This is a genomic window from Chryseobacterium ginsenosidimutans (assembly GCF_024807225.1).
Taxonomy (GTDB): domain Bacteria; phylum Bacteroidota; class Bacteroidia; order Flavobacteriales; family Weeksellaceae; genus Chryseobacterium; species Chryseobacterium ginsenosidimutans.
Window position 1 is genome coordinate 4,613,723 of the sequence record NZ_JANUCO010000001.1, and the last position, 57,671, is coordinate 4,671,393.

Annotated in this window: 59 protein-coding genes and 1 pseudogene (2 of these 60 running past the window's edge); 44 read left to right on the plus strand and 16 right to left on the minus strand. The window is 35.0% G+C overall.

The window, feature by feature from the left end; all coding sequences use genetic code 11:
* The 9 genes from J3D55_RS21745 to J3D55_RS21785 form a co-directional block, all read left to right on the plus strand.
* Positions 1-188, plus strand: the 3' end of a protein-coding gene (locus J3D55_RS21745; protein WP_259134800.1) for a hypothetical protein. The gene continues 289 nt to the left of window position 1, outside the view; the window shows 188 of its 477 coding nt (coding positions 290-477); its start codon lies off the left edge, out of view; it ends in the stop codon at positions 186-188.
* A gap of 126 nt (positions 189-314) precedes the next feature.
* Positions 315-824 (plus strand): hypothetical protein, encoded by a 510-nt coding sequence (locus J3D55_RS21750; RefSeq protein WP_259134802.1) that lies wholly within the window; start codon positions 315-317, stop codon positions 822-824.
* Positions 825-841: 17 nt separating this feature from the next.
* Positions 842-1,360 carry a hypothetical protein gene (locus tag J3D55_RS21755; protein ID WP_259134803.1) on the plus strand — a complete coding sequence of 173 codons (519 nt, stop codon included), beginning with the start codon at positions 842-844 and terminating at the stop codon, positions 1,358-1,360.
* Between the two features lie 204 nt (positions 1,361-1,564).
* On the plus strand, positions 1,565-2,815 hold the full coding sequence (gene rocD, locus J3D55_RS21760) for an ornithine--oxo-acid transaminase (RefSeq protein ID WP_259134805.1): 1,251 nt from the start codon (positions 1,565-1,567) through the stop codon (positions 2,813-2,815).
* A 258-nt stretch (positions 2,816-3,073) separates the two neighbouring features.
* A complete protein-coding gene (locus J3D55_RS21765) occupies positions 3,074-3,817 on the plus strand; it encodes a glycosyltransferase family 2 protein (protein WP_259134807.1) in 744 nt (247 codons plus the stop codon).
* Between the two features lie 4 nt (positions 3,818-3,821).
* On the plus strand, positions 3,822-4,805 hold the full coding sequence (locus J3D55_RS21770) for a WaaS/CpsH family glycosyltransferase (RefSeq protein WP_259134809.1): 984 nt from the start codon (positions 3,822-3,824) through the stop codon (positions 4,803-4,805).
* Positions 4,805-5,737, plus strand: a complete 933-nt coding sequence (locus J3D55_RS21775; RefSeq protein WP_259134811.1) for a glycosyltransferase family 2 protein — start codon at positions 4,805-4,807, stop codon at positions 5,735-5,737. Before J3D55_RS21770 ends, J3D55_RS21775 begins: the two co-directional genes overlap by 1 nt.
* 7 nt (positions 5,738-5,744) lie before the next feature.
* Positions 5,745-6,173, plus strand: a complete 429-nt coding sequence (locus J3D55_RS21780; RefSeq protein WP_259134813.1) for a hypothetical protein — start codon at positions 5,745-5,747, stop codon at positions 6,171-6,173.
* A 1-nt stretch (position 6,174) separates the two neighbouring features.
* Positions 6,175-7,044, plus strand: coding sequence for a glycosyltransferase (locus J3D55_RS21785; RefSeq protein WP_259134815.1), 870 nt, complete (start codon positions 6,175-6,177; stop codon positions 7,042-7,044).
* Here the strand turns inward: J3D55_RS21785 and J3D55_RS21790 are convergent.
* From J3D55_RS21790 to J3D55_RS21805, 4 genes are read right to left on the minus strand one after another with little or no spacing between them, the layout of a single operon-like run.
* Entirely contained in the window at positions 7,041-7,682 is a 642-nt protein-coding gene (locus tag J3D55_RS21790; RefSeq protein WP_259134817.1) for a glycosyltransferase, read from the minus strand. The two genes, J3D55_RS21785 and J3D55_RS21790, sit on opposite strands and share 4 nt — an antisense overlap.
* Positions 7,682-8,719 (minus strand): glycosyltransferase family 2 protein, encoded by a 1,038-nt coding sequence (locus J3D55_RS21795; RefSeq protein WP_259134819.1) that lies wholly within the window; start codon positions 8,717-8,719, stop codon positions 7,682-7,684. Before J3D55_RS21795 ends, J3D55_RS21790 begins: the two co-directional genes overlap by 1 nt.
* Positions 8,706-8,843: a hypothetical protein gene (locus J3D55_RS21800; RefSeq protein WP_259134822.1), complete on the minus strand. Its 138-nt coding sequence runs from the start codon at positions 8,841-8,843 to the stop codon at positions 8,706-8,708. Before J3D55_RS21800 ends, J3D55_RS21795 begins: the two co-directional genes overlap by 14 nt.
* Before the next feature lie 12 nt (positions 8,844-8,855).
* Entirely contained in the window at positions 8,856-9,200 is a 345-nt protein-coding gene (locus J3D55_RS21805) for a phosphomannose isomerase type II C-terminal cupin domain (protein WP_047399258.1), read from the minus strand.
* Positions 9,201-9,322: 122 nt separating this feature from the next.
* On the opposite strand from J3D55_RS21805, the gene gltX reads away from it, so the two are divergent.
* Both gltX and J3D55_RS21815 read left to right on the plus strand, forming a co-directional pair.
* Positions 9,323-11,047 carry a glutamate--tRNA ligase gene (gene gltX / locus J3D55_RS21810; protein WP_259134825.1) on the plus strand — a complete coding sequence of 575 codons (1,725 nt, stop codon included), beginning with the start codon at positions 9,323-9,325 and terminating at the stop codon, positions 11,045-11,047.
* Between the two features lie 48 nt (positions 11,048-11,095).
* Positions 11,096-12,052: an acetyl-CoA carboxylase carboxyltransferase subunit alpha gene (locus tag J3D55_RS21815; protein ID WP_259134832.1), complete on the plus strand. Its 957-nt coding sequence runs from the start codon at positions 11,096-11,098 to the stop codon at positions 12,050-12,052.
* A 65-nt stretch (positions 12,053-12,117) separates the two neighbouring features.
* On the opposite strand, the gene J3D55_RS21820 is transcribed toward J3D55_RS21815, so the two are convergent.
* On the minus strand, positions 12,118-12,819 hold the full coding sequence (locus tag J3D55_RS21820; protein WP_259134834.1) for a DUF6759 domain-containing protein: 702 nt from the start codon (positions 12,817-12,819) through the stop codon (positions 12,118-12,120).
* Between the two features lie 145 nt (positions 12,820-12,964).
* Here J3D55_RS21820 and tsf point away from each other — a divergent pair.
* From tsf to J3D55_RS21895, 17 genes and pseudogenes are all read left to right on the plus strand, one after another.
* Positions 12,965-13,793 (plus strand): annotated as a pseudogene (tsf, locus tag J3D55_RS21825) (translation elongation factor Ts).
* A 195-nt stretch (positions 13,794-13,988) separates the two neighbouring features.
* Positions 13,989-14,906: an IgGFc-binding protein gene (locus J3D55_RS21830; protein ID WP_259134835.1), complete on the plus strand. Its 918-nt coding sequence runs from the start codon at positions 13,989-13,991 to the stop codon at positions 14,904-14,906.
* Positions 14,794-17,334 carry an FIDD domain-containing protein gene (locus J3D55_RS21835; RefSeq protein WP_259134837.1) on the plus strand — a complete coding sequence of 847 codons (2,541 nt, stop codon included), beginning with the start codon at positions 14,794-14,796 and terminating at the stop codon, positions 17,332-17,334. Before J3D55_RS21830 ends, J3D55_RS21835 begins: the two co-directional genes overlap by 113 nt.
* 80 nt (positions 17,335-17,414) lie before the next feature.
* Positions 17,415-20,507, plus strand: a complete 3,093-nt coding sequence (locus tag J3D55_RS21840) for an FIDD domain-containing protein (RefSeq protein WP_259134839.1) — start codon at positions 17,415-17,417, stop codon at positions 20,505-20,507.
* Between the two features lie 140 nt (positions 20,508-20,647).
* Positions 20,648-22,759, plus strand: a complete 2,112-nt coding sequence (locus J3D55_RS21845; RefSeq protein ID WP_259134841.1) for an Ig-like domain-containing protein — start codon at positions 20,648-20,650, stop codon at positions 22,757-22,759.
* On the plus strand, positions 22,677-23,744 hold the full coding sequence (locus J3D55_RS21850) for a T9SS type B sorting domain-containing protein (protein ID WP_259134843.1): 1,068 nt from the start codon (positions 22,677-22,679) through the stop codon (positions 23,742-23,744). Before J3D55_RS21845 ends, J3D55_RS21850 begins: the two co-directional genes overlap by 83 nt.
* A 168-nt stretch (positions 23,745-23,912) precedes the next feature.
* Positions 23,913-25,625, plus strand: coding sequence for an IgGFc-binding protein (locus tag J3D55_RS22450; RefSeq protein WP_310467457.1), 1,713 nt, complete (start codon positions 23,913-23,915; stop codon positions 25,623-25,625).
* The gene (locus J3D55_RS22455; protein ID WP_310467459.1) at positions 25,618-26,718 is read left to right on the plus strand and encodes a T9SS type B sorting domain-containing protein; all 1,101 of its coding nucleotides are present in this window, start codon (positions 25,618-25,620) and stop codon (positions 26,716-26,718) included. Before J3D55_RS22450 ends, J3D55_RS22455 begins: the two co-directional genes overlap by 8 nt.
* A 112-nt stretch (positions 26,719-26,830) precedes the next feature.
* Entirely contained in the window at positions 26,831-29,683 is a 2,853-nt protein-coding gene (locus J3D55_RS21860) for a T9SS type B sorting domain-containing protein (protein ID WP_259134845.1), read from the plus strand.
* A gap of 106 nt (positions 29,684-29,789) precedes the next feature.
* A complete protein-coding gene (locus J3D55_RS21865; RefSeq protein WP_259134847.1) occupies positions 29,790-31,640 on the plus strand; it encodes an IgGFc-binding protein in 1,851 nt (616 codons plus the stop codon).
* 67 nt (positions 31,641-31,707) lie between these two features.
* Positions 31,708-33,195: an FIDD domain-containing protein gene (locus J3D55_RS22720; RefSeq protein ID WP_510185691.1), complete on the plus strand. Its 1,488-nt coding sequence runs from the start codon at positions 31,708-31,710 to the stop codon at positions 33,193-33,195.
* A 164-nt stretch (positions 33,196-33,359) separates the two neighbouring features.
* The gene (locus J3D55_RS21875; protein ID WP_310467461.1) at positions 33,360-33,956 is read left to right on the plus strand and encodes a hypothetical protein; all 597 of its coding nucleotides are present in this window, start codon (positions 33,360-33,362) and stop codon (positions 33,954-33,956) included.
* Positions 33,928-34,149 carry a hypothetical protein gene (locus J3D55_RS22460; protein ID WP_310467463.1) on the plus strand — a complete coding sequence of 74 codons (222 nt, stop codon included), beginning with the start codon at positions 33,928-33,930 and terminating at the stop codon, positions 34,147-34,149. Before J3D55_RS21875 ends, J3D55_RS22460 begins: the two co-directional genes overlap by 29 nt.
* A gap of 201 nt (positions 34,150-34,350) precedes the next feature.
* On the plus strand, positions 34,351-35,142 hold the full coding sequence (locus J3D55_RS21880; RefSeq protein WP_259134849.1) for a DUF6759 domain-containing protein: 792 nt from the start codon (positions 34,351-34,353) through the stop codon (positions 35,140-35,142).
* Positions 35,143-35,225: 83 nt separating this feature from the next.
* On the plus strand, positions 35,226-35,903 hold the full coding sequence (trmB, locus tag J3D55_RS21885; protein ID WP_259134851.1) for a tRNA (guanosine(46)-N7)-methyltransferase TrmB: 678 nt from the start codon (positions 35,226-35,228) through the stop codon (positions 35,901-35,903).
* A gap of 174 nt (positions 35,904-36,077) precedes the next feature.
* Positions 36,078-36,731: a DUF6759 domain-containing protein gene (locus J3D55_RS21890; protein ID WP_259134853.1), complete on the plus strand. Its 654-nt coding sequence runs from the start codon at positions 36,078-36,080 to the stop codon at positions 36,729-36,731.
* Between the two features lie 24 nt (positions 36,732-36,755).
* Entirely contained in the window at positions 36,756-37,223 is a 468-nt protein-coding gene (locus J3D55_RS21895) for a DUF6759 domain-containing protein (protein WP_259134855.1), read from the plus strand.
* Positions 37,224-37,318: 95 nt separating this feature from the next.
* On the opposite strand, the gene rpsB is transcribed toward J3D55_RS21895, so the two are convergent.
* The 3 genes from rpsB to rplM form a co-directional block, all read right to left on the minus strand.
* Entirely contained in the window at positions 37,319-38,083 is a 765-nt protein-coding gene (gene rpsB / locus J3D55_RS21900; RefSeq protein WP_066754696.1) for a 30S ribosomal protein S2, read from the minus strand.
* Positions 38,084-38,266: 183 nt separating this feature from the next.
* A complete protein-coding gene (gene rpsI, locus J3D55_RS21905) occupies positions 38,267-38,653 on the minus strand; it encodes a 30S ribosomal protein S9 (protein ID WP_054511446.1) in 387 nt (128 codons plus the stop codon).
* Positions 38,654-38,662: 9 nt separating this feature from the next.
* Positions 38,663-39,118: a 50S ribosomal protein L13 gene (rplM, locus tag J3D55_RS21910; protein ID WP_259134860.1), complete on the minus strand. Its 456-nt coding sequence runs from the start codon at positions 39,116-39,118 to the stop codon at positions 38,663-38,665.
* Positions 39,119-39,454: 336 nt separating this feature from the next.
* Here rplM and J3D55_RS21915 point away from each other — a divergent pair, with 336 nt between their 5' ends.
* Complete coding sequence (locus J3D55_RS21915; protein ID WP_259134863.1) at positions 39,455-40,570, plus strand: DUF3667 domain-containing protein; 1,116 nt, start codon at positions 39,455-39,457, stop codon at positions 40,568-40,570.
* Here J3D55_RS21915 and J3D55_RS21920 read toward each other — a convergent pair.
* Positions 40,567-40,899 (minus strand): hypothetical protein, encoded by a 333-nt coding sequence (locus tag J3D55_RS21920; RefSeq protein ID WP_259134865.1) that lies wholly within the window; start codon positions 40,897-40,899, stop codon positions 40,567-40,569. The genes J3D55_RS21915 and J3D55_RS21920 overlap by 4 nt on opposite strands.
* A 183-nt stretch (positions 40,900-41,082) precedes the next feature.
* Between J3D55_RS21920 and J3D55_RS22625 the strand changes: the two genes are divergently transcribed.
* The 5 genes from J3D55_RS22625 to J3D55_RS21940 all read left to right on the plus strand — a co-directional run bounded on the left by J3D55_RS22625 (position 41,083) and on the right by J3D55_RS21940 (position 47,121).
* Entirely contained in the window at positions 41,083-42,900 is a 1,818-nt protein-coding gene (locus J3D55_RS22625) for a cobalamin-dependent protein (RefSeq protein ID WP_374759512.1), read from the plus strand.
* Complete coding sequence (locus J3D55_RS22630; protein ID WP_374759513.1) at positions 42,869-44,431, plus strand: methylmalonyl-CoA mutase family protein; 1,563 nt, start codon at positions 42,869-42,871, stop codon at positions 44,429-44,431. The genes J3D55_RS22625 and J3D55_RS22630 overlap by 32 nt, the downstream gene beginning before the upstream one ends.
* A gap of 72 nt (positions 44,432-44,503) precedes the next feature.
* A complete protein-coding gene (locus J3D55_RS21930) occupies positions 44,504-45,118 on the plus strand; it encodes a hypothetical protein (RefSeq protein WP_259134867.1) in 615 nt (204 codons plus the stop codon).
* 57 nt (positions 45,119-45,175) lie between these two features.
* Entirely contained in the window at positions 45,176-45,886 is a 711-nt protein-coding gene (locus J3D55_RS21935) for a Dph6-related ATP pyrophosphatase (protein WP_259134869.1), read from the plus strand.
* Between the two features lie 86 nt (positions 45,887-45,972).
* Positions 45,973-47,121 carry a serine hydrolase domain-containing protein gene (locus J3D55_RS21940; RefSeq protein WP_259134871.1) on the plus strand — a complete coding sequence of 383 codons (1,149 nt, stop codon included), beginning with the start codon at positions 45,973-45,975 and terminating at the stop codon, positions 47,119-47,121.
* Between the two features lie 3 nt (positions 47,122-47,124).
* Here J3D55_RS21940 and J3D55_RS21945 read toward each other — a convergent pair whose 3' ends face one another.
* The 4 genes from J3D55_RS21945 to J3D55_RS21960 are packed head-to-tail and all read right to left on the minus strand — an operon-like array spanning position 47,125 to position 49,543.
* Positions 47,125-47,850: a hypothetical protein gene (locus J3D55_RS21945; protein ID WP_259134873.1), complete on the minus strand. Its 726-nt coding sequence runs from the start codon at positions 47,848-47,850 to the stop codon at positions 47,125-47,127.
* Positions 47,851-47,881: 31 nt separating this feature from the next.
* Entirely contained in the window at positions 47,882-48,496 is a 615-nt protein-coding gene (locus tag J3D55_RS21950; protein ID WP_259134875.1) for a hypothetical protein, read from the minus strand.
* 4 nt (positions 48,497-48,500) lie between these two features.
* Complete coding sequence (locus tag J3D55_RS21955; RefSeq protein ID WP_259134877.1) at positions 48,501-49,217, minus strand: hypothetical protein; 717 nt, start codon at positions 49,215-49,217, stop codon at positions 48,501-48,503.
* On the minus strand, positions 49,214-49,543 hold the full coding sequence (locus tag J3D55_RS21960) for a PadR family transcriptional regulator (RefSeq protein WP_259134879.1): 330 nt from the start codon (positions 49,541-49,543) through the stop codon (positions 49,214-49,216). The genes J3D55_RS21955 and J3D55_RS21960 overlap by 4 nt, the downstream gene beginning before the upstream one ends.
* Positions 49,544-49,619: 76 nt before the next feature.
* On the opposite strand from J3D55_RS21960, the gene J3D55_RS21965 reads away from it, so the two are divergent.
* On the plus strand, positions 49,620-50,147 hold the full coding sequence (locus J3D55_RS21965; RefSeq protein WP_259134880.1) for a 2'-5' RNA ligase family protein: 528 nt from the start codon (positions 49,620-49,622) through the stop codon (positions 50,145-50,147).
* Between the two features lie 64 nt (positions 50,148-50,211).
* Here the strand turns inward: J3D55_RS21965 and J3D55_RS21970 are convergent, their stop codons facing one another.
* Together J3D55_RS21970 and J3D55_RS21975 are read right to left on the minus strand one after the other, a co-directional pair.
* The gene (locus J3D55_RS21970) at positions 50,212-51,570 is read right to left on the minus strand and encodes a T9SS type A sorting domain-containing protein (RefSeq protein ID WP_259134882.1); all 1,359 of its coding nucleotides are present in this window, start codon (positions 51,568-51,570) and stop codon (positions 50,212-50,214) included.
* A gap of 2 nt (positions 51,571-51,572) precedes the next feature.
* Positions 51,573-52,001 carry a hypothetical protein gene (locus J3D55_RS21975; RefSeq protein WP_259134884.1) on the minus strand — a complete coding sequence of 143 codons (429 nt, stop codon included), beginning with the start codon at positions 51,999-52,001 and terminating at the stop codon, positions 51,573-51,575.
* A 161-nt stretch (positions 52,002-52,162) separates the two neighbouring features.
* On the opposite strand from J3D55_RS21975, the gene ruvC reads away from it, so the two are divergent.
* The 9 genes from ruvC (at position 52,163) to J3D55_RS22020 (ending at position 56,895) form a co-directional block, all read left to right on the plus strand.
* Complete coding sequence (gene ruvC, locus J3D55_RS21980) at positions 52,163-52,717, plus strand: crossover junction endodeoxyribonuclease RuvC (protein ID WP_259134886.1); 555 nt, start codon at positions 52,163-52,165, stop codon at positions 52,715-52,717.
* Positions 52,718-52,910: 193 nt separating this feature from the next.
* The gene (locus J3D55_RS21985) at positions 52,911-53,981 is read left to right on the plus strand and encodes a DUF4407 domain-containing protein (RefSeq protein ID WP_259134889.1); all 1,071 of its coding nucleotides are present in this window, start codon (positions 52,911-52,913) and stop codon (positions 53,979-53,981) included.
* 119 nt (positions 53,982-54,100) lie between these two features.
* Entirely contained in the window at positions 54,101-54,694 is a 594-nt protein-coding gene (locus J3D55_RS21990; protein WP_259134891.1) for a phage tail protein, read from the plus strand.
* Between the two features lie 6 nt (positions 54,695-54,700).
* Positions 54,701-55,210: a hypothetical protein gene (locus J3D55_RS21995; protein WP_259134893.1), complete on the plus strand. Its 510-nt coding sequence runs from the start codon at positions 54,701-54,703 to the stop codon at positions 55,208-55,210.
* A complete protein-coding gene (locus J3D55_RS22000) occupies positions 55,119-55,397 on the plus strand; it encodes a T9SS type A sorting domain-containing protein (RefSeq protein WP_259134895.1) in 279 nt (92 codons plus the stop codon). The genes J3D55_RS21995 and J3D55_RS22000 overlap by 92 nt, the downstream gene beginning before the upstream one ends.
* A 192-nt stretch (positions 55,398-55,589) precedes the next feature.
* On the plus strand, positions 55,590-55,787 hold the full coding sequence (locus J3D55_RS22005) for a KTSC domain-containing protein (protein WP_259134897.1): 198 nt from the start codon (positions 55,590-55,592) through the stop codon (positions 55,785-55,787).
* 117 nt (positions 55,788-55,904) lie between these two features.
* Complete coding sequence (locus tag J3D55_RS22010; RefSeq protein WP_259134899.1) at positions 55,905-56,138, plus strand: redoxin domain-containing protein; 234 nt, start codon at positions 55,905-55,907, stop codon at positions 56,136-56,138.
* A gap of 7 nt (positions 56,139-56,145) precedes the next feature.
* Complete coding sequence (locus J3D55_RS22015; protein WP_259134900.1) at positions 56,146-56,373, plus strand: redoxin domain-containing protein; 228 nt, start codon at positions 56,146-56,148, stop codon at positions 56,371-56,373.
* 3 nt (positions 56,374-56,376) lie between these two features.
* The gene (locus tag J3D55_RS22020) at positions 56,377-56,895 is read left to right on the plus strand and encodes a DsbA family protein (protein ID WP_259134902.1); all 519 of its coding nucleotides are present in this window, start codon (positions 56,377-56,379) and stop codon (positions 56,893-56,895) included.
* A gap of 158 nt (positions 56,896-57,053) precedes the next feature.
* On the opposite strand, the gene guaB is transcribed toward J3D55_RS22020, so the two are convergent.
* Positions 57,054-57,671, minus strand: the 3' end of a protein-coding gene (gene guaB / locus J3D55_RS22025; protein WP_259134904.1) for an IMP dehydrogenase. The gene runs 843 nt beyond the window's last position; the window shows 618 of its 1,461 coding nt (coding positions 844-1,461); the start codon falls outside the window, past its right edge; it ends in the stop codon at positions 57,054-57,056.

Consider the following 57,671-nt stretch of genomic DNA (forward strand, 5'->3'; position numbering starts at 1 on the left):
ATAATACTTTCATAGAAATGAAGATAAGAGACGCAGGATATACCTTCGTAGAACATGCAAACGTGATTGACGGAGTAGATTTCAAAAGAAAACAATGGAGTAAAAAAGGAGAAAAAACCTCTTTTGTGACTTATGCAGATAATGATGAGAAAATTGGTTTTCTCGGTTATGGTGAATTTAAGGATTAAAAACTAAGACCATTAAAACAATTGACAAGTCTCGCAATTTTCTGATTGTGAGACTTGTACTATTAGATCGTTTAAATTATTGAAAAATTCATGTTGATTTTAAATTAAATATAAAACAACACAAAAATGGAAAAAAATACTATAAAAAGATTGTCGATATTCATAATACTCTTTGGTATTTGGAATATCACTTTTGCTCAGGAAAAAACCATACTTAAGATTTTAAATCGCGAATTGAAAAGAGAAGTCAAAAATCAGGTAAAATCATCTAATTTTAATGGTGATACGATTAGAATTATTAAAGAATTTACCATTACCACAGATAAAAAGCTAACATTTACCATCAAAAAAACAAGTCCATATTTTAGTGGCTATCAAATCATACAACAGGAAGTTCCGCTTAATAAAATCAAAAAAGTTGGAAAAGATATCCAGATTATTTTAGAAACAGAAAAAAATGCCGTCGAAACAAAGTTTACAACATTTGATGAAGAGCCAAAAGAACAGATACTAAACGAAAGCCTGTTTTTCCTGTATTTATCCAATGAAAAACAAAACGACGATCTGGGTATTGAATTACAGAATGCTTTTCAAAAAGCGGGCTATGATGTTCAGAAAGATTATTGGTATGATTGATTTTTAAATTAGTATAAATGAAACTGAAAGGCAAAGAAAAAAACTTCTGGTGGAATTTTGCTCACATCACAGATTCTCGAAAGATTCCCACTGAAATTCCGGGGTTCACGAGCATCGATTCTGTGGAAGATGACGACTATTTTGCCGCCCTTTTTGACAAAGTTAAAATCATCCATTCCATTTATCTTAAAGAAACCAAGGTTACCGACGAAACCGTTCGGTACATTTCGGGAGTTCAGCAGTTGAAAAGCCTTACGCTCATGAAACATCCCAATATCACTACAAAAAGCCTTCCCTATCTCAACAAATTAACCGATTTGGAATATCTTGACATTTGGAACACAGAAATTACCATAAAAGACATCCACGAATTGGATCAGCTTAAAAATTTAAAAGAATTGTATGTCGCTTCTTTAGGTTATGAATTCAGCACACATTCTCAAATGGACAGCGAACTGATTTTAGAGGAAGTTATCAAGCTCGAGAGTATCCTTCCTAATTGTAAATTTTATGTCGACCATCGTCTTTATCAATAATTTATCTCATTTTGAAGTTCATTCTTATCATAAAATTTTTCTTTTGAAAGATATAATACCTACACCGTACTGTTAATTTGGGCAATATTTCTAATGCATTTATTTTTAACCTCAAAATGCACTTAAATAGAGCCTTTCCATAGTATTGCGCTTCTGTTTAGGCATCTCGTTAATAATGTTTACATTTGTGGAAAACCTAAATTTATGTCAACAGTAGAAACAGCAAAAAACTCACAGTATTTTATTGACCTTGAAGACAAACACGGCGCGCACAACTATCACCCTCTTCCAGTAGTTTTAGACAAAGGAGAAGGCGTTTTTGTTTGGGATGTGGAAGGCAAGAGATATTATGATTTTCTTTCAGCATATTCTGCTGTGAATCAAGGACATTCTCACCCGAAAATTGTAGAAGCTTTGGTAAATCAGGCTAAAAAATTAGCTTTAACATCAAGAGCGTTTTATAACTCGAACTTAGGAGAATACGAACAAAAAATTACCACTCTTTTTGGTTTTGATAAAGTTTTACCGATGAATTCCGGAGCTGAAGCCGTGGAAACTGCAGTAAAATTAGCAAGAAAATGGAGTTACGAAGTAAAAGGAATTACTGAAAACGCAGCAAAAATTGTTGTATGCGAAAACAACTTCCACGGAAGAACAACGACCATCGTTTCTTTCTCAAACGATCCTGATGCAAACCAAAATTATGGTCCTTTCACACCCGGATTTATCAAAATCCCTTACAATGATCTTAAAGCGTTAGAAGAAATTTTAACTCAGGATGCTCAGAATATTGCGGCATTTTTGGTAGAACCTATTCAAGGGGAAGCCGGAGTGTATGTTCCGGATGAAAATTTCCTTAAAAATGCTTCTGAATTATGTAAAAAACACAATGTTCTTTTCATTGCAGATGAAGTTCAGACGGGAATTGCAAGAACAGGAAAATTAATTGCGTGTCATCACGAAAATGTGCAACCCGATATTTTAATCTTAGGAAAAGCGCTTTCTGGTGGAATGTATCCCGTTTCGGCGGTGTTGGCAAATAACGAAATCATGAATGTGATTAAACCTGGACAACACGGTTCTACTTTTGGAGGAAACCCGATTGCATGTGCTGTTGCGATTGCTGCGTTAAATGTTGTTGAAGAAGAAAAACTTTCTGAAAGAGCGGAAGAATTAGGAAAATTATTCAGATCTGAAATTGAAAAAATCATCGAGAAATCAGAGCTGATTACCAAAGTGAGAGGAAAAGGTTTATTAAATGCTATTTTAATCAACGACACTCCGGATAGCTCTACCGCATGGAATATCTGTTTACAATTAAAAGAAAACGGATTGCTTGCAAAACCAACGCACGGAAACATCATCAGACTAGCTCCCCCGTTGGTAATTACCGAAGAGCAATTGCTGGATTGTGTGAGAATCATTGAGAAAACGGTTTTAGAATTTAAAAAATAAAAGCTTCTAAAATATTATTAATCAATTTTTAGAAAAAAAATAAATGGGTGTAGTCTATAAAAACTATGCCCATATTTTTGTTTTCAAGAGTATATTTTAAAATTATAAAAGTTAAAATTTTAAAATTTCACACTAAAATTCCTGCACAAAAACGTTAATATGCATCAAGAAAATTCAAATTAAAACTTATCTTTGAATTTGAAATTCATTTCTAAGTGATCTTATTAACTCATATTTCCATATCAAACAAAAGCTGTAATGAACGTAAGTGGCTTAATCATAACATATAATGAAGAGAAAAACATACAGGAAGTTCTTGAGTGTTTTGATTTTTGCGATGAGATTATTGTAGTCGATTCATTCAGCACAGATAAAACTTTGGAAATTGCAGAAAAACATCCTTATGTGAAAATTATTCAGAACAAGTTTGAAGACTTTACAAAACAAAGAAATCTGGCTTTAGATGCTGCAAAAAACGACTGGGTATTGTTTCTTGACGGCGATGAAAGAATAACGCCCGAACTTAGAAAAGAAATTATAGAAGAACTAAATAAACCTGAGCAAAAAGACGCCTATTATTTTTACAGAAAGTTCTTTTTTGCTAAAAAACCGATCCACTATTCAGGAACACAAACCGACAAGAATTTCAGGCTCTTTAGGAAGTCTAAAGCGAGATATATTGCGGGGAAAAAAGTTCATGAAACATTGGAAGTAAACGGTACAATCGGCGAATTAAAAAATAAACTCCTGCATTTTTCCGTTACTGATTATGAGTCTTATAAAAAGAAAATGATTCATTACGGGATTTTAAAAGGAGAGGAATTGGCTTTGAAGGGAAAAAAATTCAATCTTTTAACTCAATATTCAAAAACAGCGTTCAAATTTTTTAAGGCATACATTTTGCGTTTAGGTATCTTGGACGGAAAAGAGGGGTATCAACTTTCTTATTTGCAATCATTAAGTGTTTTTGAAACTTATGAATCATTAAAAGAGCAAAATTAGTTGGATGAAGATTTGTGTAATCAGTTTCGATTTTTGGGGATATGATGCTCATATAGTAGAGACATTGTCTGCTAAAGGTATTGATGCCCATCATATCAAAATGGGTTCGGTCACTCATTCGAATTTCAGTGAGAGAGCGACCAATGCTGTAAGTAAAATTTTTCTTAATAAAAATCTTAAAGCAGAAAAGAGGCAAAAATTTGTCTTGGCTTCTTTGGAAAATTTAGGACATCAGGATCAAATTCTGGTGCTAAATCCTGATACTTTTGATCTTTCTACGTTGGAAGAAATCAGAAAATATTCCGACAGGCTTATCACGTATCTTTATGATAGTTTAGACAGATTCGCTGTAGAAAAGGAAAAACTTAGTCTTTTTGATAAGATTTTCTCTTTTGATATTGCAGACAGTAAAAAAAATGATTTTGAGAAATTAACCAATTATATTTATTTACCACACCTTTGCTGTAATAAGCAAAATCCTCAAATGGATCTTTTTTATGTTACCTCTTATGATAATAAAAGAGTTTCCCTTATCAAGCTGCTTGCGAAAAGACTGATTGAGTTAGAGCTTAAATTTCAGATCATGGTGATCGGAAAAAAAGGCTGGAAACATCAGTTAAAAAATATGTTCTTTACAATTCCTGAACAGCTGCATATTATCTTCAGTATCAAAAAAATAGACCACGAAAAGCTTCCCGAATATTACAAAAATTCAAAAGCGCTATTGGATCTTACCCGAGAAAACCAACACGGACTGAGTTTCAGAGTATTTGAAGCAATGGCATTAGAAAAAAAGATTATTACTGATAATGAATACATTAAAAATTACGACTTTTACAATCCAAACAATATTTTGGTTTTAAATGAAACCTGCAGTAATCTTGATAAATGTTTTTTTGAATTGCCTTATGAGAAAATTCCTGAAGAGGTTTATTATAAGTATACTTTGGATAATTGGGTAAATGTGGTTTTTAAATTAAATAAGTAATGAAAGTCTCAGTAGCAATTTGTACATATAACGGAGAGCGCTTTTTAAAAACACAAATTAATTCTATTTTAGATCAAACCGTTCCTGTAGATGAAATTGTAGTTTGTGATGATTGCTCTTCAGATGAAACTAAAGAAATACTTGCTGAGTACAAAAAACAGCATCCTGAAATTTTTAAAATTCATTTCAACAAAGTCAATTTAAGAAGTGTAAAAAATTTCGAAAAAGCTATTTCACTTTGTGAGAATGAAATTATTTTCCTTTCTGATCAGGATGATATCTGGAATCAGAATAAAGTAGAATTATTTTTAGAGTATTTTGAAAAATTTCCTGCTATCGATGTTATTTCTTCAAATGCGTTTATTATTGATGAAAATGACCATATTATAGATACAAATACGATCTGGGATGTGGTTAATTTTCTGGAGAAAAGAAAAATCATTTATAATTATTTTAAAATATTCAGCCTAATTGGTAACTTCGCAACCGGTGCTAATATGGCCTTCAGAAAAGACTTCATAGAATCTGCACTTCCTTTTCCCGAAAAAAAATTTCATCATGACGAATGGATCGCTTTAGTATCTTCTTCTGATGATAAATTTGATTTTATTCGCGAAAAAACATCATCCTATCGGGTTCACGACAGTCAGCAAGTAGGTGGTGTGTTTTTTAATAAAGATAAAAATACAGAATCTCAATTATCCGAAAGATTTAATGTTTATAATGAAAAAGACTCCTTTAGATTATTAAAAAGAAGGTTTTCTATTTTAAAAGACAAAAGACAAAAGATATTCTCTATTATTGATTATCAAAAAAATGAAGTTTTTGTAAAAAATCTCAAATTAATTGATGATTATGAATTTTATTTAAAAGAAAAATTAAAAAAAGATAGCTTTTTAAAGTATCAAATTTTTAAATTTCTATATTTCTAATAATATTATGAGTGAAAATACAAATTTTGGTGTAAATATATCTGGCTATATCAATAAACAATTTGGTTTAGGGGAAGGTGTCCGTTCTAATATCAGAGCTGTAAAAACTACTGATATTCCTTACGTTATCAATGATTTCAACATTGTATTATCGAAACATGTGATGGATGAAACTCAAAGTGCACTTACCGTTTCAGAAGAAAATCCTTATAACATAAATCTTGTTCAGATCAATATAGACCGTTTGCATTCTGTGATGCAGGAAACGGATAAATCTTACTTTCAAAACAAATACAATATTGCATTTTGGGCTTGGGAATTAGAAAATTTCCCTGAAGAATCTAAGGTTTTCTTCAATCTATTTAATGAAATATGGGTTCCCAGTAACTTCTGTACAGAAGCGATTTCAAAAGTATCTCCGGTTTCCCGTTATTAAAATGATGCATTCTATCGAAATTGAAAATACTACTTATTCCAGAAAAGATTTCAATTTACCGGAAGATAAGTTCATTTTCATGACTATGTTTGATTATTACAGTTCTATCAGCAGAAAAAACCCTATTGCAACTATTGATGCTTACGAACAATCTTTTGGGAAAAACAATCCTGAAGTCTTACTTTTAATTAAAACATCTATAAGTAAAGAATTCCCTAATGAAAAGAATGAGTTGGTAAACAGAATTGGGGACAATAAAAGCATTATCGTTGTTGAAGAAATACTGGAGCGTGACAAACTATATAGTTTAATGAATTGTTGCGACTGCTTTGTATCTCTTCATCGTTCTGAAGGCTTTGGATTGACAATGGCGGAAGCAATGTATTTAGGAAAACCGGTTATCGCAACGGCGTATTCTGCCAATACAGAATTCATGAATATTAATAATTCTTTTCCTGTAAAATATAAATTAATAAAAACAGGAGATCAATACTATTTCAGTACCGATAAAGATGTTTGGGCAGATGCAGATGTGCAGCATGCTTCTCAGCAAATGACTTTAGTTTATACCAATAAAAATCTGGCATCTGAAATTGCACAAAAAGGGCAAAGTGATGTAAAACAATTTCTTTCACCAACAATAATGGGAGAAAAAATAAAACAGAGATTAGAATTAATAAATAAAGAGATATTTCCAAACTTATCACAAAAAAGCTCTAATGAAGAATCTTTATTAAAGTTTGAAATTAAATTATTGGAAGACAAACTAAATAAAATCAGGAACTTAAAACCTGTACAATGGAAAATTAAATTTAAAAATTTTCAAAATAAACTGACTGGCAAAAGCAGAAAATATTTTTGGGAAGATTAATCCAAAGTATCATAAAATTCGTTCTGTTTCTTTTGCTTTTCGAAGTTTTTCTTATGAATTAAACAAAGCGTATAGTCTTTGGGCATTTCTGTAAAATTTTTATGCCCATACAATACTTCATGTACTTTATTTTTCCAGAATATTTTTTTGTTGTTCTTTATAATTCTCGCCTGATAATCTGGGAAATTTATATATCCTTCATGGTTTTTATTCCAATTCATTTCCTGGATATACTCTTCTGTGATCCCTTCGACAATATTAATTCTTGGAACAAAAAAACACTCCACACTTTTCTCTTTTCTTAAATAAGGTTTAAGGCTTTTTATCAGACCTTCCGCAGGATATTCGTCGGCATCTATCTGAAAGAGATATTTGCATTTTGCATGCTGAATAAGTGTATTTTTAAAGGTTGCGAAATCACCATTCAGTTTCGCTTCAATTCTTACGACTTTTGAGCCGTAACTTTTAATCAAACTAGAAACTTCATTATTTTCATTCGTGATATCCTGAAGAATAATTACCTCATCCCGATCATCAATCAAAGGCAATAAAGTATCTAGGAGCTTCTTTAATTCCCTGTGTTCATTACAAACTGTTATCCCGTAACTAATAGTAATTGGTCTTAAAAAACTGAACATTATTTTCTTTTTATTAATTGATTTTCGTAAGATTTATCTTGTAATATCTTAATGCTTACATTCTTAATTTTAAATTCATTGGAGCCAGAAAAGAGTTTTTCTAAAAAATTTCTCTTAAGGTTTTTCTTTTCTTCTATAATATCTGCAAGATTTTTGAATACAAAAAGATTCTTATCCGAAAAATGTTTACCATCAAATTTGATCAAAATATCATCTTGAAATTCCGATTCTAAAGACCTGAATTTTTCCTTTACATCTATACTCGTTTTTTTCTGCTCTTCTTTTATATAAACTTCCGGATTATAATCAGAATAAATATGATCTACAAATATTTCTAACTGTTTGATGACATCATCTGTTGGATTTTTCAGAAGCAAACCATATTTCAGTTTTTTTCTAGTCTTTGATTGATTATTAAATCCCCATTTTCGTATAAAATTCCTCAAAGAATTTTCCTCAATAATGCTTGTCCTATTTTGATATTCTTCTGAAAATCTGGAGGTTTTACTTACAAAATGATAAACGATTGCATTGGGACAGACAAATGTCTTTTCACCAGACATCCTCAATCTTAAAATTAAATCATCATCCTCACAAAACATAGGTTTAAAAAGCGGATCCAACCCGTTTATTTTAATTAAAGCATCTTTTTTGGCAGCAAGAAAGAAACTTACATCCTCAGTAAATGCGCCTTTCTGATTTTTTTGTTGTTTTTCAAATTCAAAGAAATTTTCAAATTGAAAAGTTTCAAAATCACTTCCAAAATCCTGAATTTCTTTCCAAAGTCTTTTATCTGCAGCAAAAACAGGAGGTTCTATAACTTTATAATAGACAAGGTTATGTTCAGATAATGAATTTTCAATCTCATGCAGAAAATTTCTACCAATCACCATATCGTTATGTAAAAAACAGACATAATCTTGGGTAGAAATTTCTATCGCTTTGTTATAGGTATCAGAAAGAGTCTTTTCTTCAGAACTAAAAAAATGAACAAGATTTTCATCTTTTAAAGAATCCAGCCATTCATTGGTTTCCATCCGTACTTCCGTAGCTTACAAAAACAATTTCTATTTCCGGAAAGTTCTCACGAATAGAATGATAACAGCTTTTTGAATATTCTAAATTATTTTTTAATCCTATTAAAAGCGAAATATTATTCATTATACTCATTATTTAACTTCTATCATACTCATCCTCAATCCTCACAATATCATCCTCCCCAAAATAAGTCCCAGTCTGCACTTCGATGAAGACAACTGGCTTTTCAGAAAGATTCATCATTCTGTGTCTTGCTCCTAGTGGAATGAAGATGCTTTCGCCATATTTCAGGTTAATTTCTTTATCATCCAAAACAACCGTGGCATCACCTTCGATGATTGTCCATTGTTCCTGTCTTTTGTGGTGATATTGGTAAGACAATTTTTGACCGGGATTTACTTCGATTCTTTTTAATTTATAATTTGGTTCATCTGCTAATACAAAATATTTTCCCCAAGGTCTTTCGCCTATTTCTAACATACTCTAATTCTTTTTAATTTATACAAATGTAAATATTCAAATCAAAAAACCCAACAACCTGGATATTAATCATTCTTAAAAACATATAAATTAAGTAAATTTGCATCAAAATTTTAATTAATATGGAGAAAGTAAGAGTTCGTTTTGCTCCAAGTCCTACGGGACCTTTGCATTTAGGAGGCGTAAGAACCGCATTATATGATTATCTTTTTGCTAAAAACCAAGGTGGAGAGTTTGTATTGAGAATCGAAGATACAGACACTGCAAGATACGTAGAAGGAGCAGAAGATTACATTGAGGAAGCGTTGGAATGGTGCGGAATCATTGCGGATGAAAGTCCTAAAAAAGGAGGAAAATTCGCTCCATACAGACAATCTGAGAGAAGAGACATTTACGACAGATATACAGAGGAGATCTTAAAAACAGATTATGCGTATATCGCTTTTGATACAGCTGAAGAATTAGATGCCATTCGTGCTGAGTTTGAAGCAAAAGGAGATGTTTTTTCTTACGATAACAAAACCAGAAACCTTTTAAGAAACAGTCTTGCCCTTTCTGAAGAGGAAGTTCAAAAATTATTGGCTGAAAAAACTCCGTATGTTGTAAGATTTAAGATGCCGATCGACAGAACGCTGAATCTTGTAGACATCATCAGAGGAAATTCTTCTGTGAATACCAATACGTTAGACGATAAAGTGTTGGTAAAAAACGACGGAATGCCAACGTATCATTTCGCCAACATTATCGATGACCACGAAATGGAAATTTCTCACGTCATCCGTGGTGAAGAATGGTTGCCATCTTTAGGTTTACATACTTTATTATATGAAGCGATGGGTTGGGAAGCACCTCAGTTTGCGCACCTTTCATTGATTTTAAAACCGGACGTTTCCACATTAATTAATAAAGAAAATATTGACTCTATTACAAAATCTTTCACCGAAGAATTTGTGACTAAAAACAGTCAGTTTTCTTTTGATGAATCGGCAGCGATTATTAAATCCTTCTTTTCAGAAGTGAAAAGTCCGAGGTTTAAATCTATGTTGAATGAAAACGATAAAGACAACGAAATCACGGCTTCTGTAAAACAATTTTTAAAGAAAGGACTTTCAGGAAAATTAAGCAAAAGAGACGGTGACAAATTCGGATTCCCTGTATTTCCGTTGGATTTCAAAGATCTTTCAACAGGAAATATCTCTAAAGGATACAGAGAAAACGGCTATCTTCCGGAAGCATTCATCAATATGGTGGCATTATTGGGTTGGTCTCCTGCAGACGATAAAGAAATTTTGACTTTGGACGAAATGGCAAAAGAATTTGATTTAAATAAAGTTCACAAAGCCGGAGCAAGATTCAGTAAAGAAAAGTCTGAGTGGTTCAATCATCAATACATTCAGTTTAAATCTGATGAAGAATTGCTTCAAATTTTAAAAAATTCAGATCTACATTTAAATATCGAAGATGAAAAATTGTTAAAAATTATTCATCTGATGAAAGAAAGAGCAACTTTCCCGAAAGACATTTACGAAAACGGAAAATTTTTCTTTGAAGCACCGACTTCTTATGATGAAAAAGCATCGAAAAAAGCTTGGAATGAAGAGACTTCAGCTATTTTAGCAGAGCTTGCTTCCAACTTAGAAGGAGCTGAATTCAATGCTGAAAACTTAAAGCAAGTGATGCATGATTTCGTGGAAAATAAGGGCTTAGGAATAGGTAAAGTGATGATGCCATTGCGTTTAGCCTTGGTTGGAGAACTGAAAGGTCCAGACGTTCCGGATATCTTGGAACTTATTGGTAGAGAGGAAAGTATCTCCAGAATAAACAATGCGATCAATAATTTTAAATAGATTCTCATAATTTTTCATAAATTTGAAAGATTTAATTTACTTCAAGAAATGGAATATTTAAGTTTCGAACTCCCTATCAAAGAACTAGTAGATCAACTTCAGACTTGTTCTTTAGTAGGAGAAGAAAGTGGTGTTGATGTAAAATTAGCATGCAGCCAGATTGAGGACAAGATCATAGAAAAGAAAAAAGAAATCTATTCTAATCTTACGCCTTGGCAGAGAGTACAACTGTCTCGTCACCCGGATCGCCCCTATACATTAGACTATATCAACGGAATGGTAGATAAAGGAAGCTTCTTGGAACTTCACGGAGACAGGAATTTTGCTGATGATCCTGCCATGATTGGTGGTTTAGCTACATTGGATGGTCAGAAAGTGATGATCATTGGGACTCAAAAAGGAAGAACGACCAAAGAAAGACAGTACAGAAGATTCGGAATGCCGAATCCTGAAGGTTACAGAAAAGCTTTACGACTAATGAAGCTTGCTGAAAAATTCAGAATTCCTGTGGTGACTTTGGTGGATACACCGGGAGCTTACCCAGGATTGGAAGCTGAAGAAAGAGGACAAGGTGAGGCAATTGCAAGAAATATTTTCGAAATGACCATGCTTAAAACTCCTATTTTCACTTATATTATTGGTGAAGGAGCAAGTGGTGGTGCATTAGGAATTGGTGTCGGTAACAAGGTATATATGTTGGAAAACACTTGGTACACTGTAATTGCGCCGGAAAGCTGCTCATCGATCCTTTGGAGAAACTGGGATCACAAGGAAGATGCAGCCAATGCATTGAACCTTACTCCGAAAGATGCTTTGAGAGAAAAATTCATCGACGGAATCGTAGAAGAACCTCTTGGAGGAGCTCATTACGACAATGAGACGACTTTTTTAAATTTGAAAAATTCAATTTTACAAAATATTAAAGCGTTCTCAAAATTCACAGGAAAAGAACTTGAAACCCAAAGACAAGACAAATTCATTGCGATGGGTCAGTTTAAAGGATAAAAATAAAAAACCGGTTAAGAAATTCTTAACCGGTTTTTTTATGTCTAATTTTCTTTTATGATATTTTAATCATCACTCAGATTCAATTCAATTTCGATATCCTTAGTAATTTTCTTTAAAGAAGAATATTTTGCGTCACAAACCATTGTTGTCAAAATATATTCGCCTTTTTCTACCAGCAAAAAATTTTGACCATTCGCAGGAACATCAAGGTTATAATACTTTTTTCCGTTGATTTTTACAATCAGATTACATTTAGATCTGTTCTTGATATTAATATAAGCTTCCCTATCCATCGGGTCGTTATTGAAAAGATGCGTCAACATTGCTGCTGTTTTTTTATTCTGATCGCTTGGTCCCGATTTTTTACTCGATCCGCTTACACTTGCATAATTCACCGTTCTTTCAGCATTCGCGCCTGCACTTGCTGCAATTGTTTTAGAATTATTAAGACTGTTGTTATCTAAAACCATTTGCTTGATCTTATCTTCGCTTAATGTCTTTATCGTAGGTTTGGCTTCCGGAGAATTCCCAGCCATAATGATCTCTACCAATCTTCTTTTAAAAAAATCTGCTCTTGCGTGTCCCGGATTCTGTTTCAGGAAACCGGCTATTACTCTTGTTTCTTTTGAGGTTTCAGCGTCGCTTTCTGTATAAATAATCGTTGTTTCTTTTTCTACAATAGCTTTGGTTTTAGCTTTTTTCTTTTTTTGTGCGAAACCAAGAGTGAACATACATAAAAATATAAGGAGAAATGTTTTTTTCATTAACTAAGCATTTAAATTTTATCAAATATAACAAATAACGCAAAAACTCATTTTTTAGTTTATCATTAAAATCATTATCTTTGCACTGCTTTAAAATTAAGCTAAAAATTAATACTAATCTTAAATAAAAAAAATAATAGATATTATGTCTTATACACCAGCTGCTGCAGACGTAGCAAAATTGAGAAACCAAACAGGTGCAGGTATGATGGACTGCAAAAAAGCTTTAGTTGAAGCTGAAGGAGATTTCGAAAAAGCGGTAGATATCCTTAGAAAAAAAGGACAGAAAGTTGCTGCTAACAGAGCTGACAGAGATTCTTCTGAAGGAGCTGTAATCGCAAGAGTAAATGAAGACAACACGTTGGGTGTTATCATCTCTCTAAATTGCGAAACTGACTTCGTTGCAAAAAATGAAGCTTTCATCGAGCTAGCTTACGAATTGGCTGAAATGGCTATTTTCGCTGCAACGAAAGAAGAGCTTTTAGCTACAGATTTCCACGGACTTACTGTTGCTGAAAAATTAATCGAGCAAACAGGTGTTATTGGTGAAAAAATCGAGATCGGTGCATTCGAAAGAATCGAAGGTCCATACTTGGGAGCTTACATCCACGCTGGAAACAAAATCGCTGCTATCACTGCTCTTTCTGCTAAAGTAGAAGGAAGTGACGAAGTTGCTAAATCTGTTTCTATGCAAGCTGCTGCAATGAACCCAATCGCTCTTGACGAAACTAGAGTTTCTCAGGAAACGATCGATAAAGAATTAGAAATCGAAAGACACAAACTTACTGAAGAAGGTAAGCCTGCAAACATTATCGACAATATCTTGAAAGGTAAAATGCAGAAATTCTACAAAGACAACACTTTGGTACACCAAGATTTCATCAAAGACAGTTTCTATTTCAGTTTCTGACTATGTAAAATCTGTAAACGGAGACTTAAAAGTAACAGGATTTGTAAGAGTAAGCTTAGCTTAATTAATCTTTCAAATAAAAATATCGATCCCGGTGAAGTTTTTCACCGGGATTTTTTTATTCACAATTATGAGATTTTCGTAAATATTAAAAATTTATTAAATATTCAATAATTTCCGACATTATAGAAATTGCGTATCAAATTTTATGTAAAAAATTGATTTTTAATACTTACATTTGCATCCCTTATTGAGAAAAATGAAAAAACTTCTACTAACCATTTGTACTTTTCTTTGCTTATTATTCAATGCACAGCTTGATACCGATCATTGGTTTGCACCAATGGCTTCAAAAGCTGGAAATGTAGGTCTTCAGGGATATTTATATCTTTCTACCAATGAAACCACGCCATTTAATGTGGAGATTTATAATAACAATACATTATACACCACTGTACAGGTTAGTAAAGGAAGTCCCACAGAAGTAGTTATTCCCAATTATTTTTTGATTACTGTTGATCAATCTGATCTTTTTACACCAAATTCGATGGGAATGTATGTAAAAGGATCGAAAAAGTTTTTTGCGAATTATCGCTTTTCTCTTCAAAATCATGCGGAAATCATTACTTCTAAAGGTTTAGCAGGTTTGGGGACAACTTTTTATGCAGGAATGGCACCTTTGACTGGTGTAGCTTATTATGTAAATTCAACTATAGGAATTACAGCGACAGAAGATAATACTTCGGTTGTAGTTTCAGGATATAACCCCGATGTAGTTTTCTCGGACGGAAGTTCTTCTCCTACAAAAACTTTTACATTAAATAAAGGGCAGTCTTACGTGATGGATGCTGCAAGTACCGATTCCAGTTATAATCTTGATGGATTGGTTGGCGCAAAAATCGAAGCTACAAAGCCAATTTCTGTTACGAATGGAAATTTTAACGGTATTTATACTAATTTAAATTTTACAAACAATGATGTCTTGATGGATCAGGCTGTTCCTGTCGACAGATTAGGAAAAGATTTTGTTGTTGTAAAAGGTAACGGTTTCTGTCTCTTCCGAAATGGAAACCGCTCTGGTCATAGGAACGGAAAACAATACCCAATTAACGATAAACGGGGTAAGTTCTGGGATTACGTTAAATGCAGGACAATATTACATGGTTCCGAGCAGTAATTATATCAATCAGGGAAGCGGAAATTACAACATGGGACTTTCTGCTAATAAAAATGTTTACGTTTATCAGTTTTTGGCGGGTGTTTCCGGTGGTAATGAATATCCAACCGGCGGCATGAACTTCATTCCTCCATTGAGCTGTTTTATGCCAAATAAAATTGATGAAATCGGATTTATTAACCGAATTGGAAGTCAGACGTACAGCACAAGATTAAATATCATCACCCAAACCGGAGCAACCGTTACCTTAAACGGAAACCCGATCGCAACAGCAAACGGACCTTATCCTGTAAACGGAAATCCGAACTGGGTAACTTATTCTGTACCGAATGTCACAGGAACAATCACTGTAAATTCCACAAAATCTGTAACCGCAGGAATTGCTGCAGGAAGCGGTGCTGTAGGATACGGAGGATATTTCGCAGGGTTTTCTTCCATTCCTGTGATCTCAAAAACGGGAGATTGTTATTTAGGAATTTTATTGCAGGTAGATAATACGTATGATGGTTATCAATGGTATCTTAACGGAGTTATTATTCCGGGAGCAACTACATATTCCATTAATCCAGAATCGTACGGAGCAGGAACTTACACTTGCTTAGTAACAAAAAACAATTGCGAATCAAAGCTTACGACAGGCTACAATTATACCATGTGTCCGCCGATTACAACGACAACTTACAATATCGGATCGTGTAATACAAAGATAATTTCTCCGGCTTTTACCACTGCTACACAAACCATTGTACCTTCTAACACCAATATTATTCTGGCTCCAACTTCAGGGACAGCAACGGTAAATCCTGCAACAGGACAAATTACTTATACTCCGAATACCGGACTTACAACAGACACAACAGATTCATTCATCTATTATGTAGAAGGAAACGGAACACCTGCCGATTTTGAATATTTTAAAATCATCATTAATATCGATGTATTACAAACCACAAACGGATCTTTAACGTCTTGTGCTGATACAAACGGAAACGGAACGTTCAACCTTACGTCAGTGAATGTAACACCGGATTTGGGAACTACGGTTCAATATTTTACGAATGCTGCTTTAACTGGAGCTCCGATTGCAGCTCCTGCAACTTACAACGGACCTGCCGGAACAGTTTACGCGAATGTAACTTCTCAATACGGATGTACAAAAGCTGCCCAGATTACTTTAACGACGACTCCACTTCCTAATATCAATACAGTTAATTTTAATGGAGCACTTTGTGATGATAATTTTGATGGAATTATAAATGTTAATTTTTCAACGATCACCCCTCTTATTGTAACCAATGCTGCCAGTTTTAATGTAAGATATTATCTGCTTCAAGCCGATGCTACTGCAGGAAATACCAATAATTTACCCGCAAACTGGACGTACACAGCCAATACAACTGTTTATGTGAGAGTGGATGCTCTTGCAGGAAACTGTCCTCCCGCTTTTGGTCAAATTAATTTTAGTATAGGAAATAAAATTCCATTAATTACAGGAACTGCAACGATTGATGTCTGCGATAATGACATCAGCGGCTCTGAAAGTGTGAATCTTAGCGATTATAAAAGCTTCTTTACAGCAAATGCAGGAGTTTCTTTAACCTTCCACCCTACTTTGGCAGATGCTCAAGCCGGAACGAATGCTATTTCTTCGATTCAGAACATTACTTCTGCAAGTATATTTTATATAAGATTTACAAGTGCAACCGAATGTCCGAATACGGGAGTTTTAAAAATAACTTTAAAAACACCAAAAAAATCTGACAGGCTAAAAGATAAAATTGTTTGCTTGGGCGAAAAGACAACGTTGGATGCAGGAGACGGTTTTACTTCCTATTTGTGGAGCACAGGTGCAATAACCCAAACGATAAATGTAGGAGTAGGAAGTTATTATGTTGATTTAGGGTTTAATGGTTGTGTTTATCGCCAAACCGTAAATGTTACAACAGCTCAGTCTCCAATTATCACAAAAATTGAAGTTTCAGGATATAATGCTACTGTTTTCGTTTCAGGAGGAACGCAACCTTATCAATATTCACTCAACGGAATTGATTATCAGTCTTCTAACGTCTTCACAGGATTATCAAGAGGAATGCATACGGCATTTGTTTTGGGAGCAGATGGTTGTTCTCCTGTCATCAAAGAATTTTTGGTTCTCAACCTTATTAACGCCATCACTCCGAACGGAGATGGTCTTAATGATGTATTAAATTATTCTGATTTAAAAATCAAACAGGATGTTTCGATAGAAGTTGTAGACCGTTACGGAGCTCCCGTTTACAAATCTGCAAATAAAGACTACATTTGGGATGGTAAAGTAAACGGAAGACCATTATCTACGGGAACTTATTGGTATTTATTAAAGTGGATCGAGCCCGACACAAAATTACCAGTTTCGTATTCAGGATGGCTATTAATTAAAAATCGTTAACTAAATTTAAAACTTCTTTACATTAAATTAACAATATACCAGATATTATTTTAAATTTGTAGAAATACTAAACCATGTATATGAAAAGATTTCTACTATCTTTCGTATTAATGTTTTGTGCCATTAATACGCTTTTTGCACAAAGGGATACAGACCATTGGATAGCTCCGTTTTATGCATCCTTAACGGGATACACCAATGCGGTATATCTTTCAACAGACTCTACGACTCCTTTTGATGTAAAGATTTATAACAATAACAACTTAATCCAAACAGTATCAGTTGTTAAAGGAACACCTGTAGTATTTACAGTTCCCACCAATCTTATTAACGGAACGGCTACGGCAGATGCATTTACCATCGGTACAAAAGGTCTATATCTGAAAGGCGACAAACCTTTTTATTGTACATTAAGAGTTGCTCAGGGAGCTCACGGTGAAATTGTTACCTCAAAAGGAAAAGCAGGGATCGGTAAAAAGTTTTATGTTGCTGCTGCTCCTAATTCCACCAACAGTTCCAGTAATAATTTTACAGCCGGAATTTTAGCTACAGAAGACAATACCTTGGTTACCGTATCCTGGAATACTACAGGATTGGTTTTCATTGGAGGAACTCCGGGAGGAAATTCTCAGTCTTTTACTTTAAATAAAGGACAATCATACATTTTAGCAGGTAATCACTCTACAACGGCAAACCAAAACGGATTCATCGGAGCAAAAGTGGTTTCCGACAAACCTGTAACATTAACCAACGGAAACGCCAATGGTAACTTTGGAACAAGCACTATAGACGGTTCGGATTTAATTATGGACCAGTCTGTTCCTGTGGAAAGATTGGGCAATACTTTTGCCATGGTAAAAACGAAAGCCACCAATCCAGCTTTAAATATGGAGGGCGGAATTGTAATTGCCACCGAAGATAATACAGAGATCTTTATCAACGGTGCGACTACACCTATCGCAACCATCAATGAAGGGCAATGGTACAGAATTAATGAAACCAGCTATGTAGAACAAACGGCAGGAAGCGGACATTTCAATATGTTTGTAACGACTTCCAAAAACGTTTATCTATACCAATTCATTGGAGTACAAGGTTTCTCATATAATGGAGGGTACAACTACATCCCGCCATTGAACTGTTTCTTACCAAGAAAAATTGATGAGGTCGGGAAAATTAATGAAATGCCCGGTATTGCAACTTCTACGATCACTTTCTTAAAATTAAATATCTTAACAGAAGCAGGAGCAGCCGTTACCTATAGTTATAATGGTGGAACTCCAATGACACCCACTGCTGCACAAGGTCCTTATCCTTTAACAGGAAATACAAACTGGGTAACGTATGCGATTGAAAATCCTTTCGGAAATGTAACTATCACTTCAACTAAAGCGGTTACTGCAGGAGTAAATGGAGGATATGGTACAGCAGGATACGGTGGATATTTTGCAGGATTCTCTTCAATCCCTGTGATCGCAAAAAAAACAGGAGAATGCGTTCCGGGAATTATCCTTGAAGTGGATGACAGCTACGAAACCTATCAATGGTTCTTAAACGGTGTTGCCGTTGTCGGAGCAACTCAAAATACGATCACTCCTGCAACTGCAGGAAATTATACGGTAAAAGTAACCATGGGAACTTGTCCTCCTGTTACCACACCAATTTACAAAGTGTTTGCATGTACAAGAAATACAACAGCAAGCATCAACGTTTGTGCTACAAAGGTGATTACGCCTACCTTCTCATTCACGACAACTCAGACTCCGGTTCCAAGCACGGTGACAATTCTTACTCAACCTACCCATGGAGTTGCGACTATTAACTCTGCAGGACAAATCACTTATATTCCAAATGCAGGATATTTAGGTCCAGATACAATTGTGTATCAGTTCTGCGGTAATGCAGCTGAGTTTATTGATTGTGAGCATGTAACTTTAACCTTAAATGTGGTACCTTTCGTGTTAACGGATACCACCATCAAGGCTTGTCAGTACAACGGAAAAGGATTCTTTGATCTTACTGCTGCTGTAGTAACATTATACGATCCCGTAACCAAGAAATTCTACCCTACTCTGGCTGATCTTAATGCAGGAACCAACCAGATTATGAATCCTACCAACTATCTTGCAGCTGCAGGATTTGTATATGTAAAAGTAACGACAAACGAAGGATGTACAGGAAATGCTAAAATCACTTTAGCGTATCTTCCGACTCCTGTGGTAACTGAAGCTACGTTGAGCGAATGTTTCCTTGAAATCGATGAAACGAAAGCTAAATTCAACTTAACGATTGCAGCGGTTTCAACAGAAACTCCAATCACTAAAAAATACTATCCTACATTCGTAGATGCAAGCAACGGAACAAATGAAATACTAGTTGCTGACGCTTATATTTCAGGAAACGGAGTAGCTTATGTAAGAGTTTACAACAGCAATCAGTGTTATGCTATTGCTAAAGTGAACTTAAAAGTAATTCCTCCGAAAAGATCTCCTTTATTGGTAGACAAAATAATCTGTATCGACAGCAGAACAAATCTTGATGCAGGTCCTGGATATCAGTCTTACCAATGGAGCACAGGTGCTACAACTCAGGTATTATCAGGAGTTTCTGTAGGTGATTACTGGGTAATTCTTAAAGACAACGGATGTTTTGTGAAGCAATTCGTAAGTGTGAAGAAAGCTGAAGATCCTGTTATTACAGAACTTGAAATTTCTAATAACACGGTAACTGTTCATGTAACAGGCGGAAAAGCGCCTTACCAATATGCAGTAGATGCGCCTACAAACTGGCAGGATTCTAATGTATTCACAGGACTTACAAGAGGACAGCACACCTTCTATGTAAAAGATACTTACAACTGTACACCGACTTCTGTAGAAGTGACTGTACCTAATTTAATAAATGCCATCACTCCGAACGGTGACAACAAAAATGACGTTATTGATTACAGTGAATTGGCTTACAAAGACAACCTTACTTTCGTAATCTATGACCGATACGGAAATAAAATATTCACAGGAGATAAATTCAATAATTACAAATGGGACGGTAAACATTACGACAAAAAAATTGTAACCGGAACCTATTGGTATCATATCAACTGGAATGAACCAAATAAACAGAAAACTCCAATTAAATACACCGGTTGGATATTAGTTAAAAACATAGACTAAGCTTTCTGAAAACTTCTTTATAAACCACGATTTTTTCTAAATCGTGGTTTTTTTTATTTATTTAATTGTTATTTTTACAAATAATATAGAGAATTTATCAAATATTCTGTTATTTTTGCAATAATCCTAATTCCATAATTATGAAAAGATTTCTATTATCTTTTGTATTAATGTTCCTTAGCATTAATACACTCTTTGCACAAAGAGACACAGACCATTGGATTGCACCTTACTACGCATCCACTTCAGGATATACCAATGCGGTATATCTGTCAACAGACTCTACCACTCCTTTTGATGTAAAAATTTACAACAACAATGCACTGATTCAGACCGTTACTATCAGTAAAGGAAATCCTCAGTCTTACACGGTTACTGCCAACTTAATTGCAGCAACTGCAACAACTGAAGCCTTTCAGGTGATTAACAAGGGACTGTATTTAAAAGGTACCAAACCTTTTTACTGTACCTTAAGATCTGCACAAGGATCTCACGGTGAAATTGTTACCTCGAAAGGAAAGGCAGGTATCGGCAAATTATTTTATGTAGCCAATCCTCCTAATACCAGTGCTGGTTCAGGTACTGCCAACAACTTTACAGCAGGAATTCTGGCAACGGAAGACAATACTTTAGTGACTGTTTCGTGGACAACTACCGGACTTCAGTTCATTGGTGCTCCTGGAACTTTTACAGGGAACTCTCAAACATTTACACTAAACAAGGGACAGTCATACCTTATGGCAGGAAACAATAATACTGCTGCAAACCTCACTGGTTTCATCGGAGCTAAAATTGTTTCCGACAAGCCTGTAACACTTACCAACGGAAGTTCTAACGGTAACTTTGGAGCTTTAGGCTCAAGTGGTTCAGATTTAATTATGGATCAATCCGTTCCTGTGGAAAGATTGGGAAGTACTTTTGCTATGGTAAAAACAAGATCTACCGCACCGGCTGAAAACATGGAAGGAGGAATTGTTATTGCTACAGAAGATAACACAGAAATCTATGTTAACGGTAGTACAACTCCTCTTACAACGATCAATGCAGGACAGTGGTACAGAATTAATGAAACCAATTACATCCAACAAGGAGCAGGAAGCGGACATTTCAATATGCTTATTTCAACTTCTAAAAATGTTTATTTATATCAATTAGTTGGAGTAGGTTCAGCAAACAATACAGGAGGTTACAACTACATCCCACCATTGAACTGTTTCTTACCAAGAAAAATTGATGAAATTGGGAAGATCAATGAAATGCCAAGTGTAACAGGTATTACATTAAAATTAAATATCTTAACAGAAACAGGAGCAGCTGTTACGTATAGTAGTAACGGCGCACCACCAGTAACACCAACTGCTGCACAAGGTCCTTATCCTTTAACGGGAAATACAAACTGGGTAACGTATGCAATAGAAGGAATTGTAGGAAACGTAACCGTAACCTCAACTAAAGCCGTAACTGCAGGTATCAACGGTGGATATAGCTCAGCCGGATACGGTGGATATTTTGCAGGGTTCTCTTCGATTCCGGTAATTGCTAAACAAACAGGAGACTGTATCCCGGGAATTATCCTTGAAGTAGATGACAGCTACGAAACGTATCAGTGGTTCTTAAACGGTGTTGCCGTTGTAGGAGCTACACAAAATACGATCACTCCCGCAACTGCAGGAAATTATACGGTAAAAGTAACCATGGGAACTTGCCCACCTGTTACAACACCGATCTATAAAGTGTTTGCATGTACAAGAAATACAACAGCAAGCATCAACGTTTGTGCTACAAAGGTGATTACGCCTACGTTCTCATTCACGACAACTCAGACTCCGGTTCCAAGCACGGTGACAATTCTTACGCAGCCTATCCACGGAGTTGCGACTATTAACTCTGCAGGACAGATTACTTATATTCCGAATGCAGGATATCTAGGTCCAGATACAATTGTGTATCAGTTCTGTGGTAATGCAGCTGAGTTTATTGATTGTGAGCATGTAACTTTAACCTTAAATGTCGTTCCTTTCGTTTTAACAGATACAACAATTAAAGCGTGTCAGTATAACGGAAAAGGATTCTTTGATCTTACTGCTGCTGTAGTAACATTATACGATCCGATAACCAAGAAATTCTACCCTACTCTGGCTGATCTTAACGCAGGAAACCAACCAGATTATGAACCCTACCGACTACCTTGCTGCTGCAGGATTTGTATATGTAAAAGTAACGACCAACGAAGGATGTACAGGAAATGCTAAAATCACTTTAGCGTATCTTCCGACTCCGGTAGTAACTGAAGCTACGTTGAGCGAATGTTTCCTTGAAATTGATGAAACGAAAGCTAAATTCAACTTAACGATTGCAGCGGTTTCAACAGAAACTCCAATCACTAAAAAATACTATCCTACATTCGTAGATGCAAGCAACGGAACAAATGAAATACTAGTTGCTGACGCTTATATCTCAGGAAACGGAGTAGCTTATGTAAGAGTTTACAACAGCAATCAGTGTTATGCTATTGCTAAAGTGAACTTAAAAGTAATTCCTCCGAAAAGATCGCCATTATTGGTAGACAAAATAATCTGTATCGACAGCAGAACAAATCTTGATGCAGGTCCGGGATATCAGTCTTACCAATGGAACACAGGGGCTACGACTCAGGTATTATCAGGGGTTTCTGTAGGTGATTACTGGGTAATTCTTAAAGACAACGGATGTTTCGTGAAGCAATTCGTAAGTGTGAAGAAAGCCGAAGATCCTGTTATTACAGAACTTGAAATTTCTAATAACACGGTAACTGTTCATGTGACAGGCGGAAAAGCGCCTTACCAATATGCCGTGGATGCGCCTACAAACTGGCAGGATTCTAATGTATTCACAGGACTTACAAGAGGACAGCATACTTTCTATGTAAAAGATACTTACAACTGTACACCGACTTCTGTAGAAGTAACTGTACCGAATTTAATAAATGCCATCACTCCGAACGGTGACAACAAAAATGACGTGATCGACTACAGTGAATTGGCTTACAAAGACAATCTTACTTTCGTGATCTACGACAGATATGGAAACAAAATATTCACAGGAGATAAATTCAATAATTACAAATGGGACGGTAAACATTACGACAAAAAAATTGTAACCGGAACTTATTGGTATCACATCAACTGGAATGAACCAAATAAACAGAAAACTCCAATTAAATACACCGGTTGGATATTAGTTAAAAACATAGACTAACTTTCTGAAACTTCTTTATAAACCACGATTTAGAAAAAATCGTGGTTTTTTTATGGGTTTAATCTTGTATTTTATTAATAATGTAATAATTTAAATGAAAATTTCTGTTATTTTTGCATTAATCCTAATTCCATATTCATGATAAAATTTTTACTAACTTTTGTATTAATGTTCCTTAGCATTAATACACTCTTTGCACAAAGAGACACAGACCATTGGATTGCACCTTATTACGCATCCACTTCAGGATATACCAACGCGGTATATCTGTCAACAGACTCTACCACTCCTTTTCCGGTAAAGATCTACAACAACAACACGCTGATTCAGACCGTTACTATCAGTAAAGGAAATCCTCAGTCTTACACGGTTACTGCCAATTTAATTGCGGCAACTGTTACTTCTGAAGCTCTTCAGGTGATTACCAAAGGACTCTATCTCAAAGGAGACAAACCTTTTTACTGCACCTTAAGATCTGCACAGGGATCCCACGGAGAAATTGTAACCTCGAAAGGAAAAGCAGGTATCGGCAAATTATTTTATGTAGCCAATCCGCCCAATACCACTGCGGGTGGGGGTACTGCCAACAACTTTACAGCAGGAATTCTGGCAACGGAAGATAATACTGTAGTTACTGTTTCGTGGACCACTACAGGGCTTGTATTTTTGGGAGGAACTCCAAACGGACCAAATTCTCAAACATTTACCTTGAACAAAGGGCAATCTTACATCATGGCAGGAAATAATGGCACCGCTGCAAACCTTACCGGTTTTATCGGAGCTAAAATTGTTTCAGACAAACCTGTAACATTAACTAACGGAAGTTCTAACGGTAACTTTGGAGCTGGAGGTTCAAGTGGTTCTGACCTTATTATGGACCAGTCTGTTCCTGTGCAAAGATTGGGAAGTACCTTTGCCATGGTAAAAACAAGATCTACCGCACCTGCTGAAAACATGGAAGGCGGAATTGTAATTGCCACTGAAGATAATACAGAAATCTATGTCAACGGTGGTACAACTCCTCTTGCAACAATTAATGCAGGACAATGGTACAGAATTAATGAAACCAATTACATCCAACAAGGAGCAGGAAGCGGACATTTCAATATGTTTATTTCAACTACTAAAAATGTGTATATCTATCAATTAGTTGGTGTGGGTACAGCAAACAATACGGGAGGTTACAACTACATCCCGCCATTGAACTGTTTCTTGCCAAGAAAAATCGATGAAATCGGGAAGATCAACGAGATGCCAAGCGTAACAGGTATTACACTAAAATTAAATATCTTAACAGAAACTGGAGCAGCGGTTACGTATAGTAGTAACGGCGCACCACCAGTAACACCAACTGCTGCACAGGGACCTTATCCTTTAACAGGAAATACAAACTGGGTAACGTATGCAATAGAAGGAATTGTAGGAAACGTAACTGTTAATTCGACAAAAGCGGTAACCGCCGGAGTAAACGGTGGATATAGCTCAGCAGGATACGGTGGATATTTTGCAGGGTTCTCTTCGATTCCTTTAATTAGTAAGCAAACAGGAGACTGTATCCCGGGAATTATTCTGGAAGTGGATGACAGCTACGAAATCTATCAGTGGTATTTAAATGGAAACCCAATTCCGGGGGCGACTACAAATAGCTTCACTCCTATCACCGCAGGAAATTATACAGTAAAAGTCGCAGTAGGATCTTGCCCAACTGCAGTAACTCCTGTTTACAAAGTGTTTACATGTCTTCATCAGTCGACGCTGGCTCTTACGGTTTGTGAAGGATTCAAAGCAGTTGTTCCGACATTTACGAATTCTACTCAGAATTATGTTCCAAGTACAGTAACAATTATTACGCCTCCGGCAAACGGAAACTGTAGTGATTGATCCGAATGGTGTCATTATTTATACTCCAAATTTCGGATTTGCAGGAGCAGATACCATTGTTTACAAATTCTGTGGAAACGATCCTGAGTTTACAGATTGCGAACAGGTGACTTTAACTTTCACGGTGTCGGAAAGCCCGGTTGTGACTGAAGCGACTTTAAGAACTTGTTTCATACCAACGAATCCTGCAACAGGTTTGTTTAATTTAACATTAGCTGGAGTAACAGTGAGTACAGGAGTTATTAAACAATATTACCCATCTCCTACTGATGCCCAAAACGGAACAAATGAAATTTTGAACCCTCTAAATTATATTGCACCAAACGGAGTTGTTTATATTAAAGTAAGCAATGCAAACGGATGTTTCAGAATTGCAAAAGTTACATTAATTGTTTTTCCTCCTACGTATTCAAATATTTTAGAAGATAAAATTATTTGTATGGAAGACAAGACAACATTAGATGCAGGTCCTGGATTTACAGCTTATAAATGGAGCACAGGAGCAACCACTCAAACAATCAATAATGTTGCAGTCGGAACTTATTGGGTTGATTTAAAAACAGGAGAATGTACAACAAGACAAACTGTAAAAGTGTATGCTTCTGAGCAACCTGTAATTTCGACTATTGATATTTCTAACAGTACAGTTACTGTAAATGTAGTAGGAGGAACCGCTCCTTACAAATATTCAATAGACAATATCAACTGGCAGGATTCTAATATCTTCAACAATGTTCCGCGAGGAAATAATACGTTCTATGTGAAAGACGATTACGATTGTAATCCTATTGATGTGGAAGTTACGGTTCCTAATTTAATCAACGTAATTACACCAAATGGAGATGGTGTAAATGATGTAATTGATTATTCGGAATTAGCCCACAAACCGAATTTGGTATTTAATATTTTCGACAGGTACGGAGCTAAAATGCACCAGGGAAATAAAACCAACGGATACAAATGGGACGGTGCAGTTGGTGGCAAAAAAGTACCTACCGGAAACTATTGGTTTGATATCAGCTGGAACGAACCAAACAGCAAACAAACTCCAATCAAATACTCCGGATGGATTCTTGTTAAAAACAGAGATTAACACTATTTATCATATATTATTAAAAACACAGTTTTAAAACTGTGTTTTTTTTGTGCTTTTTACAATATTTTAGAAATAAAATTCTATTTTTGTGAAAACTAATCACATAACTATGAAAAAACAGCTCTATTTCATACTTTTATTTGTTTTTGCATTCATTAAACTTTCAGCACAGAGGGATACTGAACATTGGTTTGCTCCTTTTTCATCTGCCAGTTTATCTTTATCAAGTGCAAAACAGGCCGTTTATCTTTCTACGGATTCAACAACGCCGTTCAATGTCGACATTTATAATAATAATGTGGTCATTACAACGGTAACGATAAGCAAAGGAAATCCTCAGTTTTATTATATCAATACCGCAGACATGATTGGTTCTACTGCAGCAGAACTTTTTACTGTGGGTACTAAAGGGCTTTATCTTAAAGGTACGAAGCCTTTCTTTGCAACATTCAGATTTACCGTTCCTGCGCATGGCGAAATTTTGACCTCAAAAGGAAAAGCTGGGATTGGGAAAAAATTCTATGCTATTGTTGCTCCTATTACCAATGCGAGTACAGGGATGAACTACACAACCGGCATCCTGGCTACGGAAAATAATACCACGGTTACAGTTTCCGGATATTCACCAACTGTCGTTTTTACAAACGGAACTACGGGAACAGCCATGCCGAGCATGACCATTACATTAAATAAAGGACAGTCTTACCTTATCGAAGGAAGAGGAAACCAGCCCGGAAATTTAAAAGGTTTCATTGGAGCTAAAATTGTTTCAGACAAACCGATTTCGGTAACCAACGGAAATTTTTTGGGAGAATATAATATCGGAACTCCACTAACGGGTGGAGACATCGTCATGGATCAATCTGTACCTACAGACCGTTTAGGAAAAGAGTTTGTTTTGGTAAAAGGCTACGGAAATATTTCAGCAGCAACCGAAGATGCTTTGATTGTAGCTACAGAAAACGACACTAAAATTTTTGTAAATAATAATCCTGTCGAAGTTGCTACCATTAACGAAGGACAACATTACAGGGTAAATGAAATTAGCAATACCAATTACATCAATCAGGGGAATGATCATTACAATATGTATATAAAAACCTCAAAGAATGCTTATGTTTATCAGCTTCTTGCAGGTACTACAACGACCAGTGCAACGATTGGTTTTAATTATATACCGCCGCTTAATTGCTTATTGCCAAGAAAAATTGACGAAATTGGAATGATTCAAATGCTTCCGCAGTCGCCGAATAATCAGGTTACAAATAATATTAAATTAAATATTTTAACGGAAAAAGGTGCTGTTGTTACTTATAGCATTAATGGAGCTGCACCAATAACACCAACGGCAGCGCAAGGACCCTATAATGTAACGGGAACATTAGACTGGGAATCTTATTCTATTACAGGAGTTACAGGAAATGTTGCCATTCTTTCCAACAAAGCGGTTACTGCAGGAATTGCAGGAGGAAGTGGCGTCGTTGGATATGGAGGATATTTTGCAGGATTCACTTCTGTTCCGGTAGTCAGCAAAACGGGAGACTGTGTTCCGGGAGTTGTTCTGGAAGTCGGTGACAGTTTTGAATCTTATCAATGGTTTTTTGGTACAACTCCTATTCCGGGAGCAAATACGTATACCTATACTCCTATGCAGCCCGGAACCTATTCCGTAAAAGTAGGAATGGGCGGATGTTTTGCAACTACGCCTACTTTCATTGTTGAATCTTGCTATGAGCAGGTTACAAAAAGTTTAATTGTCTGCGATCCTAACAAAACAATCATTCCTAAATTCACGAACCATAATGTTGCCATTGTTTCAGGGACATTACAGATCGATACTCCTCCAACTAAAGGAACAGCAACAATAGATGCTGCAACAGGAAATATTATCTATACTCCGAATACCGGATATGTCGGTAATGACGTTATGGTGTATCATTTCTGCGCCAATCCTGCAACAGGAGTAGGTTGTGAGCAGGTAACAATGACGTTAATCGTAGATCCTAATCCTACCGTAAAAAATGTAAGCATAAGATCTTGCTATATTGCAGCAAAACCTGATACGGCATTATTCAATCTTGAAACAGCACCCATTACAACGCAAAACGGTTTAATCAAAAACTACTACCCTACTCTTGCCGATCTTTCCAGCGGTACCAATGAAATTTCACCGGCATCGGCTTACATTTCATCAAATACAAAAGTGTTTGTAAAAGTGACGAACTCAAACGGATGTTCCAGCATAGCAGAAATTACATTGGTGGTTCTTCCTCCTGTAAAATCTACGATATTGAGTGATAAAATCATCTGTATCGAAAACACAGCAACATTGGATGCAGGACCTGGATTCGACGGATATCAATGGAATACAGGAGCTACAACACAAACCATAAATGTGGGAGTCGGAGCATATTGGGTAAATTTAAAAACAGGAGAATGTTATACAAAACAAGATGTAAAAGTAGTTCAGGCTCTACAACCTGTCATTTCAAATCTTGATATTAAAAACAATACCATTACTGTAACGGTAATCGGCGGAACTGCTCCTTACAAATATTCTCTTGATGGCACGAACTGGCAGGATTCAAATTATTTTGAAAACCTTCCGAGAGGTGAAAACAGCGTTTATGTAAAAGATTTTTATAACTGTGAGCCGATCGATGTAACGGTTACTGTTCCGAATCTGATTAATACCATTACACCGAACGGTGATAACAGAAATGACTATATCGATTATTCGGAATTGTCGTACAAAAAGAACTTGGTTTTCAATATTTATGACAGATACGGAAACAAAGTACATGAAGCAAAACAGTTCAATGCTTACCGATGGGACGGAACAATGTATGGTAAACAACTTCCTACCGCAACTTACTGGTATGAAATTACTTGGACGGAACAAAATAAAGTTCAGACCAAAATAAAATACTCAGGATGGATTCTTGTAAAAAATCTTGAATGATAATTTTTTAAATAAAAAACCATGACTTTAAAATCATGGTTTTTTATTTATTTTTTAAGCTTATAACACTTTTTATTATTAAATTTGTGTTAAAGGCAACCCTTGAATGAAGAAAATTCTATCTTTTTTATTTATATTCTATTTTTTCACCTCTACATTTGCTCAATTGGATAGGGAGCATTGGTTTGCGCCTATGGTAGACCGAACGGGAAACCCCAATCCATACCAAAAATTATATCTTTCTACCAACCGTACTACCTCTTTTCCGGTAAGTATTTATAACAATAATATTTTAATTGCAACGGTAAATATCAGTAAAGGTAATCCTCAAAAGGTTGATATTTTACGCGATTATATTATCACAACATTACAAACAGATCTTTTTACACCGACTACAAAGGGTATTTATGTGAAGGCAGAATTTCCTTTTTATGCCAATTTAAGATTTTCTGTTTACAATCACGCCGAAATTATTACCTCAAAAGGGATTCCTTCCACAGGAAAAACGTTCTATGCAGCCAATGCTCCGATTACAGTAAGCAGTTCTATTTTGAATTTCATGGCGAGTATTTTGGCAACCGAAGATAATACGACGGTTACTGTTTCGGGATATAAACCCACCGTACAATTCTCAAACGGAACAACAGGAGCAACTACTCCGACCATGACTTTTACTTTAAATAAAGGGCAATCTTATATCATAGACGGTATCGGAACCAATACGGGAAACGCCGACGGTTTTATCGGAGCAAAAATTGTCGCCAATAAAAATGTAAATGTCACCAATGGAAATTTCAACGGACAATACGCCGGAAATTTCGCTACAAGTTCAGATATTCTGATGGATCAGGCGGTTCCGGTAGATCGGCTAGGAAATGAATTTGCTTTAGTAAAAGGAAACGGAAGCATCGGTTCAAATATGGAAGGCGCGCTCGTCATTGCCACCGAAAATAATACTGAAGTTCGTGTAAATAATGAAATAACACCTATTGCAACTTTAAATATCGGACAATATTTTGTCATTCCCGATTCTAAATACCAACTTCAGGGGACGAATGGACATTACAATTTATATATCAGAACTTCCAAAAACGCTTACATTTATCAGATTCTTGCAGGAGCAAATACCACAGGAAATGAAGTAGCGACAGGTGGTTTTAATTTTATTCCGGCGCTTAACTGCTATTTACCAAAACAAATTAATGAGCTTGGGCTTATCGATGAAAACTTTGTCTATTCTAATGGAAACCCCACGGGAATTCTAAATATTCCGACAAAATTAAATATCATCACTGAAAGAGGAGCTGTTTTAACGGTAAACGGAGGTATTCCACCGGCAGCAACAGGACCTTATGACATGACCGGAACAACCAATTGGGTAACGTACGGAATTCCGAATGTAACGGGAACCATCACCATAGCTTCTACTAAAGCAATTATGGCGGGAATCAATGCAGGAAGTGATGCAGTAGGTTATGGGGGATTTTTTGCAGGATTTCCGACTCAGCCTGTGATTTTAAAATCAGGAGGAGATTGTGTTCCGGGAATTATTCTTACGGTCGATCCTATTATTTATGATACGTATCAATGGTATGTGGGTGGAGTGTTAATTCCCGGAGCTACAAGTTCTTCGATAACTCCGACGCAATCCGGTTATTATACATGCTCTGTAACGATGGGAAGCTGTGCTCCGTTGGTAACTGAACAATTTAAAGTTTTAAACTGTACAAAACTCACCACAGCAACTTATGATATCTGTACAACAAAAACGATTACCCCTGCATTTACGACTTCTCCACAAACACCGGTTTCCTGCAACCGTTGCTATTGTTACGACACCAACTTTAGGGACAGCCGCAATAAATGCTACAACGGGGGTTATTACTTATACGGTAACCAATCCGGGAACGGCAGGAACAGATACATTTACCTATACTTTCTGTGGAAACAATCCTGATTTTCCGGATTGTGAAACGGTAACCGTAACCATTAACATCCAGACTTTAACGACAAATAATGCAACGTTGAATGCGTGTGATAATGGATTAGGACAAGGTATTTTTAATTTAACGACTGCGAATGTTACCAGTAATTCTCCGGTAACCATTACTTATTATACTTCACTTTTAAACGCTCAAAACGAAACTCCGGGAACTGAAATAGGAACTCCTACAGCCTATCCTGCAGCAAACGGAACGATAGTCTATGCCGTCGTAAAAAACCCTGTCGGATGTAAATCTATTGTGCAGATCACGCTTAATTTATATCCTTTTGCAACCGTAATCAGCAATTATACAGGTACATTTTGTGATGACAATTTAGACGGCATCGTCAATGTGACTTTATCTGATATTACATTGATCGTTCTAAGTAATCCAACTTATTTTACCGGTGTAAGATATTATGGAAATATCACTGATGCTAATGCAGGAAACACAAATACATTACCCAATAACTGGACTTACACTGCAACGACCACGATTTACATAAGAGTAGATTCTCCGGATGGTTGTCCGCCGGTTATTAAGCCGTTGATATTTAATGTCGGAGGAAAAATTCCGTTGATAAAAACAACTTTTGCCGTTACGATGTGTGATGATGATCTGGATGGAACAAAAATCATTAACTTACTTCCATACATCAGTCAATATACGGCAGATCCTTTGGTTACAGTAACCTTCCACCCTACTTTGGCGGATGCACAAAACAATGTAGCTCAGGTTGCTAACCCAATCAACCTTACCGGAACTCAAACTATTTATATAAGATTTGAAAAACCAGGAGCTTGTCCTAATATAGCCTCCATCACCATTACGATTAAAATACCTAAACATTCTACCATTCTGCATGATAAAATTATTTGTCCTAAAACTTTGACGACATTGGATGCAGGACCAGGATTTGACAGCTATTTATGGAGCACAGGAGCTACAACTCCAGCTATTACTAATGTTCCTGCGGGAAGCTATTGGGTAGATCTTACGTTCGACGGCTGTACTTACAGACAAAACGTGAATGTTACCGAATCTACGCTTCCGGTAATTACCATGATCGAAATCAACGGAACTACCGTTACTATCGGTGCGAGTGGAGGAACTCCTCCTTACGAATATTCTTTGGATGGCGTAAGCTGGCAAAGCTCCAATGTTTTCACGAATGTTCCAAGAGGAAATCATATTATTCATATTCGTGATACCAACAACTGTGAAGAGATTACAAGAACGTTCGTGATTATTAATCTTATCAACACTATTACTCCGAATGCAGACGGTTACAATGATGCCATAGATTATTCAGCATTAATGGATAATGACAATATTGTGTTCAGGATTTTTGATAGATATGGAGCAGAAGTTTTCCGAGGAACACCTTCCAACAGACTTATCTGGGATGGGCGAATTACGGGAAGACCTGTGAATACAGCAACGTATTGGTATTTCATAAGCTGGACAGAATTTGGAGGAAGTACAACGGTAAAATATTCAAGTTGGCTTTTGGTAAAGAATTATTAATATCCGAATCAGAAAAGGAAATATTTTCACATATTTTTAACTAAAACGAATCCTTATAACATTCATTAACAATTTTGAAGCAAAGTTTAATATAATTTTAACCTGTGTTCACTACTAAAATAGGTATAAATTGATGCAATTCTGCGTAATTTTGCCCTAATTATATGAAGAAGTTATTTACGCTACTGCTGTTAGTTTTTCTGGCAAAAATTAACGCTCAGACATATTCTGGAGAAGTTTTTCTAAGGGATAATTCTGTTTTATATCTCAATCAGGTATATGTTACCAATCTTAATACTCAGAAGACTGTACTTACTGATTATAATGGAGATTTTACGATTCCTGCAAATCAGGGGGACGTTATCCGTTTTACTTCTATTGTTACGGAGAGAAAAGATTATAAGCTTACGTCTCAAATGATGGATCAGAAAAATTTAATTGAATTAAAAATTGCTTATCATGATATTCAGGAAGTTGTGATCAACAGATTCCGACCTACAGGAAATCTGAGATATGATGTGAATGCGATAAGAAAAGAAGACAAAGGATTGGCTATAAAAAAAGTCATTGGTTTGCCGGAAACCGAAAGGCGACGGTACTTCTCCTCAGCTTCCGGTTGCAGGATTCAGAGATGGTGGTCTTACTTTCAGCTTAGAAAGTATTTACGATATTCTTTCCGGAGACAGAAAGAAAAAGCAACGTTACATGGCTTACGAAAAAATGAACAGTTCTGTGGCACAAATCAAAAATTATTTAGGTAAAGATTATTTCACAAGATTTAAAATTCCTGAAAATCTGATTGATAATTTCCTTCAGTTTGTGTATACTTCAGAAAACATCGAACCTTATGTTATGGTCGGAAATTTTGATGCCATAAAAGTCCCGATTGAAAAATATTTACCCATTTACCAACGAAGGTTAAGAAACTCTCACCTTCAGGATGTTGTAAAATAAATCATCCATTTTTGTAATGATTCAGGAAATGTATATTGCTAAAATTGCGATATACATTTTTTGTTTTTTTAAATTATGTTTAATTTTATCCCCAAATTCAGCATTTAAATTAAAAATGGTGTGATTTTAGCTACCATTTTTAGACTAATAATCTAAAACAAAATATAGTAAAGCAAAAATATTTTAATTTAATATTAGTGAATGAAAAAGTTACTTCTATTCTTTAGTGTCATTTTTTTTATCAATCTTTCAGCGCAGTCGAAGGGTAAAGACTACAGCGAAATTCTGAAAAGTAAAAACATCTACGAAATCAATGCTTTTTTAAGAGATGCACATCCCGATGACCCGAGAAGATCTGTCTTGAAACCTCGAGTGATGGATATGATGAAAGAATATATCAAAAATGCACTCCCCGGAGATCAAAAAGTAAAACAAATACAGGATTGGCTTGCTATGCTGAAGAGGAGGCCATCTACAAAAATATCTTTTGATGAAATGAATGCGATCATTAAACAAAAACAGATCGCAAAATATCAGCGGGAATTACAAGTGGGGCAATCTGCAGTGGTCTACACGCCAAGTACTCCAAAGAACGTATATATTGCTCCTACAGATGCTACAACTTCTTCAAAACCTATTGCTACAATTCCTGATGCGGAAGCCTCTGAATTTAACATGTTGATGGCAGAAAACCCGATAGAGCATAAAAATAAAACGGTAAAAATATTGAATTCACTTTTCGACAATGATCCGAATGCCAAAGAATGCATCGTAATGATCGAAAATAAATCCGACTGTAATATTATTATCAGAATAGAAGGCATTGGAAATACAAAATACAGACTTCCGGTTCCTGCACACGGCGACAATTCGATTGTAGTACAAAAAGGAGACTACCTTTTTACAGGTATCGTTTGCGGATCACAATACGCCTCTCAGAAGACGATTCAGAAACCTTTGATGGTGGCTTTAGGAAGTTCTGCTAAGAAATAATAGGTGGAAATGTTATTTTCCATCGTTAAAAATTAAGCATTTATATAAATTTCCCTATTTTTGCGGGATTTTATAAATTTCTCATGGGTAAAAACAAACTAGCAAGATTCGCCGAAAACAAAATATTACCAAACGTAATCCAACCGACAAGAGAGGAAGCTTTAAACGGCTTTGAACTTAAAGGAAAATGGAGAACAGACTTCTTTAAGAACGACAACCCTATCGTTCTGGAACTTGGCTGTGGAAAAGGGGAATATTCTGTAGGTCTTGCGAAAACTTTTCCTGAGAAGAATTTTATCGGAATTGACATCAAAGGAGCGAGATTCTGGTTTGGAGCCAAGGAAGCCGTAGACAACGGAATGAACAATGTGGCATTCGTAAGAAGCCAAATCGAGCTTGTAGACCACTTTTTTGGAGAAAATGAAGTAGATGAAATCTGGATTACCTTCCCTGATCCACAAATTAAATACAGACGTACGAAGCACCGATTAACTCACCCGGATTTTTTAGAGAGATATAAAAAATTCTTAAAACCCAGCGGAATTGTTCATTTAAAGACGGATTCCGAATTCCTTCACGGGTATACTTTAGGTTTCCTACAAGGGGCAGGTTATGAAATTGTAAGTGCACATCACGACATCTACGGAGCGGCAGAATATGATCCCAATACGCCGCATTTAAGAGATATCAGAACGTATTACGAAGAATTATTTTCCGCAAAAGGGAAAACGATTACCTACATTAAATTTAAAATTAATTAAAAACAAACAAATGATGAAAAAACACTCACCTATTCAAATAGCTTTAAAAATTTAACGTATTATCTATTTTTAAGTAATAAAATTCACTTAAAAAACTAAAGGTTGTAAAATTTTACAACCTCGTATTGTCATTTATAAAACACAAAAATCATTCACCTTTAAGAATACAAAGTCATGAAAAAAATTACTTTAATTATCTCATTGTTTACAACATTGGTATCTTGTACTGCCGGTAATGTAAAAAACAATTCTAAAAACATTCTAGAAAGTAAAAACATTAAAGAAATTGAAAGCTTTCTAAGAACCTGTCATCCCGACGATCCGAGAAAAACTGTTTTAAAGCCAAAATTAATTGCTCTAAAAAACGCCGAATGGACAAAAGGCAAAATAGGCGCAAAACCCATGGAAGCACGACCTATTATTTCAGAATTTTCCACCGGTATGATGAAAAAAAATCTACATCCTTCAGATTCCGAAGAGTTTAAAAAACTAATCGCTTCCACTTCCAAGGAACATAAAAGTAAAACCGTAAGACTTCTCAACGCCATGTTTAACGAAGATATAAGCAGCAAAGAAGCCATTCTTCTATTCAAAAACAATTCAGATTGTAATCTTATTTTAAGGATTCACGGGGAAAAATTTTATAATATGGCTGTTCCCGCAAAAGGAGAAAACTTCATGGTCATCAAGAAAGGAACTTATACGTTGACAAGCAATGTTTGTGACGTTATATATTCTTCTCAAAAAGAAATTAAAAAAAGTGTTTTTTTAACGATAAATAATCCTAAACAGATTGAAAAGAAAAATGCTACCGAAAAAAGTAACTAAATTTACACCACGAAAAATTTGATTATGAAAAAACGTTTGCCTTTTTCAATAGCTGTTATTGCTCTACTTCTAAACAGTTGCGGCAGTAAACCAAGTTATAAGCCTAATTATCCTGTAAGAAAGCCCTCTCCTATTACGTCAACGACAAATACAGGAAGCAGTAATACTTCGGCAAGCCAGACTGAAAGAGAATATCAAACCTTAAGTAAGACTTACAAATCTGAAACTGCAGAAGTTTTAACAGATCTATTAAATGGTTCAGAAGACAGCCCGAAAACATCAATCACGGTGGAAAACAAGTCTCGATGTAATATGGTTTTAACAATAAGCGGAAACAATTATTTTAAGAAAATCCCGATTGCTGCTAATAAAATCGGTTCGGCAATGGTTTTGAAAAACCAAAATTATAATATCTCAGGAATGATTTGTAATTCGGTTTATCAGAAGACTAAGTTTGTGAGTTCTTCTTATAATATTACGCTTTCGAATTAAGTGAAGTTTTAGGAAATTAATAACTTACACCTTATATAAAACAAAAACCGCTAAATAAATTTAGCGGTTTTATTATTTTAAAGATAGATCTTCAATTATTCAGCAGAATCGAAATCTGCATCTTTATCAGCAGATACTACTTCTCCTTCTTCTTTAGATTTTTCTTTATCAGCTTTTCTTTGAGTCTGACCGTCTTTGATAGATTCTGAAACTACGCTCAAGATCATATCAATAGATTTAGAAGCATCATCGTTTCCTGGGATAACGAAGTCTACTTTTCTAGGATCAGAGTTTGTATCAACAATACCGAAAACTGGAATACCTAATTTCTTAGCTTCAGTTACAGCGATGTGTTCTCTCATGATATCTACAACGAAGATTGCAGAAGGAAGACGAACCATGTCAGAGATAGAACCTAAGTTTTTCTCCAAGTTAGCTCTTTGTCTGTCTACTTGTAATCTTTCTTTTTTAGATAAAGTTTCGAACGTACCGTCTTTTTTCATTTTGTCGATATGGTTCATTTTCTTTACAGCCTTTCTGATAGTAACGAAGTTCGTCAACATACCTCCCGGCCATCTTTCTGTGATATAAGGCATATTAAGTTCAGAAGCGTGTTTTGCAACAACTTCTTTCGCTTGCTTTTTAGTAGCTACGAAAAGAACTTTTTTACCTGCAGAAGTTAATTTTTCTAAAGCGCTACAAGCTTCATCCAATTTAACTGCTGTTTTATGTAAGTCTACAATGTGAATACCATTTTTCTCCATAAAAATGTATGGAGCCATATTTGGATTCCACTTTCTAGTCATGTGACCGAAGTGTACACCAGCCTCTAGAAGGTCTTTTACATTTGCTTTTGCCATGTTTTCTGTTTTTGTTAGTTTACTTTCCGCTTCTTATGCAATCAACGATTTCTTTAGATGGGAGAAATGTTTGGATGCTAAACGTAACGGGCAATTTTTTTGTTTTGATAAATAGATTTTAGACAGAAGACAACAGACCGAATAAATTCTGAAATCTGAAATCTTGCATCTGAAGTCTGAAAATTAACGTTTTGAGAACTGGAATCTCTTTCTTGCTTTTTTCTGACCTGGTTTCTTTCTTTCCACCATTCTTGCATCTCTTGTAAGTAAACCAGCTGGCTTCAACGCTAATCTGAACTCAGCATTGATCTCACATAAAGCTCTAGAAATACCTAATCTGATAGCTTCTGCCTGACCTGTATTACCACCACCGAAAACATTTACGGTAACGTCATACTGACCAACAGTTTCAGAAAGGATAAACGGCTGGTTTAATTTGTAAACCATAACGTCTGTAGAGAAATAAGTTGCAGCCTCTTTACCGTTTACTGTAATGATACCAGAACCTGGTTTTACATAAACTCTAGCTACAGAAGTTTTTCTTCTTCCGATTTTGTGAACTATAGACATATTAATTAATTATTTAAATTCGTTAACATTAATTGTTTTAGGCTGTTGAGCTTCATGTTTGTGCTCAGTTCCCTCATATAAATAAAGGTTCTTAAATAAAGCAGATCCTAATCTGTTTTTAGGCAACATACCTTTTACAGATTTTTCTAATACTTTTAAAGAATCTTTCTTTTGAAGTTCAGCCGCAGTCATAGACTTCTGTCCTCCAGGATAACCTGTATGCCAGATATAAGTCTTATCGTTCCACTTGTTTCCGGAAAGAGTAACTTTCCCAGCATTCAAAACGATTACGTTATCACCACAATCTACGTGAGGTGTAAAGTTCGTTTTGTGCTTACCTCTCAAAATCTTTGCAACCGTAGAAGCTAGTCTTCCTAACGGCTGTCCTTCAGCGTCTACCACAACCCATTCTTTATTAGCAGTAGCTTTGTTCGCTGAAACAGTTTTGTAACTTAATGTATTCACACGTTTTAGTTAAAGATTAAACATAATTTCCCCGTAAAAGGGTGTGCAAAGGTACAAATTATTTTCGGAATGCAAAAACATATTTTATTTTATCTGCTAATCAATTCGTTTTCAAAAATCTGTGTGTTTAAATTAATCATTCCTAATATGTTATAAAATGAGCTATATCCAATCGCTCATTTTTCAGAATATTTTAAAAACAAAAACAGTAAGCTTAAAATTTACCTCATCAAATCTCTCTTTATTAATTTTTCTTTAAACTTTTACACAAATCACTATTAATATAATTATTTTACTCCTCCAAATAATTATATTTGTTAAAAATTCTTAAAAACTATGAGCCACGGAAAATTGAGAGAAGAAAAAGACTGCCTGAATTGCGGTCACCTTGTAGAAGAAAGATTCTGCCCACATTGCGGACAGGAAAATACCGAGACAAGACAGCCTTTTCATTATCTTTTCACTCATTTTATTGAGGATTTTACGCATTACGACGGGCAATTTTGGAAAACCTTGAAGTACCTTCTCGTTCGTCCCGGGAAATTAACCAAAGAATATCTTTCAGGAAAAAGACAATTATATGTTGCGCCTGTAAAGCTGTATATCTTCGTCAGCTTTATTACATTCTTACTTCCTGCATTGATCCCAAAAGCTCATGAGAAAGAAAATGAAGCCAAAATATCAAAAATCGAAAGGGCAGAAAAAATAAAAGAACAAAAAGAAGCCACCAAGAAAGCCCTTGATGAATTTGAAAAACAAGGACTGTTCTCGAAGGAAACTATTTCAAACGCCAAAAAAATTACGGATTCTATTCAGGCAAAAGATTCTGTTCAGGAAAAAGGTATTCTGAAAAACGAAGATATTTTTGAAAAATCATTCACAGACAATGATACCTTTATGGATGCTCATAATCTGAAAGAGTACGATTCTCTGTATGCGAAAGATGAAGGTTTTTTCCACACCCTTTCCCGACCGATGGCAAAAAAAATGTTTGAGTTAAGAGAAAGCGGACTTACAAAAGCTCAGATCAAGGAGAAATATGTAGAAACGATTATCCACACTATTCCGAAAGCGCTTTTTATATATCTTCCGGTTTTTGCGTTTTTCCTATGGCTTTTTCACAACAAAAAAAGATGGTGGTATTTCGACCACGGCATATTCACCCTTCATTATTTTTCTTTCCTTTTGCTTTCCACATTAATCTATATCGTGATTAATCGTATTGCAGGTTTATTGCCCGATTATACCATTTTCAGCCTACTCGTTGTATTAATTAATGTTGGGTTCTTTTTTTACATCTCGCTGTATTTCTTTATCGCTCATTACAAAACTTATGAAAGCAGAAAAAGAGTAAGCATTTTAAAAGGATCCATTTTATTTATCGTAAATTTTATAGGTCTTTTGATTATGCTGATAATTTTAATGTACATCAGTTTAATAATGCTCCATTAATCACGAAGAGATTTGCTTGCTTTAAAGCTTGCAATTAAATAATACGCCACAAAAACGGTAGAAAATTTAAGAATTGAAGGAATAGCCAATTCTAAACTAAATATCAGAGTTCCGATTAACACCAAAACTCCCATTGCTGCGAAAGAAAAACCTAATTTTTGTGGCAATGTAAAATTGGGTGTATCCAAATAATACGCAATTCCCCACGCAATACCAAAAGCCAAAGCATAATAAATATCAAGACCAAGGTTTTCAGAACTGTAAAAGTAATAATTAATTAAAAAACTTAAAACCGTTCCCAATGCAAAATACAGCAATGCTTTTTTCATACCTTATATAATATGATGCAAAAATAGAGATTTTACTTATCATTTCTAAACGAATGTTTGTTAAGCTGTTAAACATGCAATACGCTAATTTTATTTAAATATTTAAAAATCAACAATTTAAACTTAATTTAAAGGTTGTTATTTTATTATTATATTTGGAATTCAGAAATTTTCTAGATTTTTATGGAAACCCAAAAATATACTCCAACAAACAAAGTAAGAATTGTAACCGCGGCTTCGTTATTCGACGGGCACGATGCAGCGATTAATATTATGCGCCGTGTGATTCAGGGAACAGGATGCGAAGTTATCCACCTTGGTCACGACAAATCTGCTGAAGAAGTGGTAAACACAGCCATTCAGGAAGATGCCAATGCAATTGCCCTGACTTCTTATCAAGGCGGTCACAACGAATATTTTAAATACATCTACGACCTTTTAAGAGAAAAAAACTCTCCGCAGATCAAGATTTTCGGTGGCGGTGGCGGTGTAATTCTGCCTGAAGAAATCGAAGATATTATGTCTTACGGAATCGACAGAATTTATTCTCCGGACGACGGTCGTGAGCTTGGTTTACAAGGAATGATCGATGATTTGGTGAAAAGATCAGACTTTCCAACAGGAAGAGATGTTAAAGCTGAAGATTTAGATGCTATCAGTTTTGAAAATTCCACAAGCATTGCTAAAATCATTTCTGCGGTTGAAAACTTCTCAGAAGAAAAACCGGATTTGGTAAAAGCAATCGATGAAAAATCAAAAGATTTAAATATTCCAATTATCGGTATCACAGGAACTGGTGGAGCCGGAAAATCTTCTTTGACAGACGAATTGGTAAGACGTTTTATCCGTTCAAACCCAGATAAAAAAATTGCCATTATCTCCATTGACCCTTCAAAAAAGAAAACCGGAGGCGCGTTATTGGGTGACAGAATTCGTATGAACGCGATCAATGATCCTCGAGTTTATATGCGTTCGATGGCAACGAGAGAAAACAACGTTTCGGTTTCTCCGTTCATTCATTCAGCTTTAAATGTATTGAAATTAGCTCATCCAGATGTTATCATTTTGGAAACTTCGGGTATCGGTCAATCTGGTTCGGAAGTATCTGATTTTGCTGATGTTTCAATGTACGTGATGACGCCTGAATATGGAGCTTCTACACAGTTGGAAAAAATCGATATGTTGGATTATGCAGATTTGGTTGCTTTAAATAAATCTGATAAAAGAGGTGCTTTAGATGCGCTTCAAGCCGTAAGAAAACAGTTCCAGAGAAACCATTTATTGTGGGAAAGTCCGTTGGATGATATGCCGGTTTACGCAACAAAAGCATCTCAGTTCAATGACCACGGAACAACTGATTTATACAATAGATTAGTTGAAAAAGTAAACGATAAGTTTTCAGGTTTAAACTTGCAAGGATTTGTTGAACAGGAAGTTTCTGAAGACATCACGATAATTCCTCCAAAAAGAGTTCGTTATTTATCTGAAATTGTTGAAAATAATAGAATTTACGATGCTAATGTTGAAAAACAAGCCGAATTAGCAAGAAAAATGTATCATATTGAAGGTGTAAAAAGTTTCCTTTCTAATGAAACTTTAGATGCTGAATATCAGAAAGCTGAAAAAGACCTTCAACAGGAAAATATTGACTTCCTGAGCAATTGGGAAGATACGAAACAGGCTTTCAAAGCTGAGTTTTATTCTTATTTCGTTCGTGGAAAAGAAATTAAGGTGGAAACCTCAACAGAATCTTTATCACATTTAAGAATTCCAAAAATCTCTTTACCAAAATATACCGATTGGGGTGATTTAATCAAATGGAAAGGTCAGGAAAATCTTCCTGGAGGTTTCCCTTACACAGCGGGAATTTATCCTTTCAAAAGAACAGGAGAAGATCCTACAAGAATGTTCGCCGGAGAAGGAGGTCCAGAAAGAAACCAACAGAAGATTCCACTATGTTTCTGCAGAAATGGACGCAAAACGTTTATCAACAGCGTTTGACTCTGTAACTTTATACGGACAAGATCCTGCTCTACCACCGGATATCTATGGTAAAATCGGAAATGCAGGAGTTTCTATCGCAACATTAGATGATGCTAAAAAATTGTATTCCGGATTTGATTTGGTGAATGCAATGACTTCAGTTTCAATGACCATCAACGGACCGGCGCCGATGTTGCTGGCTTTCTTTATGAATGCTGCAATCGACCAAAATGTTGAAAAATATATCGCTGAACACAAACTTGAAGCTAATGTTGAGAAAGCTTTAAAAGCAAAATTCGATGATAAAGGTCTAGAAAGACCAAAATATAATGGTGAATTACCTCCATCAAACAATGGTTTAGGTTTAAAATTATTAGGACTTACCGGAGACGAAGTTATTCCTGCCGAAGCTTATGCTGAAATTAAAGCTAAAACCATTGCAACCGTTCGTGGTACGGTTCAGGCTGATATTTTAAAAGAAGATCAGGCTCAAAATACTTGTATTTTCTCTACTGAATTTGCCCTAAGATTGATGGGTGACGTTCAGGAATACTTCATCACAGAAAAAGTGAGAAACTTCTACTCGGTTTCAATTTCAGGTTATCACATTGCGGAAGCGGGTGCGAATCCGGTTTCTCAGCTAGCATTCACTTTGGCAAACGGTTTCACTTATGTTGAATATTATTTGTCAAGAGGAATGGATATCAATGATTTTGCACCCAACTTATCTTTCTTCTTCTCCAACGGTATCGACCCTGAATATTCAGTGATCGGACGTGTGGCAAGAAGAATCTGGGCAAAAGCCATGAAACTGAAATACGGAGCAGACGAAAGAAGCCAGATGTTGAAATATCACATTCAAACTTCAGGACGTTCACTTCACGCTCAGGAAATTGATTTTAATGATATCAGAACGACGTTGCAGGCGCTTTATGCGATCTATGATAACTGTAACTCGCTTCACACCAATGCTTACGACGAGGCAATTACGACTCCGACTGAGCAGTCTGTAAGAAGAGCGATGGCAATTCAGTTGATCATCAATAAAGAATTAGGTTTAGCGAAAAATGAAAATCCGCTTCAAGGTTCATTTATTATTGAAGAATTAACTGATTTAGTCGAAGAAGCTGTTTATGCAGAATTCGACAGAATTACAGAAAGAGGTGGTGTTTTAGGTGCAATGGAAACGATGTATCAACGTTCAAAAATTCAGGAAGAATCGATGCATTACGAATGGCTGAAACATACTGGAGAATATCCAATTATTGGTGTGAATACTTTCTTAGGAAAAGATGGTTCGCCAACGGTTCGTCCGGGAGAAGTTATCCGTTCGACTGAAGAAGAAAAGCAGGTTCAGATCGAAACGCTTCATAATTTCCAACAATCTAATGAAGATAGATCCGAAGCCGCTTTAAAAACTTTGCAACACGCTGCCATTAATCAACAGAATTTATTCAATGTAATGATGGATGCCGTGAAATATTGTTCTCTTGGACAGATTACCAATGCTTTGTTTGAAGTGGGTGGGAAGTACAGAAGGAATATGTAATCTCATAAAACAAACCTTCAAGGTTTTTGAAACCTTGAAGGTTTAAATAAATAAAACACAAAATGACTGAAAATGAACAACAAACTCCTTCTGGAAGCGGGTAAGTATTACCACATCTACAACAGAGGAAATAATGGTCAAAACATTTTCTTTGACGCGAAAAATTATACATTTTTTCTGAATCGGTATGACCAATACATTTCCCCATTTTGCGATACAATTGCTTGGGTTTTATTAAAAAATCATTTCCATCTTCTGGTTTACGTGAAACCTTTTGAAGAAATAAATCTTGAAAAATTAGAATACACAGCAACTGAAATTCCTAAAAAGATTGATGTTCATTTACAATTTGGTCATTTTTTCAATTCTTATGCTAAAGCCATTAATAAACGGTATAACCGAACCGGAAGCTTGTTTGAAAAAAACTTTGAGAGAAAAGAAGTTCCTACATTAGCATATTTCAAAAAGCTCATCCATTATATTCATTTCAATCCTGTGAAACATGGCTTTTCAGAATATATTTGGGATTATCCGTGGAGTTCGTATCAAAGCATTATTTCTCATAAACCGACCAAACTCAACAGAAAATTTGTAATTGAGCTTTTTAAAAATGAGGAGCATTTTAAACTCTATCATGCTGCAGATAAAGACTACTCAGATATTAATGAATTTATTATAGAATTTTAACTCCCTTAATTTAAACCTTCAAGGTTTTAAAAACCTTGAAGGTTTCATATTCACACAATGAAACCAAAAGCCATCTTCAACTGGAGCAGCGGAAAAGATTCTGCACTTGCTTTATACAAAACTTTAAAAGAAGATCAATTTGAAGTTACCTCTTTGCTGACGAGCATTAATAAAGAATTTCAGCGAATTTCTATGCATGGTGTTCATGTTTCGTTATTGGAAAAACAGGCCGAAAGTTTAGGGTTTCCATTAATTAAAATGGAACTTCCGAAAGAACCTTCCATGGAAGAATATCGCGAAATTATGAGCAAAACCATGAATGAAATACAATCTCAAGGTGTTACTCATTCTATTTTTGGAGATATTTTTCTGGAAGATCTAAGGAAATATCGCGAAGATCAATTACATACCATCGGAATGGAAGGAGTTTTTCCATTATGGAAAATCAACACAACTGACCTCATCCATGAATTTTTAGAGTTAGGTTTCAAAACAATCGTAACCTGCGTGAACGAAACTTATCTTGATAAAAGTTTTGCAGGAAGAATTATTGATAAAGATTTCATTAAAGATTTGCCAGAAAATGTTGATCCGTGCGGAGAAAACGGAGAGTTTCACACGTTTACTTTTGACGGACCTATTTTTAAAAATTCTATTGGGTTTGAAATTGGAGAAACGGTAAAGAAAACCTATCCAAAACCAAAGTCTGATGATCGTGAAGAAAATGGAGAATATGTTTTCTGGTTTTGTGATTTGATTTCAAAATAAGAATTTCTCGACTCAAACTCTTCATGAAAATTAAGAGTTTTTTTGTTGTAAAGGCATACAAATTGCTTACAAAAAGAAAACATTAAATGAATAAAAAATTACAATCTCTCATTCTATTTGCATTTTTATTGATCAATTTAATTTCATGTCAGCAAGAGATTAAACCAGCACCAATCGTTACTATTGATAAAAAAGCGATTATCGACAGTACAATTACCGTTTTCGAGAAGAATCTTTTAAAAAATCAAATTGATTCTATTTTTAAAAGGTATCAATTTAACGGAAGTGTTGCCGTTTTCAAGGATTCGGTGGAATTATATAGAAAAAACCAAGGGTTTTCTGATTTTAAAAATAAGGTGAAAATCGACAGCAACACAGTTTTTGCAATCGGTTCTGTGAGCAAACAGTTTACGGCAGTTTTGGTTTTGCTTCAAATGCAGCAGGGAAAATTGAATATTGATGATAAAGTTTCAAAATATGTAACCGATTTTCAAAACAAAGAGTACGAAAACATCACCATTCATCAGCTTTTGAATCATACTTCCGGATTGAATACGTTGGGTGGAAAACTCCAGTTTAAAAGCGGAACAGATTTCTTGTATTCCAACGATGGTTTTAGCATGTTGGGGAAAATTGTGGAAAAAGTTTCGGGTAAATCTTATGATGAAAATGCTCTGGAACTATTCAAAAAAGTTGAGATGAACAATTCTTCTACGGGAAGTTCATTTAAAGGAGAAAACTTTGCAGGAGCTTATATTGGAAATGGAAAAGTTTTTGAAAAAATTAAAAATATGCCCAAAAGATTAGGCAATAAAGACATCGGAATTCCTGCAGGCGGAATTTTATCTACAATTGATGATCTTCATATCTGGAATAATGCCTTGTACAACGGAAAAATTTTAAAGCCGGAAACTTTACAAAAATTTGAGACCAAAAGCGCGGAAAGACATCATCCTATTTTCGGGAAAATGGGTTATGGCTACGGAATTATGACCAACATCGGAAAGCCTTCCGCGTATTTCCACAGCGGTTATGTGAAAGGTTCTCCCTCATTGAATATTTTCTATCCTGAAACCAAAACTTCTGTCATTATTCTCTCCAATATTGCTGATGAAGAAAAGGGATTAGGATCTACTTTCAAGCCTCATGTTGAGATCAAAAAAATCACGGATGCCATTGAAAATACAATCGCCGGAATGAAGAATGAAACGGCAAAAACTTCGATAAAAATGTAGCGTTTATTCAGCAGAAATACTCAGAAAATCCTGCATTCTGGTTAATATTTTTTTGTGCTCGAAAAAATTAATTAAACCAAAAATCACCATCACCTGTATACAATAAGGAAGAATTAAAGTTACCAAAACATAAGCTATTTCACTGTAATCATAAGTTCTGAAAAAAAGATACGGATATACACCTTCTTTGGAAACGACTTGCGCCATTAAGCTCATACTTATTACCAACAATCCCGTATTCTGCTGATACATGGAATAAAAAAGCCTACCTCTATATTTGAAATCTTGTTTTACATATTTCCACATTTTATAATTAAAAGCCCATACGCCAAACGTAAAAAGAACAAAAAGACCGTTTTGTATTCTAAAAAGTGTTGTGTAAACGTGTTGGTTATCTGCTAAAAAAATAAATAATATAGTAACTGCAAAAGAAATTAATCCTAATAATAATGATTTTTTAAGAATACTGTTATATTTTGCTTTTACGATTTTCTTTACAATCACAGGGATTTTCTCATTAAAAAAGGTAGAATATTTCGTCATTTTAAATTCGCTCTCCCACAATTTTTGTGTCTTGTGAAAAGCTTCATCAAAGCTAAGATTTTCATTGATCTGAATATATAAAACCTGTGAAATCATATGATCTTTCACCTCCAATAAAATATCTAGCGGAAGTCTGTGAAGAATAAGATAATCTGTTACTTGTTGTTCTTGTTCCTTTGAAATCATTTGTCTTTAAAATTTAAATCGTAATTTTTATTTAGACCAAAACATTTATTTTTTTCGTTTTGAAATAAAGTAATTGGATTTGAATTGTTAATGTGTAAAAAATAATCAATTGATTAAAAACCGGTTCCCAGAAGTTGAAATTTCCTGAAAAATAACATATCAACGGGAATAAAACCAATCCTAAAATAATATCCCGTAAAATAAGCGGATGAAAACTAATTCTCTGATAATCTCTGAAACTGATTTTACGAAAAACGAATCCGGACAATAATAGCAAGGCAAATACAGAAAGAAATGTAACCTGAAAATAAAAAAACAGCGTATCAGAAATCGCATACATTATTGCAGAAAGTATGGCGAAAAACACTGAGTTGATCATGATTTTGTTAAATCGTTTCTGTAACAGGTTTTTCTCTATCCTTGCAATTTTTTTGAACGAAAAAATATCTGCACGCACCATTTCCAGTTCGTTATTCCAGCTTATTTTGGTTTCTAAAAAAGCTTCCTGAAAATTTAAGTTTTTAGTTTCCATCAGATCAGAAATCTGGGAAATAAAATGATCTTTCACTTCAAAAAGCATTTGAGGATATAGCTTTTTTGAAATTAAATATAACGTAATTTCCTTTTCGTTTTCTGTAGAGATCATATCTTTAAGAATAAAGTTTATTAAGTTTCGAATATTTTTTTATATTTTCCTTTAATGAAAAATATGAAAACAGATAAAGTACAAGTAGAAAGACACATGCTATCAAACACTTAATAAAAACATCTGTCGTGATTTCTCCGTGCGATTCCAAATTTACATACTCATAAAATACTTTATAAGATTTTTTAGGCAATTCAATAATATTATCCAGTAAGATCGTAACAAAAAATACAAAAAGCGGATGAACAAAATTATTGATAACTATGTTTTTCTGACTGGTTTTAAAATCTAATCTCTTTTGTTTAATATACATTCCTAATATTACAAAAGGTAAAAGAACAAATCCTATTTTTAAAACTGCATTCACATTTGAATACCAATTTTCACTTAAAATAATAGCTAAAATTATTTGGAATCCGACAAATAGCAAAGCAAAAATCATTGATTTGAAAAATATATTTACATTCTCTACCTTATCAATCTTATAAGCAATCTTTGTTATTTTTTGCCTTGAAAACATATTTTTTCTAACCATCATTAAATCGCCATTCCATTCAATCTTTGTTCTTTCAAAGCTTGATTTAAAATTTAAATTTTCATGACTCTGAATTTCTAAAATCTGAGAAATCATATGATCTTTTATTTCGGTTAAAAGTTTCCCCGAAATTTTCTTCTCCAATAAATATTTTTCAATTTCTCTTTCCTGAAAAAAAGTTATCATATATTAAAAATGGTGTTTAGGTTAAATAAATAATTTTTCATTTCCTCTTCCTGAGTCACCTGCTGTTTTTTTCCTTTATCGGTTAAAAGGTAATATTTACGGTCTCTGCCGTTTATTTTTTGAACTTCAGAAGTAATCATTCCATCAGCTTCCAGTTTATGCAAAAGCGGATACAATGCACCTTCTGTCATTTCCAGTTCGCCCTGTGTAAGCTCTTTTGCGCGTTGCGTGATTTGGTAGCCATACATTTTCACTTCCTTTGCAAGCAGTTTCAGAATGATATTTTGGAGCGTTCCTTTATAAAGACTGTTCTTTTTCAATGCCATCTTTTTAATACCTAACAAATCTATACATAATTTTCTTATGTATCAAAATTGTTTTTAATTTTATTAATTTCAATGGATGAAGAAATTGTATTTCATAGCGATTTATCCGCCACAGGAAATTATTGAAGAGGTAAAAGTTTTCAAAAAAGATCTTGCTGCAAACTATGGAAATTCAAAGGCTTTGAAAAACGATGCTCATATTACTTTGTTTCCGCCATTTTCCAGAGAGTTAGAGTTGGAAAGCGATATTCATGAGGCTTTTCAAAAAATTGATACTCATATTTCTCCTTTTGAAATATTTTTAAATGGTTTTGGAAGTTTCGGAAATCCTAAAAATCCCGTGCTTTTTGTACAGCCGGAAAACAATGAGCAATTAAAAGAACTCTATTTCAAAGTCCGTGAAAAATTTAATTTCATGAAATATACTTTTAATCCTCACATCACCGTCGGTTACAGGAATCTGACGTATGAAAATTATCTGAAAGCCTGGGAAATTTACAAAGACAAAGAATATAAAACTAAGTTTTTAGTTGACAAGATAATTCTGCTTCGTCATGATGAAAAGTGGATTCCGATTGCGGAGAAAAAATTGACTAAAGATTGATTATTAAAATACAAAAAAACCGACTCCAAGAATCGGTTTCAATTTATTCTTTAGTGTAAAAAATTTATTCTTTAATGATTTTTTGAGAAATGATTAATCCTTTATTTTCAGAAACATTAAGGGTATATGTTCCGGAAGGTAAATTCTTTATATCAATAAATAATGTGGAAGAATCTCTTAAATCAAATTTCACCGGAATTATTTTCCCTGAAATGTCGTATAAAACAACATTTATATTTTTAGAGAAATCCTGTTTTCCTTTAATATAAAATTCATTTTCTGCGGGATTCGGATAAATCGCATATCTTCTTTCTTCAGCCTTCACTTCAGATGTTCCTAATACTGATTTATTTAAAGTCCACGTAATATTGGTAAAATGAACCGTGCTGTGATTATTCACTTTCACCAAAGGATTATTATCATTCACAGAAAAAATGAGAGTATTATTTCCATTGTTCAATTGTCCCGGAGCAATCGTTACAGAATTGCTTGTAGAAGCTAAAGGCGTTCCGTTCAGCGTCCACGAATTCACCAAAGTATTCGGGATCGGAAGAATTTCCGTAACGGTAAAAGTTACTGAAGAATTACCACTCACCGCCGAACCATTTGCCGGAAGATACGAATCTACAGGAGAAACCAAAGCATGAATTTTTTCAATTATGGCTTCTTTACAAACCGAGCAAAACTGCTGATTCAGATACCTCATCTCACAACTCTGATGTGGTCGATACCAAGTCGGACTTTCCGCGTGAGGATAAACGCCTACTCCATTCAGCCCTACCCAATTTTTCCACTTTATGGTTGCAGGATCAGAAACCTGAGTTTTATTAGCCCTTTCACCCGTTCCTGAAAACCAATATTCATCGGCTAAACTTCCAAAAGAATGTCCTAATTCGTGAACCACAATTTCGTTCGCCGAAGAATTTAGTGATGCAAAAGCATACGTTCCGCCACAACCGCCATATTCAGGAGTATTTCCCAAAATATAAGCAATATCAAAATCCGGAAGATTAGCCGCCAAAACCTGTGTCACCGTCGTAGTATTTCCGTAATAACAGCGGTGAACTCCGTTGTCGAAAGTAGAGCTAAAATAATTATTAGGATTAGAAACCGGAAAAACAGGTTCTGTAACATCAGTCGCAGTTCCCGGATGTTTCACTCCCGATTCTGTAGATATTACTTTAATCGCATAGGCGTTAAAATAATTTTTATATTCTGTGTAAGGACTTTTTGTAAAAAGATAATCGACTGTATTTTGCGCCGAAGTCACAAATGCAGGAAGCTGAGCGGCTGTAAATCCGTCACCCAAAACCGCAATATTGATCCGTTTGTCATTCGTTCCGTTCTGCAAAACAGGAACGACATCAAAAACCTGAGCACAACAAAAGCTTCCGATAAAAAGTGATAATAAAGTTTTTTTCATGGTTATAGTTTTTGAGTGAATAATAACTGTTTTCCGGAATCGGTAATTTTCTCGATTTTCACCATCTGAATTTCTGCAGAATGAGAATATCTCACACTAAATTCGGCATTTTGCAATGTCAGTGTATGTCTGCTGATTTTATCACCATATACTTCTCTCGTAGGATTTAGCGGATCTTCTATCAATTGTTTTACAATTTCTTTTCCGTTTGCGTCGGTCATAGAAATTACAAAATCTCCAGTTTTTCTTTCGCTTTCATCAAAAATCGGGTTTGATTTTAATTTTCCATCCACGATTTTCTTTTCCTGTAAAGTAATTTTTTCCGAACCGGAATCCGTTTTTTCTACCTTAAAGAAAAGATAAACAATCTGAGAATTTTTACTCAGACTATTAATAGATGTATTTTCAGGTTTTCCATTTAAATATTTCACTTGCAAAATGTTACAGCAGAAACAAAACGGAATGCTAAAAAAAATAATTAAGTTTTTCATGGCTATTTTTTGTTTAAGATAAGAAGATTTTTAATTAATTTATATCATTGAATTAATTTTTTTTATCCTTAAAAATTTTAGAAAGTCATATCTTTGACGCAATGATCGTTGAGAAAATTATTTTAGGAATCGACCCGGGAACTACCATTATGGGTTTTGGAATTATTTCCGTAAAAAAAGGCAAAATGGAAATGGTTTCCATCCATGAATTGATATTGAAAAAATATCCGAACCACGAAACCAAACTTAAATATATTTTTGATAAAACGTTGGCATTAATAGACGAATTTCATCCCGATGAAGTGGCTTTGGAAGCTCCTTTCTACGGAAAAAATGTTCAAAGTATGCTGAAATTGGGTCGCGCTCAAGGTGTCGCGATGGCTGCAAGTCTTCACCGAAATATTCCGATCACAGAATATTCTCCGAAAAAAATAAAAATGGCGATCACCGGAAACGGAAATGCCAGTAAAGAGCAGGTTGCGGGAATGCTGCAAAGTCTTTTGAATTTGAAAGAATTCCCTACAAAATACCTTGATGCCTCCGATGGTTTGGCGGTTGCGGTTTGTCATCATTTTAATTCGGGAACAATTGCTGATACCAAAGCTTACACCGGCTGGGAAAGTTTTTTAAAACAAAATCCTAAGCGCTTAAAATAATCTGATCTTACATTTAATTTTTTTTTAATTCTAAAATAGTAATTATACCTATTTGATTCTCTGTTTATCAAAGCAAAAATAAATCATTATCATTCAACAAATTAAGTTCTTTTACACCTATACTTGGTAAAACATATTACTATCTTTAACATTGGTATGATTTTTAGTATTACATTTGTATAAATTTTCTAACATGAAAAATAACCAACAAACTATAAATCAGTTGAATCATAAAATAAATTGGTTTCAGAAGTTTCTGATGGTCTGTTCCGGAGGAAATATTCATATTTTAAGAAAAACACCAAGCGAATGGAACAAGTTTGCAGGAATTGGCGGAATCGTTCTGTTTACTGCAGTTTTTGCTACCCTTTCTGCAGGATACGCCATGTACACGGTTTTCGATGACATTTGGACGGCGATCGGTTTTGGCGTTTTATGGGGTTTAATGATTTTCAATCTGGACCGATATATTGTTTCATCCATTAAGAAAACAGGAACGTGGTGGAATCAGATTTTAATGTCGATTCCGAGATTAATTTTGGCGACTTTTTTAGGAATTATTATATCTAAACCTTTAGAGCTTAAAATTTTTGAAAAGGAAGTTAATAAACAATTAAATACCATCATTCAAAGGAATAAAAAACAGCTTCAAGGGGAAATGAACGGAAGAATTCTTCAACAAAGCGGACCTTTTGAGACAGAAAAAAAGCAGATTTCCGACAAAATAGCCAATTATCAAAAATCTTACGATTCTGCATCTGTAGAACTTGAAAAAGAAATTTTGGGAAAACAATCTGGTTTAACGAGCGGAAAAGAAGGTTTCGGACCCAATGCAAAACGTAAACAGGAACTGAAAGAACAAAGACGACAAGACCTTGAAAGCTACCAAAAACAAGTGGCTTCAAGAATGGAATATTTAGATAAAGAAATTTCGAAAGTTTACACCAACTTAGAAACAGAAAGAAAATCTACAGACACTTTTGAAGATAAATTTAACGGATTTGCAGCGAGATTGCAGGCTTTGGATGAATTGGGGAAAAATTCTGCGATCATTGGCTTGGCAGCGTCTTTCATTATGGGACTTTTTATCTGTCTGGAAATTTCTCCGGTTTTGGTTAAATTAATTTCTCACGTCGGACCTTACGATTATCTTTTAGAAAAAACAGAAAATGATTTCCGGCTGTATTCCAAAGAAAAAGTGGAAAAAGGCAATGCCTTAACGGATTTCAGGATTGACGATTTTAAAGATAATCTGTACAAATAATTTATTCATCTTGCTATAATTCTACCTTTCAGTTAACTCTGAAAGGTTTTTTAGTTTTCATAATTAAAATATGTAGAATAATCTCTAACTTAGCATTACACTTAAAAACTAATTTTATCATGAAAAAACTTGCACTAACATGCACATTGCTTTTAAGCGTTGCATCTACATCTGTTTTAAAAGCACAGGCTTCAGATCCTTTTCTAGGACAAATCGCATTTGTACCTTACAACTTTGTTCCAAAAAACTGGGCAGCGTGTAACGGACAATTATTAGCAATAGCACAAAACCAAGCACTTTTTTCTCTTTTAGGCACTCAATACGGAGGAAATGGAACCACTACATTTGCATTGCCTGACATGAGAGGAAGAGTACTTGTACATGAAGGACAAGCTCCCGGAGGACCAACTACCTATACAATGGGACAAACCGGAGGATCAGAATCTGTTACCTTACTAGTAACACAAATGCCGTCTCACTCCCATACCGTAAATGCAGTAACGGCTGAAGGAAACCAGAACTCTCCTACCAATGCACTTCCGGCAGATACAAAAATTCTGGATAAAGAATATTCTGACGCAACTGCAAATACAACGATGAAGTCAACAATGGTAAATCCGGCAGGAGGAAACCAAGCGCATGAAAACAGACCACCGTTTATTACTCTAAAATGTATTATCTCTTTACAAGGAGTTTTCCCATCACAATTTTAAAATATTATGAAAAGTCTATACTTATTATGTCTGGCTCTCGGAAGCTCGGCTTTCGCACAGACAATTACATTCAATGGCTGTCATAATTTGTTTGACAACAATAATTATGTTTTCAATAAAACTGGAGTTGATACTTTTAATAAAGGCATTTACATTACTACTCCTGTTACTGGAGATCAGGATTGTGGAGGATTGGGAACATGCGAATTTAAAATCCAGTGGAATAATACTTTATCAAGATGGGAATTTCTTGCAGATGACGGAAACGGAACTTTTGCAAACCCTAATTTGATCTATTATAATTCTACTGGAAATAATACTTTCTTACAAAATCCACCTGCTATCACGTTCGGAAACTTGGGTAGAAAATACGGCAGTTACCTCTGGAGCTTGTGGAGGAAACCTTACTGCCACAAACTCTACAATGACAGGAGACCTGCACAGTACCTCACTTGCAACTTCAGACGTAAAAATAGACGCAACAAAGATCCAGATTTTCCCGAATCCTGTAGCTGATGTTATCAGAGTTTCAGGTATTAATAACGGACAATCGATTCAGATCTATAATATGGCTGGTCAATTGGTGAAGTCTGAAACTTTCGATCAAAAAATAAATGTTTCTGAGCTTAGTTCAGGGGTTTATTTGTTGAAAATTAATACGAAAAATTTCCAGACTCATGAATTTAAATTCGTGAAAAAGTAATTTCTTTATAAGATCATTATTTTATATATTAAGCCTTCGGATTTTTTCGGAGGTTTTTGTTTGGAATATAATAAATCAAAATACCTACTATATTACAGAATATATTTTCATTTGTAACCTCAAATCGATTGAATAAATAAATCGACACTCAAAATGTTATGACTAAGGAACTTTTTTTGTACAAAACCTCACATGCCCTCATCAGTAGTCAACAATTACAAATACTTTCCGGAAACTGAAATATTAAGAATCATATATCAGTCGGGAGCAGTTTATGATTATCTGAAAGTACCGCAGGAAATCTTTGACCGATTCAAAACAGTACAGTCTAAAGGACGATTTTTGAATTACGTCATTAAGCCAAAATTTAAATATAAAAAGATTGAATAAGCGGATCGTTTTTAATATTAATTTAAATAAACCGATTGCACATAATTAAATACTTATCGTTAATTTTATTCTATAAATGATTAAATACAATATCTACTAACCAAAATCACTAAAAATATGATCTTAGAAAAAGGAACTTCAGCACCGGATTTCGAACTCCACTCTACTCCCGATCAGAAACTGAAACGTTCTGATTTTTTAGGCAAAAATCTCATCTTAGTTTTTTATCCTGCGGATTGGAGCCCTGTTTGTGGGGATCAGGTTGCTTTGTATAATGAAATGTTGAGCATTTTTCATAAATATAATGCAGATATTGTAGGGATTTCTGTCGACAGTTTCTTGGTGTCATGATGCTTTTATGGCAGATCGAAAATTACACTACCCTCTTCTTGCAGATTTTAATCCTAAAGGTGAAGTTTCAAAAAAATATGGCGTTTATAATGAAGAAAACGGAACTTCAAAAAGAGCATTATTCGTCATTGATAAAGATGGGGTGATTCAGTGGAGTTATCTCTCACCGGACGGAATTAATCCCGGAGCTGATGGAATTATTGATGCATTAGAAAATTTAAATCAAAACTCATAATCTATGTCTACATTAAGAATTCCAATCGATCCGAATGACCATGTTCAGGGAAATCCGGAAACTGCGAAAATCGTTTTAGTGGAATATGGAGATTATCAATGTCCTTATTGCGGACATGCTTTTCCTTTGGTGAAGCAATTCGTTGAAGAATATGGCGATGATGTAGCTTTTGTGTTCAGAAATTTTCCTTTGACGGATTCTCATGAATTTGCAATGGCAGCCGCAACAATTGCCGAAGCTGCAGGAAAACAGGGTAAGTTTTGGGAAATGCACGACCTCATCTATGGCAATCAAAATATATTGAGCGAGGAAATGCTGAAAGGATGTGTAAAAACATTACAGCTTGATTTTAATAAAATTGAAAACGATATTAGCACCGCAGATTTACAGGATAAAATTGAAAATGATTTTGAAGGCGGTGTAAGAAGCGGCGTCAACGGAACTCCATCCTTTTTTGTGAATAATCAGAAGTGGGAAGATTACGATGGAACATATGATTCTTTTGTTGACCTACTTTCTTAGTCGAAGAATTTAAATATTGGTTTTGGCTAAAGTCAAATTTGTTAATCGCTTATTGAAAACGGACTAAAACCCACTCCTATTGATAAAAATCAAAGTCAAACAAAAAAATAAGGCTACCTCAGTTTGAGATAGCCTTATTCATTATATTTAATTTATTATTATAAAGAATAATTCGGAGCTTCCTGCGTGATGATTACGTCGTGTGGATGAGATTCCTTCAATCCGCTTCCTGTGATCATTACCATTTTTGTTTCCGTTTGTAAAGCGTTGATATCTTTAGCTCCACAATATCCCATTCCGGCTCTTAAACCTCCTGTTAATTGGAAAATTACTTCTTCTAAAGATCCTTTGCTTGGAACTCTTCCTTCAATTCCTTCCGGAACGAATTTCTTAGCCTCACTTTGGAAATATCTTTCTTTTCCGCCTCTTTTCATGGCAGAAAGACTTCCCATTCCCTGATACGTTTTGAATTTTCTACCCTGGAAGATAATTTCTTCACCCGGAGCTTCATCCGTTCCTGCTAAAAGTGAACCCAACATTACTGCTCCTGCTCCACTTGCGATCGCTTTTACGATATCTCCTGAAAGCTTAATACCTCCATCAGCGATTACAGCAACATTTTTAGTCTGAGCATATTCGTAAACGTTGTAAATAGCAGATAATTGAGGAACTCCAACTCCTGCAACAACTCTCGTTGTACAGATAGAACCCGGACCAACACCCACTTTTAGAACGTTTGCTCCTGCTTTAATTAAATCTTCTGCAGCTTCAGCCGT

What these genes read in the sequence shown, in the direction of transcription:
- J3D55_RS21840 (WP_259134839.1), top strand. Translation starts at nt 17,415, where the DNA reads ATGAAAAGATTTCTACTATCTTTCGTATTAATGTTTTGTGCCATTAAT.
- J3D55_RS21800 (WP_259134822.1), bottom strand. Translation starts at nt 8,843, where the DNA reads ATGAATAATATTTCGCTTTTAATAGGATTAAAAAATAATTTAGAATAT.
- J3D55_RS21860 (WP_259134845.1), top strand. Translation starts at nt 26,831, where the DNA reads ATGAAAAAACAGCTCTATTTCATACTTTTATTTGTTTTTGCATTCATT.
- J3D55_RS21990 (WP_259134891.1), top strand. Translation starts at nt 54,101, where the DNA reads ATGAAAAAACTTGCACTAACATGCACATTGCTTTTAAGCGTTGCATCT.
- J3D55_RS22630 (WP_374759513.1), top strand. Translation starts at nt 42,869, where the DNA reads ATGGACGCAAAACGTTTATCAACAGCGTTTGACTCTGTAACTTTATAC.
- J3D55_RS22005 (WP_259134897.1), top strand. Translation starts at nt 55,590, where the DNA reads ATGCCCTCATCAGTAGTCAACAATTACAAATACTTTCCGGAAACTGAA.
- rpsB (WP_066754696.1), bottom strand. Translation starts at nt 38,083, where the DNA reads ATGGCAAAAGCAAATGTAAAAGACCTTCTAGAGGCTGGTGTACACTTC.
- J3D55_RS21940 (WP_259134871.1), top strand. Translation starts at nt 45,973, where the DNA reads ATGAATAAAAAATTACAATCTCTCATTCTATTTGCATTTTTATTGATC.
- J3D55_RS21945 (WP_259134873.1), bottom strand. Translation starts at nt 47,850, where the DNA reads ATGATTTCAAAGGAACAAGAACAACAAGTAACAGATTATCTTATTCTT.
- J3D55_RS21845 (WP_259134841.1), top strand. Translation starts at nt 20,648, where the DNA reads ATGAAAAGATTTCTATTATCTTTTGTATTAATGTTCCTTAGCATTAAT.
- J3D55_RS21875 (WP_310467461.1), top strand. Translation starts at nt 33,360, where the DNA reads ATGAAGAAGTTATTTACGCTACTGCTGTTAGTTTTTCTGGCAAAAATT.
- J3D55_RS21960 (WP_259134879.1), bottom strand. Translation starts at nt 49,543, where the DNA reads ATGGCATTGAAAAAGAACAGTCTTTATAAAGGAACGCTCCAAAATATC.
- gltX (WP_259134825.1), top strand. Translation starts at nt 9,323, where the DNA reads ATGGAGAAAGTAAGAGTTCGTTTTGCTCCAAGTCCTACGGGACCTTTG.
- J3D55_RS21790 (WP_259134817.1), bottom strand. Translation starts at nt 7,682, where the DNA reads ATGTTCAGTTTTTTAAGACCAATTACTATTAGTTACGGGATAACAGTT.
- J3D55_RS21820 (WP_259134834.1), bottom strand. Translation starts at nt 12,819, where the DNA reads ATGAAAAAAACATTTCTCCTTATATTTTTATGTATGTTCACTCTTGGT.
- J3D55_RS21780 (WP_259134813.1), top strand. Translation starts at nt 5,745, where the DNA reads ATGAGTGAAAATACAAATTTTGGTGTAAATATATCTGGCTATATCAAT.
- J3D55_RS21750 (WP_259134802.1), top strand. Translation starts at nt 315, where the DNA reads ATGGAAAAAAATACTATAAAAAGATTGTCGATATTCATAATACTCTTT.
- J3D55_RS21895 (WP_259134855.1), top strand. Translation starts at nt 36,756, where the DNA reads ATGAAAAAACGTTTGCCTTTTTCAATAGCTGTTATTGCTCTACTTCTA.
- rpsI (WP_054511446.1), bottom strand. Translation starts at nt 38,653, where the DNA reads ATGTCTATAGTTCACAAAATCGGAAGAAGAAAAACTTCTGTAGCTAGA.
- J3D55_RS21815 (WP_259134832.1), top strand. Translation starts at nt 11,096, where the DNA reads ATGGAATATTTAAGTTTCGAACTCCCTATCAAAGAACTAGTAGATCAA.
- J3D55_RS21915 (WP_259134863.1), top strand. Translation starts at nt 39,455, where the DNA reads ATGAGCCACGGAAAATTGAGAGAAGAAAAAGACTGCCTGAATTGCGGT.
- J3D55_RS21935 (WP_259134869.1), top strand. Translation starts at nt 45,176, where the DNA reads ATGAAACCAAAAGCCATCTTCAACTGGAGCAGCGGAAAAGATTCTGCA.
- J3D55_RS21985 (WP_259134889.1), top strand. Translation starts at nt 52,911, where the DNA reads ATGAAAAATAACCAACAAACTATAAATCAGTTGAATCATAAAATAAAT.
- J3D55_RS21880 (WP_259134849.1), top strand. Translation starts at nt 34,351, where the DNA reads ATGAAAAAGTTACTTCTATTCTTTAGTGTCATTTTTTTTATCAATCTT.
- J3D55_RS21755 (WP_259134803.1), top strand. Translation starts at nt 842, where the DNA reads ATGAAACTGAAAGGCAAAGAAAAAAACTTCTGGTGGAATTTTGCTCAC.
- J3D55_RS21770 (WP_259134809.1), top strand. Translation starts at nt 3,822, where the DNA reads ATGAAGATTTGTGTAATCAGTTTCGATTTTTGGGGATATGATGCTCAT.
- ruvC (WP_259134886.1), top strand. Translation starts at nt 52,163, where the DNA reads ATGATCGTTGAGAAAATTATTTTAGGAATCGACCCGGGAACTACCATT.
- J3D55_RS22450 (WP_310467457.1), top strand. Translation starts at nt 23,913, where the DNA reads ATGTTCCTTAGCATTAATACACTCTTTGCACAAAGAGACACAGACCAT.
- J3D55_RS21830 (WP_259134835.1), top strand. Translation starts at nt 13,989, where the DNA reads ATGAAAAAACTTCTACTAACCATTTGTACTTTTCTTTGCTTATTATTC.
- J3D55_RS21890 (WP_259134853.1), top strand. Translation starts at nt 36,078, where the DNA reads ATGAAAAAAATTACTTTAATTATCTCATTGTTTACAACATTGGTATCT.
- J3D55_RS21765 (WP_259134807.1), top strand. Translation starts at nt 3,074, where the DNA reads ATGAACGTAAGTGGCTTAATCATAACATATAATGAAGAGAAAAACATA.
- J3D55_RS21795 (WP_259134819.1), bottom strand. Translation starts at nt 8,719, where the DNA reads ATGGAAACCAATGAATGGCTGGATTCTTTAAAAGATGAAAATCTTGTT.
- J3D55_RS21970 (WP_259134882.1), bottom strand. Translation starts at nt 51,570, where the DNA reads ATGAAAAAAACTTTATTATCACTTTTTATCGGAAGCTTTTGTTGTGCT.
- J3D55_RS22000 (WP_259134895.1), top strand. Translation starts at nt 55,119, where the DNA reads ATGACAGGAGACCTGCACAGTACCTCACTTGCAACTTCAGACGTAAAA.
- J3D55_RS21920 (WP_259134865.1), bottom strand. Translation starts at nt 40,899, where the DNA reads ATGAAAAAAGCATTGCTGTATTTTGCATTGGGAACGGTTTTAAGTTTT.
- J3D55_RS22010 (WP_259134899.1), top strand. Translation starts at nt 55,905, where the DNA reads ATGATCTTAGAAAAAGGAACTTCAGCACCGGATTTCGAACTCCACTCT.
- J3D55_RS22015 (WP_259134900.1), top strand. Translation starts at nt 56,146, where the DNA reads ATGGCAGATCGAAAATTACACTACCCTCTTCTTGCAGATTTTAATCCT.
- J3D55_RS21775 (WP_259134811.1), top strand. Translation starts at nt 4,805, where the DNA reads ATGAAAGTCTCAGTAGCAATTTGTACATATAACGGAGAGCGCTTTTTA.
- J3D55_RS21950 (WP_259134875.1), bottom strand. Translation starts at nt 48,496, where the DNA reads ATGATCTCTACAGAAAACGAAAAGGAAATTACGTTATATTTAATTTCA.
- J3D55_RS21995 (WP_259134893.1), top strand. Translation starts at nt 54,701, where the DNA reads ATGAAAAGTCTATACTTATTATGTCTGGCTCTCGGAAGCTCGGCTTTC.
- J3D55_RS21930 (WP_259134867.1), top strand. Translation starts at nt 44,504, where the DNA reads ATGAACAACAAACTCCTTCTGGAAGCGGGTAAGTATTACCACATCTAC.
- rocD (WP_259134805.1), top strand. Translation starts at nt 1,565, where the DNA reads ATGTCAACAGTAGAAACAGCAAAAAACTCACAGTATTTTATTGACCTT.
- J3D55_RS21805 (WP_047399258.1), bottom strand. Translation starts at nt 9,200, where the DNA reads ATGTTAGAAATAGGCGAAAGACCTTGGGGAAAATATTTTGTATTAGCA.
- J3D55_RS21785 (WP_259134815.1), top strand. Translation starts at nt 6,175, where the DNA reads ATGATGCATTCTATCGAAATTGAAAATACTACTTATTCCAGAAAAGAT.
- J3D55_RS22625 (WP_374759512.1), top strand. Translation starts at nt 41,083, where the DNA reads ATGGAAACCCAAAAATATACTCCAACAAACAAAGTAAGAATTGTAACC.
- J3D55_RS21965 (WP_259134880.1), top strand. Translation starts at nt 49,620, where the DNA reads ATGAAGAAATTGTATTTCATAGCGATTTATCCGCCACAGGAAATTATT.
- J3D55_RS21955 (WP_259134877.1), bottom strand. Translation starts at nt 49,217, where the DNA reads ATGATAACTTTTTTTCAGGAAAGAGAAATTGAAAAATATTTATTGGAG.
- trmB (WP_259134851.1), top strand. Translation starts at nt 35,226, where the DNA reads ATGGGTAAAAACAAACTAGCAAGATTCGCCGAAAACAAAATATTACCA.
- J3D55_RS21865 (WP_259134847.1), top strand. Translation starts at nt 29,790, where the DNA reads ATGAAGAAAATTCTATCTTTTTTATTTATATTCTATTTTTTCACCTCT.
- J3D55_RS22020 (WP_259134902.1), top strand. Translation starts at nt 56,377, where the DNA reads ATGTCTACATTAAGAATTCCAATCGATCCGAATGACCATGTTCAGGGA.
- J3D55_RS21835 (WP_259134837.1), top strand. Translation starts at nt 14,794, where the DNA reads ATGGAAACCGCTCTGGTCATAGGAACGGAAAACAATACCCAATTAACG.
- J3D55_RS21850 (WP_259134843.1), top strand. Translation starts at nt 22,677, where the DNA reads ATGAACCCTACCGACTACCTTGCTGCTGCAGGATTTGTATATGTAAAA.